The organism is Microbulbifer sp. MI-G, from assembly GCF_030440425.1.
In the GTDB taxonomy this organism is placed as follows: Bacteria; Pseudomonadota; Gammaproteobacteria; order Pseudomonadales; family Cellvibrionaceae; genus Microbulbifer; species Microbulbifer spongiae.
Genome location: NZ_CP098023.1, coordinates 2,621,171 through 2,678,841 on the forward strand (window position 1 = coordinate 2,621,171; position 57,671 = coordinate 2,678,841).

Annotated in this window: 43 protein-coding genes (1 of these 43 cut by a window edge); 9 read left to right on the forward strand and 34 right to left on the reverse strand. The window is 53.8% G+C overall.

Going from position 1 to position 57,671, the window contains the following annotated elements; translation table 11 throughout:
• Positions 1-551: 551 nt before the first annotated feature.
• The 5 genes from M8T91_RS11070 to M8T91_RS11090 all read right to left on the reverse strand — a co-directional run bounded on the left by M8T91_RS11070 (position 552) and on the right by M8T91_RS11090 (position 7,298).
• Positions 552-935, reverse strand: coding sequence for a hypothetical protein (locus M8T91_RS11070; protein WP_301414219.1), 384 nt, complete (start codon positions 933-935; stop codon positions 552-554).
• An 833-nt stretch (positions 936-1,768) separates the two neighbouring features.
• Positions 1,769-2,212, reverse strand: a complete 444-nt coding sequence (locus M8T91_RS11075) for a DUF411 domain-containing protein (RefSeq protein ID WP_301414220.1) — start codon at positions 2,210-2,212, stop codon at positions 1,769-1,771.
• 31 nt (positions 2,213-2,243) lie between these two features.
• Positions 2,244-3,212, reverse strand: a complete 969-nt coding sequence (gene egtD / locus M8T91_RS11080) for an L-histidine N(alpha)-methyltransferase (RefSeq protein ID WP_301414221.1) — start codon at positions 3,210-3,212, stop codon at positions 2,244-2,246.
• Positions 3,209-4,498 carry an ergothioneine biosynthesis protein EgtB gene (gene egtB / locus M8T91_RS11085; RefSeq protein ID WP_301414222.1) on the reverse strand — a complete coding sequence of 430 codons (1,290 nt, stop codon included), beginning with the start codon at positions 4,496-4,498 and terminating at the stop codon, positions 3,209-3,211. Before egtB ends, egtD begins: the two co-directional genes overlap by 4 nt.
• A gap of 220 nt (positions 4,499-4,718) precedes the next feature.
• On the reverse strand, positions 4,719-7,298 hold the full coding sequence (locus M8T91_RS11090; RefSeq protein WP_301414223.1) for a TonB-dependent receptor: 2,580 nt from the start codon (positions 7,296-7,298) through the stop codon (positions 4,719-4,721).
• A 299-nt stretch (positions 7,299-7,597) separates the two neighbouring features.
• Between M8T91_RS11090 and M8T91_RS11095 the strand changes: the two genes are divergently transcribed.
• Positions 7,598-9,958: a penicillin acylase family protein gene (locus tag M8T91_RS11095; protein ID WP_301414224.1), complete on the forward strand. Its 2,361-nt coding sequence runs from the start codon at positions 7,598-7,600 to the stop codon at positions 9,956-9,958.
• Between the two features lie 41 nt (positions 9,959-9,999).
• Here the strand turns inward: M8T91_RS11095 and M8T91_RS11100 are convergent, their stop codons facing one another.
• The 4 genes from M8T91_RS11100 to M8T91_RS11115 all read right to left on the reverse strand — a co-directional run bounded on the left by M8T91_RS11100 (position 10,000) and on the right by M8T91_RS11115 (position 19,237).
• Positions 10,000-10,263 (reverse strand): hypothetical protein, encoded by a 264-nt coding sequence (locus tag M8T91_RS11100; RefSeq protein WP_301414225.1) that lies wholly within the window; start codon positions 10,261-10,263, stop codon positions 10,000-10,002.
• A 583-nt stretch (positions 10,264-10,846) separates the two neighbouring features.
• Positions 10,847-13,840: a TonB-dependent receptor gene (locus M8T91_RS11105; RefSeq protein WP_301414226.1), complete on the reverse strand. Its 2,994-nt coding sequence runs from the start codon at positions 13,838-13,840 to the stop codon at positions 10,847-10,849.
• Between the two features lie 2,111 nt (positions 13,841-15,951).
• Positions 15,952-18,126, reverse strand: coding sequence for a malate synthase G (locus M8T91_RS11110; protein WP_301414227.1), 2,175 nt, complete (start codon positions 18,124-18,126; stop codon positions 15,952-15,954).
• Between the two features lie 175 nt (positions 18,127-18,301).
• A complete protein-coding gene (locus tag M8T91_RS11115) occupies positions 18,302-19,237 on the reverse strand; it encodes a LysR family transcriptional regulator (RefSeq protein WP_301414228.1) in 936 nt (311 codons plus the stop codon).
• Positions 19,238-19,351: 114 nt separating this feature from the next.
• Here M8T91_RS11115 and M8T91_RS11120 point away from each other — a divergent pair, with 114 nt between their 5' ends.
• Positions 19,352-20,950, forward strand: coding sequence for an isocitrate lyase (locus M8T91_RS11120; protein WP_301414229.1), 1,599 nt, complete (start codon positions 19,352-19,354; stop codon positions 20,948-20,950).
• A 130-nt stretch (positions 20,951-21,080) separates the two neighbouring features.
• On the opposite strand, the gene M8T91_RS11125 is transcribed toward M8T91_RS11120, so the two are convergent.
• The 4 genes from M8T91_RS11125 to M8T91_RS11140 all read right to left on the reverse strand — a co-directional run bounded on the left by M8T91_RS11125 (position 21,081) and on the right by M8T91_RS11140 (position 23,560).
• Positions 21,081-22,124, reverse strand: coding sequence for a CDGSH iron-sulfur domain-containing protein (locus M8T91_RS11125; protein WP_301414230.1), 1,044 nt, complete (start codon positions 22,122-22,124; stop codon positions 21,081-21,083).
• Positions 22,125-22,174: 50 nt separating this feature from the next.
• The gene (locus M8T91_RS11130) at positions 22,175-22,588 is read right to left on the reverse strand and encodes a cytochrome b (RefSeq protein ID WP_301414231.1); all 414 of its coding nucleotides are present in this window, start codon (positions 22,586-22,588) and stop codon (positions 22,175-22,177) included.
• 123 nt (positions 22,589-22,711) lie between these two features.
• Positions 22,712-23,086: an antibiotic biosynthesis monooxygenase family protein gene (locus M8T91_RS11135; RefSeq protein WP_301414232.1), complete on the reverse strand. Its 375-nt coding sequence runs from the start codon at positions 23,084-23,086 to the stop codon at positions 22,712-22,714.
• Positions 23,087-23,107: 21 nt separating this feature from the next.
• Positions 23,108-23,560 (reverse strand): MarR family winged helix-turn-helix transcriptional regulator, encoded by a 453-nt coding sequence (locus M8T91_RS11140; protein WP_301414233.1) that lies wholly within the window; start codon positions 23,558-23,560, stop codon positions 23,108-23,110.
• Positions 23,561-23,989: 429 nt separating this feature from the next.
• On the opposite strand from M8T91_RS11140, the gene M8T91_RS11145 reads away from it, so the two are divergent.
• Together M8T91_RS11145 and pta are read left to right on the forward strand one after the other, a co-directional pair.
• Complete coding sequence (locus tag M8T91_RS11145) at positions 23,990-25,198, forward strand: acetate kinase (protein ID WP_301414234.1); 1,209 nt, start codon at positions 23,990-23,992, stop codon at positions 25,196-25,198.
• A 2-nt stretch (positions 25,199-25,200) separates the two neighbouring features.
• Entirely contained in the window at positions 25,201-27,354 is a 2,154-nt protein-coding gene (pta, locus tag M8T91_RS11150; protein ID WP_301414235.1) for a phosphate acetyltransferase, read from the forward strand.
• 4 nt (positions 27,355-27,358) lie between these two features.
• On the opposite strand, the gene M8T91_RS11155 is transcribed toward pta, so the two are convergent.
• The 6 genes from M8T91_RS11155 to ppsA form a co-directional block, all read right to left on the reverse strand.
• The gene (locus M8T91_RS11155; protein WP_301414236.1) at positions 27,359-29,230 is read right to left on the reverse strand and encodes an acetyl-CoA hydrolase/transferase C-terminal domain-containing protein; all 1,872 of its coding nucleotides are present in this window, start codon (positions 29,228-29,230) and stop codon (positions 27,359-27,361) included.
• A complete protein-coding gene (locus M8T91_RS11160) occupies positions 29,227-29,565 on the reverse strand; it encodes a hypothetical protein (RefSeq protein ID WP_301414237.1) in 339 nt (112 codons plus the stop codon). The genes M8T91_RS11155 and M8T91_RS11160 overlap by 4 nt, the downstream gene beginning before the upstream one ends.
• A gap of 22 nt (positions 29,566-29,587) precedes the next feature.
• On the reverse strand, positions 29,588-31,822 hold the full coding sequence (locus tag M8T91_RS11165) for an acyl-CoA dehydrogenase (protein ID WP_301414238.1): 2,235 nt from the start codon (positions 31,820-31,822) through the stop codon (positions 29,588-29,590).
• 279 nt (positions 31,823-32,101) lie between these two features.
• The gene (gene rraA, locus M8T91_RS11170) at positions 32,102-32,581 is read right to left on the reverse strand and encodes a ribonuclease E activity regulator RraA (RefSeq protein WP_301414239.1); all 480 of its coding nucleotides are present in this window, start codon (positions 32,579-32,581) and stop codon (positions 32,102-32,104) included.
• A gap of 132 nt (positions 32,582-32,713) precedes the next feature.
• On the reverse strand, positions 32,714-33,283 hold the full coding sequence (locus M8T91_RS11175; RefSeq protein WP_301414240.1) for a L,D-transpeptidase family protein: 570 nt from the start codon (positions 33,281-33,283) through the stop codon (positions 32,714-32,716).
• Between the two features lie 430 nt (positions 33,284-33,713).
• The gene (gene ppsA / locus M8T91_RS11180) at positions 33,714-36,077 is read right to left on the reverse strand and encodes a phosphoenolpyruvate synthase (RefSeq protein WP_301414241.1); all 2,364 of its coding nucleotides are present in this window, start codon (positions 36,075-36,077) and stop codon (positions 33,714-33,716) included.
• A 204-nt stretch (positions 36,078-36,281) separates the two neighbouring features.
• On the opposite strand from ppsA, the gene ppsR reads away from it, so the two are divergent.
• The 3 genes from ppsR to M8T91_RS11195 all read left to right on the forward strand — a co-directional run bounded on the left by ppsR (position 36,282) and on the right by M8T91_RS11195 (position 38,983).
• Positions 36,282-37,109: a posphoenolpyruvate synthetase regulatory kinase/phosphorylase PpsR gene (gene ppsR, locus M8T91_RS11185; protein ID WP_301414242.1), complete on the forward strand. Its 828-nt coding sequence runs from the start codon at positions 36,282-36,284 to the stop codon at positions 37,107-37,109.
• Positions 37,110-37,182: 73 nt separating this feature from the next.
• Positions 37,183-38,514 carry an aminodeoxychorismate synthase component I gene (gene pabB, locus M8T91_RS11190; RefSeq protein WP_301414243.1) on the forward strand — a complete coding sequence of 444 codons (1,332 nt, stop codon included), beginning with the start codon at positions 37,183-37,185 and terminating at the stop codon, positions 38,512-38,514.
• Between the two features lie 184 nt (positions 38,515-38,698).
• Positions 38,699-38,983: a hypothetical protein gene (locus M8T91_RS11195; protein ID WP_301414244.1), complete on the forward strand. Its 285-nt coding sequence runs from the start codon at positions 38,699-38,701 to the stop codon at positions 38,981-38,983.
• 41 nt (positions 38,984-39,024) lie between these two features.
• Here M8T91_RS11195 and cysB read toward each other — a convergent pair whose 3' ends face one another.
• The 3 genes from cysB to M8T91_RS11210 form a co-directional block, all read right to left on the reverse strand.
• The gene (cysB, locus tag M8T91_RS11200; protein WP_301414245.1) at positions 39,025-39,996 is read right to left on the reverse strand and encodes an HTH-type transcriptional regulator CysB; all 972 of its coding nucleotides are present in this window, start codon (positions 39,994-39,996) and stop codon (positions 39,025-39,027) included.
• Between the two features lie 209 nt (positions 39,997-40,205).
• Entirely contained in the window at positions 40,206-41,108 is a 903-nt protein-coding gene (locus M8T91_RS11205) for a 5'-nucleotidase (protein WP_301419075.1), read from the reverse strand.
• Positions 41,109-41,676: 568 nt separating this feature from the next.
• Positions 41,677-42,966 carry an NAD(P)/FAD-dependent oxidoreductase gene (locus M8T91_RS11210; RefSeq protein WP_301414246.1) on the reverse strand — a complete coding sequence of 430 codons (1,290 nt, stop codon included), beginning with the start codon at positions 42,964-42,966 and terminating at the stop codon, positions 41,677-41,679.
• A 245-nt stretch (positions 42,967-43,211) separates the two neighbouring features.
• Between M8T91_RS11210 and M8T91_RS11215 the strand changes: the two genes are divergently transcribed.
• Entirely contained in the window at positions 43,212-44,546 is a 1,335-nt protein-coding gene (locus tag M8T91_RS11215; RefSeq protein ID WP_301414247.1) for a glutamine synthetase family protein, read from the forward strand.
• A 431-nt stretch (positions 44,547-44,977) separates the two neighbouring features.
• Positions 44,978-47,110 carry a M4 family metallopeptidase gene (locus M8T91_RS11220; RefSeq protein ID WP_301414248.1) on the forward strand — a complete coding sequence of 711 codons (2,133 nt, stop codon included), beginning with the start codon at positions 44,978-44,980 and terminating at the stop codon, positions 47,108-47,110.
• A 140-nt stretch (positions 47,111-47,250) separates the two neighbouring features.
• Here the strand turns inward: M8T91_RS11220 and M8T91_RS11225 are convergent, their stop codons facing one another.
• The 12 genes from M8T91_RS11225 to tmk form a co-directional block, all read right to left on the reverse strand.
• Complete coding sequence (locus M8T91_RS11225) at positions 47,251-48,942, reverse strand: alanine/glycine:cation symporter family protein (protein WP_301414249.1); 1,692 nt, start codon at positions 48,940-48,942, stop codon at positions 47,251-47,253.
• Positions 48,943-49,049: 107 nt separating this feature from the next.
• Complete coding sequence (locus tag M8T91_RS11230) at positions 49,050-50,096, reverse strand: D-cysteine desulfhydrase family protein (protein ID WP_301414250.1); 1,047 nt, start codon at positions 50,094-50,096, stop codon at positions 49,050-49,052.
• 486 nt (positions 50,097-50,582) lie between these two features.
• Positions 50,583-50,915: a preprotein translocase subunit YajC gene (gene yajC, locus M8T91_RS11235; protein WP_301414252.1), complete on the reverse strand. Its 333-nt coding sequence runs from the start codon at positions 50,913-50,915 to the stop codon at positions 50,583-50,585.
• 111 nt (positions 50,916-51,026) lie between these two features.
• Entirely contained in the window at positions 51,027-51,473 is a 447-nt protein-coding gene (locus M8T91_RS11240) for a helix-turn-helix domain-containing protein (protein WP_301414253.1), read from the reverse strand.
• 407 nt (positions 51,474-51,880) lie between these two features.
• Complete coding sequence (bcp, locus tag M8T91_RS11245) at positions 51,881-52,357, reverse strand: thioredoxin-dependent thiol peroxidase (RefSeq protein WP_301414254.1); 477 nt, start codon at positions 52,355-52,357, stop codon at positions 51,881-51,883.
• Positions 52,358-52,440: 83 nt separating this feature from the next.
• Positions 52,441-52,962, reverse strand: a complete 522-nt coding sequence (locus M8T91_RS11250; RefSeq protein WP_301414255.1) for a DUF2244 domain-containing protein — start codon at positions 52,960-52,962, stop codon at positions 52,441-52,443.
• 181 nt (positions 52,963-53,143) lie between these two features.
• The gene (locus M8T91_RS11255; RefSeq protein ID WP_301414256.1) at positions 53,144-54,124 is read right to left on the reverse strand and encodes a malate dehydrogenase; all 981 of its coding nucleotides are present in this window, start codon (positions 54,122-54,124) and stop codon (positions 53,144-53,146) included.
• 130 nt (positions 54,125-54,254) lie between these two features.
• The gene (locus tag M8T91_RS11260) at positions 54,255-54,881 is read right to left on the reverse strand and encodes a dUTP diphosphatase (RefSeq protein ID WP_301414258.1); all 627 of its coding nucleotides are present in this window, start codon (positions 54,879-54,881) and stop codon (positions 54,255-54,257) included.
• Positions 54,882-54,904: 23 nt separating this feature from the next.
• On the reverse strand, positions 54,905-55,681 hold the full coding sequence (locus tag M8T91_RS11265) for a TatD family hydrolase (RefSeq protein ID WP_301414259.1): 777 nt from the start codon (positions 55,679-55,681) through the stop codon (positions 54,905-54,907).
• Positions 55,682-55,688: 7 nt separating this feature from the next.
• A complete protein-coding gene (locus M8T91_RS11270) occupies positions 55,689-56,042 on the reverse strand; it encodes a PilZ domain-containing protein (protein WP_301414260.1) in 354 nt (117 codons plus the stop codon).
• Positions 56,043-56,139: 97 nt separating this feature from the next.
• On the reverse strand, positions 56,140-57,165 hold the full coding sequence (locus M8T91_RS11275) for a DNA polymerase III subunit delta' (protein ID WP_301414262.1): 1,026 nt from the start codon (positions 57,163-57,165) through the stop codon (positions 56,140-56,142).
• Positions 57,166-57,237: 72 nt separating this feature from the next.
• Positions 57,238-57,671, reverse strand: the 3' portion of a protein-coding gene (gene tmk / locus M8T91_RS11280) for a dTMP kinase (RefSeq protein WP_301414263.1). The gene runs 190 nt beyond the window's last position; 434 of the gene's 624 nt are visible here — the last part of the coding sequence; the start codon falls outside the window, past its right edge; its stop codon occupies positions 57,238-57,240.

Sequence of the window (57,671 nt, forward strand, 5' to 3'; positions counted from 1 at the left end):
CTAAACACCACTCGGATAGTGGCCACAAAGTCTCCCAATGGGGGCATTCCGGGTGTGGGAGATAGCATCCCGGTACTGAAAGTGAGAGGTTCTCCCAGCAGCTTATCCAGGCGAGGGTTGGCTCGCGGGCCTCTTTTGGCACCGGTATAATAACCACGGGTGCCCACTAGTAAGACCCGCCAGATTGTGGCCAGAGTCACCGCTCTCCGCCCCAGACAGGATGGGAACTTCTGCCCTGTAACCCGTGGAGGGGCCAACTGACGTGGCAAAAACTGTCATCCGGCGTGAGGAGAACCGCAGCTGCCCCGGCTTTAAACAATGTCGATGACTGCCCTACCAGATGGTTTTCACCACGAACCAGATGGGCAGGAAAAAACCGTCTGATTCATCAGGGCCGGATTTGCCCCTTCCCACTCACAGGGAAGCGCATTCTGCAGCCCGGATGCTCTCGGGAGGGTGCCCCAGTGAGTATTAAGCCGCGAACACATCGGCCAAAACCGCTAACCTGCCCCCTCTCCAGCCGATCGGCATGCGTTTAGGTCCAACCGGTATCAGGAGAATTTGGTATCGACCTGAAGCAGGGTGTCATCCTCGCGGCAAAAGAACAGCATCGAGCAAGCCGCGAGCATGGGCCAGGCGGCAAAAAATAACAGGTTGGTACCCTCAAAAGGGGATAGATACTGAGGAAAAGAAGCCAGGGTAGAGGCACCGTGAAAAACAAATACCAGTCCATAAGTGTATTTCTTTTTGATACCAAAGAAAAACAGCACCAAAATGATCAGTTCTATCAGAGCCAGGATATAGACCACTGTGTTACCCACCCCGGCTATGGCATAAAATTTTTCAAAAATTCTGGCGGCATGGCCGGGATTGACAAACTTATCGATGGTCCATATCAACATCACCAGCAACACGGTGATTCTCAAAAAAAACATCGAAAATACCACTTTTCTTTCAGTTCGCATTTGGCATTCTCCCACTTGTTTATCTTCGTTATTTAACTGGTCCAGTGCGCCTGCGGTTTCTTGCAGTCTGCTGAAGATGTCTATTTTCAGCAGACTGCTGACCCGAACAGGGAGATTCGGGCCGCAAATCGAGCCTGTAAGGGCCTGATTTATTGCAGAGAGATTTTGGGCATGGGCCGCAATCCCGGGTTGAGAAAGGCCGCTTAAGACCTTTTTCAACCACCTGCCAGCACCCTCCACGGCAGGTAAGGACTGTATCGCAAACAGGTTGATGACTGCCAGGGACAAGATGCTCTTCGCGCCCCTGTTTTATCACGGCCCACCGACCCGTACTTTGTCATATGAAGCCTGATGATGCGTTTCACAAACTGCGGGTTTTCCACTCCTATCTTTAGCCGTGCTATCAAGCCCAGAACCGCTTTCAAAAGTACTGTAACCCTGGCAATTATGTTGCCATTTGGCGTCGTTTCTGTCCCAGCTAGATTGAGCGAATTAGGACCCTGGGTTGCCGATTTGTAAAATTCAATCGGCTCTGGAGCCAGCGCTCTTTGGTTTCAGGCACACCCCTTGCCACAGATCAGGTACCCGAGCCATAAGCAATATATGAATAAGATTCAAGAGGCAGTATCAGTTTGCTCAGATCGACACCAACCCTGGCAGAGACCAAACCGATTACAGGCTATGGCCAGACACACGTTGGAATTCAGCAGCCTGATCCTACGCTGAATGATACAGCCGTTTTTATCGGCTTTGCGCCATCTGCAACAATCTCGATAGATCAAACGGCTCAAATATAGTCCGGCTTAGACAGCACCGGGATTTTCGACGCGAGCATAAAGCCGGTAATCGCCATTATTGAGCAAAAGATAGATATTATAAGGCGCGAACGCTCCCTGTGCTTCCATTCCCGGGCTGCCAACTGGCATTCCCGGCACCAAGAGTCCGGTGCTTCCCTCCGGGGGGGAGGCGAGAAACTTGTGAATGTATACTGCCGGTACGTGCCCTTCAAAAACATAGCGCTCTTGCCATACTGCCGTATGACACCCCTCCATCCCCTTTGGGATACCCCACTGCCGCTTGAGCTTTTTCATATCCAACTTCACAATAGAAGACACCTGAAGGCCGCTGTCTTCGAGATGGCTGACCCACCTTTTACAGCAGAAACACAACGGGCGGTTATACACGGTGAGGCCGCTGGCACTGCCACGGGCTTCGTTGGCGACAGCCACTGTGAAAAAACCGATCATTGCAAAAAACAGGGCGATGCAGTTTATAGTGCTAGATAGCCTGGGCGTAGTGGATAGCATAAGATTCAGAAGCATCCTTCCAGTGTCGTATGGGTTTAAACCCTCCCTTGGACAACAGTGCATTAAACCCGTTGATGGTGTACTTATGGCAGCTTTCCGTGTGAATGGTCTCGCCTTCTGCAAATTCCACCCTGATTCCGGCAATAGAGACATCGTGGCGCCGCAGGCTGACCAAATGCATCTCCACCCGTTGGCGCAGCGGGTGGTAGAAGGCGCGGTGGGCAAACAGGGAGAGGTCAAAGTTTGCGTCCAGCTCGCGATTGATTCGGCAAAGGAGATTCTTGTTGAATCTCTCGGTGACATGCGCGCTGTCGTGATAAGCCCGCTCTAACACCACCGAATCCTTCACCAGATCCGTGCAGATCAGCAGACCGTCACCGGCACCCAGGTTTGCGGCGAACAGTTCGAGTAGCTGCACCGATTTTTGTGGCTCAAAATTCCCGATGGTTGACCCGGGGAAAAATACAACCCTTTTGCGGGAGGGAATAGTACTTAACTTATCCCAAACTGCTGGTTGGGTAAAATCACCCACCTCACTCCACACCTGGATACCGGGTAAATGGCACTTGATTCTAGCCTCCGCCGCTTGCAAAATTTCAGGGGATATATCCATCGGGTAATATCCTCTGGGGGCATTGAGCTCAGCGATCAGCATCTCAATCTTTTCACAGTTGCCTGCCCCTGGCTCAATTAGAAGAGCCCCCGAGCCGATCTCCCGGGCAATGTCTCCGAGATTTTTCGTGAACAGATCGGTTTCCGTGCGGGTCAGGTAATAATCCTCGGCCGCACAGATCTCCTCAAAAAGACGGGAACCCACTTCGTCATATAAATACTTGCATGGCAGTGTTTTTGTTTTACCTCCCAACCCCTCCAGAACATCCCTGAGAAACTCACTACCCTGTTGCTGCTTGCCGGGAACAGACGATAAGGCTGCTCTCACATTGAATCTCCTGCCAAACGAATACCAGTAAATTGCCACGCCTGATGTGGATAAAAGAAATTTCGATAACCGATCCTGATATGGCCTGACGGCGTTGCAAACGAGCCACCGCGCAGCACTTTCTGATTACACATGAACTTACCGTTGTACTCGCCTACGGCATCTTCACGGGCCTTGAAGCCCTGGTAGGGTAAATAGGCGCTGGAAGTCCATTCCCATAAATCGCCGAGAAACTGGGTCCGCCCCAACTCGGCAGCCAGAGGCTTGAAAGCCTGTTTTTCCAGCAGGTTGGCAGTGGCCAGTTGATCCAGCTGGCGCAGATGACATGCAGCCGCCTCCCATTCGAACTCGGTGGGGAGGCGCTTTCCCGACCAGGTGGCAAAAGCGTCCGCTTCATAAAAAGACAAGTGATATACAGGTTCGGCCACATTCAGCGGCTGCAATCCATGCAGGCCAAACTGTTGCCAGCCTTTTGCCGTCTCGCGCCAGTACAGCGGCTGCTGCTGCTCCCTCTGCTGTACCAGTGCCCAGCCATCCGATAACCACAACCTGTGCTGCTGATAGCCGCCATCTTCAATAAATGCCAGGTATTCGCCGTTGGTAACCAATCGGGAACCGATGCAAAACCCCTGCAACAGCTGTTGGTGCGCCGGTCCCTCATTATCGAAATAGAAATCCTCACCCTCACTGCCAATGCCGTAACATCCCCCCGGAATCTGCAGCCAGCGCAGCGGTTCAACGATCGCTGTTTCCTCCTCTGGCATCATATCGCAATAGGCAGGCGCCATCGGGTTGATCGACAAAGCATGTTTTATGTCGGTCAACAAGAGTTCCTGATGCTGCTGCTCGTGATTCAAGCCCAAGACAATCAGGGCATTCAGACTGGATGCACCGGGAAATTCACTCAACAGCCTCTCAATGCCTTCGTCCACGGCCTTTCGGTAGGCGTACACCCGACCGATATCCGGCCGAGACACCAGTCCCCGCCGAGACCTTAAAAATGGTGTCCCAAGGCTGTTGTAGTAGGAATTAAAAAGGTGATTAAAATGCGGATCAAATAATTGATAGTCGGGCAAATACGCATTCAGAATAAACGTTTCGAAAAACCAGCTGGTGTGGGCCAGATGCCACTTGGTGGGACTGGCGTCGGGCATGGACTGTATCTGCATATCCTCGGCAGACAACGGCTCAGCCAGCTGTTCTGTCTCCCCCCGCACCTTCCGGTAAACAGCGAGCAACTGTTGCTGCTCTTCTCCCACAGAGACTTCATCTGCAAATATTGCCATATCGGTCATCAACCGCGACACAATTCATTTGTATTGGAATCATCATACGCAGTTTTAGGTCTATTCCCATGTAATTGCAGACTTACAAGACCGAATTTGCGCCAGTTTATTAAAAAAAACAGAACTGCATAAAAAAAAGGCCTGTATAACCGGCCTGCAAAGTCATTATTATGGAAACAGATGCGACCCGGCAACCAGGGGTTGCCGGGCCCATAACCAACTAAAATCGCACAGTAAAATCGGCACCATACATTCTAGGCACCAAACGCCAGCCGGGACTGGCCCCGATAGCCGCACCCGATCCCCCAAACCCTCCGGCAATCTCCTCGTCAGTCAGGTTTTGAACCCAGAGTGCCACTGAATAGTTTTCCGATGCACTGTTCCAGGCCGCGCGCAAGTTGAATAACTGGTAATCCTCCACAATACGGGCTCTATCGGTAACCGAGCCAATACGTTCATCGGTCCAATTGTAGTCACCGCGCAGAAGAAGTTGGCCCCCGGAAGCCAGATCCACGGAGTATTCGGCCATAAGATTGAGTTTATTCTCAGGGGTGGAAACTCTCGGCTCACCCACCAGTGAGTCCGCTTCCGTCTCACCGATCACCTCAATAATCTGGTAATCCGTAAATTCCGTATCCAGATAGGAGTAGTTGCCGGCGATAAAGAGGTTATCCGTAGCTGCCCACTGCAGCTCTATCTCGGCCCCGGTACCCTCGGCGTCGGCGTTTCTCAGGTTGTAGCTGGGGATAGGGACACCCACCAGATCCAGGGTCTGCAAGTTATTGTACTCGTAAGTGTACACAGAGGCATTGAGGCGCACCCGGTTGTCGAACAGATTACTTTTCAGGCCCGCTTCCAGATTGACCACGTCCTCCTGGTCAAAAGCGGGTGTTACACCGGGGCCAAAGTTGAGGCTGTTGAAGCCACCGGCCTTAAAGCCATCAGCAAGGGAAACATAGGTCATCACCTCTTCGGTCCATCGGTAATCGAGGACTATGCGCCCGGAGATATCGCTCCAGCTGTCACTTAGTTTGGAGTCCAAGAATGGCTCGCCGTTATTGTAGAAAGCAATACCAAATAGCTCAAATACCCTAGGGATATCTATTGGAGGCACAGGCACAGGCACGACAACCCCGCCACCGAGGTCAACACGAACCGGCCCCCCTGACAGCGCCAATGGAATATAATTGCCATAAGCGGTTTCAATGGTGAAGTCCTTGCTGTCGTAAGTGTAGCGGGCACCAACTGTCAAATCCATCTGGTCGGTGATGCTCCAGGTCATATCCCCATAGACTGCACTGGAACGGTAATCGCCGGTGTTATGCACACTCTCACTCCAGGCAGTATCATCCTGAACCCATCCCTGTATCCCTCCCGCCAACAACTGCCCAATAATATCCTCAGCGTTCAACATGTCGGCTGTGAGCTCTAGGCCTGAGCCCCCAAGCCCCAACTCCTCCAGGATGGTATTCGCAAGTGCATCTACTTGACCACCTTGCAACATCAGATCGTAAATAAAAGTAGCACTGGCTATTCCCTCAAGTCCCGCCTGTTTTAATTGCTGGCGCTGCCGTACCGCCAGATCCTCCTGCTGGGTCTGGGTCAGGTTCGGGAACTGTGCCTTTATCCCTTCGTATACTGCAAAGGATTCCAGTGAGCCGGAGGTAAAATTCGCATGGGTCGTATGCTCCAGCTTTTCCTGTAAATAAGAGGCGCCAAGAGTCCATTTGATATCCCCGCTAGCACCATTGAGCCTGAACTCCTGGGAAAACTGCTCTTGCTTGTCGAGGTTGATTGAACCAAAAAAATAGTCTGGATTGGCGGTACCGTCCTCGTCCTCCTGCAGATAAGCATCAAACTTCCGGTAAGCCGTGATTGAAGTCAGGGTAAACGCATCGAAGTCACTGGTAATGGTCAGCGAGGTACCGAATGCGTCGCGGTCCTCAATAGTGGGAGTATCCAGGGCATAGTCACCGAATAGATCGGTTTCGCCTTTGAGGCTGGGCACTATCGTCGTAGCCAGGGCACTGCCCTGGTCCATTATCCCGTAGTCGGCACGCCACAACAGCTCTGTATCCGTTGTCGGCTCCCACAATACTGAAGCCCGGTATGTCTGGGTATCCTGATCCCCTACGGAAAAGCCGCCAGCCAGGTTGTCTGCAAAGGCATCTCTGCGATTAGAAGAGGCAGAGAAGCGTCCGTAGAGGCCGTCAGTCAACTGGCCGTTCAACACCAGATCGGACGACTGTCGTCCGAAGTTCCCCAGAGTATAATTCAGCTCTGTTGTATTTTCCGCCTGCGGCTTGATCGTAATAATATGAATCGCACCACCCGTGGCGTTTCGCCCGAACAGTGTACCCTGGGGACCTTTTAAAACCTCGACCCGTTCGATATCGGTCAATGGTATCTCTGCTCCGGCACCGCGGCCCGTATAAACCCCGTCCACATACACGGCAACCGCAGGGTCTGAACCCGCAGTCCAGTCGTTTGTCTGTATTCCGCGAATACTGTAAATGGGCTGGAGCGCTACGTCGTTGTGCATTTCGACACCCGGCGTATATTTGCCCAGATCGGTCAGATTCTTGACACCACTTTCTTTGATATTGTCACCGGTAAAGGCGGTAATCGCGATCGGCACATCCTGGAGGTTCTCCGCCCTCTTCTGTGCAGTTACTACCACCTCTTCGATTTCCGCCCCTTGTACATGACCACTGACGGCAGTAAGGAAGGCAATGGCTCCGGAGAGGATAGACAGATTGAATTGACGGTTGTTTCGAGTTCTATCAGCATCGTGCATCATCGCGACCTCGCGTTTTTTGTTATACGGCGTGATGTTCTTGAGATATTATTTTTGTTATTCCACGCCATTTTACGTGCGCGGCTTGGAATTTAAAACCCCGATATGACTTTTATCTCGTGACTAGTCAGTTTTATGGCGTTTTTTCCACTAAGACAGGTTAATCCAAAAATTCAGTACCAACCCTTGTCACAAAAAGTTACTAGGATGTGGCCACCGGTAACCTATTTACCAGCCAGCTGGATAGTCACCAGGCAAGCAACACCCATTACAATAACCGCCAGCAGGAATTACTAAATACTATGGCACGCTCGTTCTATCTAATAAACAGCCGAATATCGCGATTACTGCTCACCATTGCCACCTTTCTTGTGCTGGTCGCTGTCTCTGGCTGGCTCTGGTGGCGCCAGAGTCTACCTCTACTGGCAGGCACAATCGATACGGGAGCCCTTTCCACACCGGCGGTTATCCAACGCGATGCCCGGGGTATTGCCATGATCTCCTCCAAAGACCGCGCCAGTTCGGCTTTCGCACTGGGCTTTCTGCATGCCCAGGAGCGCTTTTTCCAGATGGATCTGCTGCGCCGCAACGCTGCCGGTGAGCTCTCCGAGCTGTTTGGTGCGCCCGCGTTAAAGGCGGATAAAACTGTACGCCCACACCAGTTCCGCAAGCGCGCGGAGCGAAATATTGCCGTCATGCCCGCTCCACAGCGGAAACTGCTCGACAGCTATGTGCAGGGGGTCAATTTCGGACTGCAACAGCTGGGAGCGAAACCCTGGGAGTATGTCCTGCTCAACCAGAAACCCAGGCCCTGGTCTGCTGCGGACAGCCTGCTGACGGTCTTCAGTATGTATATGACTCTGCAAAGCACGGAAGGCCGGTTTGAACGGCGCGATACCGCCCTGGCTGAACTGCTACCGGAAGACCTCTACGCTTTCTTCTTTCCCGCCGGTGGCAGCTGGGATGCACCCCTGATGGGCGGCGCGAAAGCCACTGTCACCATTCCAGAGACATCCATTTCCACACTATTAACCGATACGGACACCCTTGCCTACCAGACGATGGGGAGTGACGACAGGGTGAATGGCAGTAACAACTGGGTAGTAGGCGGAGCCCTCACCGGACACGGCGGCGCCACCCTCGCCAATGACATGCACCTGGGCCTTAGTGTACCCAACATCTGGTATCGTGCCGGCTGGAATATTCCCGGCACCAACAGGCATATCCGCGGGGCCACCCTGCCCGGCGGCCCGACCATGGTGGTCGGCAGCAACGGCGCCGTGGCCTGGGGCTTCACCAACACCGGCGGGGACTGGAGCGATCTGGTTGCCCTGGAGCTGAATGAAGCGGGGACGAAATACAAAACACCGGAGGGTTGGCGCCACTTCACAGTAGAACAGGAAACCATTTTGGTGAAAAACGCCGGGGACGAAATTGTGGAGGTTCGCAAAACACTCTGGGGCCCGGTCATTGGTAAAAACCACCGGGGGATTCCGCTCGCCTATCGCTGGGTGGCACACGATATTGCCGGCGCTAATATGAACCTGCTGCGTATTGAATCCGCCACCACCGCCCTGCAGGCACTGGCGCTGGGTCCGGAGCTGGGCATCCCCCATCAGAATTTTGTGGTCGGCGACAGGGATGGCAATATCGGCTGGACCGTGGCCGGGGCCATGCCCCGGCGAGTGGGTTTTGATGGGAGTCGCACACAGAGCTGGGCCAACGGCAATGCCTATTGGGACGGCTATCTCTCCGCGAAAGAGCGGCCGCAGCTCTACAATCCCGCCTCCCATCGCATATGGAGCGCCAATGCCCGCATGGTGAGCGGAGACTGGCTGAAAATAATGGGCGACCAGGGGTACGCTCTGGGGGCCCGCCAGCAGCAGATTCGCGACAAGCTCCTCGATCAATCCCAATTTGACGAGCGGGCACTGCTCGCAATTCAACTGGACAACCGCGCGGTATTTCTGGAGTGCTGGCAGCTGCTGCTGCTCGGGCTTCTGAAAGACCGCATGGGCTATAGCGAGGTCTACCGTCAGGTGCAAAACTGGGGCGGTCGCGCCAGCACAGATTCAGTTGGATACCGTATTGTACGCAACTTTCGCCTGCAGTTTATGGCGCTGAGCACTGCGCCGATTCTCACCTATATGCGCCAGTTCCAGCCGCACTTCACTTTTGGCCCACTGAAACGGCAATTTGAGTATCCCATCTGGACATTGGCACAACGGGAGCCGCAGCACCTGCTCAATCCGGATTTCGAATCCTGGACGACACTCAAATTGGCAGCACTGGACCGGGTACTGGAGAAAATGGAAACAGACGGGCAGCCTCTGAAGCAGCAGACCTGGGGCACACAAAATACAGCCGCTATCGTTCACCCCCTTGTCCGTGCCATCCCCGCCCTGGGCTGGTTTAGCTCCATGCCTGCAGACCCCCTGCCCGGTGATACCCATATGCCCCGTGTCCAATCCCCGAATCACGGTGCCTCAGAGCGCATGGTTGTCTCACCCGGGCGTGAGCACGACGGCATCTTTCATATGGCCACCGGACAGAGTGCCCACCCACTGTCCCCTTTTTTCGCCAATGGACACCGCGATTGGGTAGAGGGAAATCCCAGCCCCCTGAAGGAACAGACAGTCCGCTACCAGCTTACGCTCAAATAACTGTCACTCAACCCACCCTGCCTCCTCGCACTGAGGCGGGGTCACACCGTTTCGTCAAGAATAGCAAACGAGAGAAATGCGCTAAAGAACCCGAGACCCAGCAGTAAAGGCACTAGCGGAAAACACAGCATCACCAGTGAGACTGCAATCCACAGACTCCTCACTCGCCCTCGCTTTTGCCGGTATTGGACCGTGTAGCGACGGGTGTGACTGTCAGTGCCCTTGCAGACCGGAATTTCCCGTTGCTGCGGCAGAAAAAAGCGCACAAAGTTGGCGCAATAAAAACGGATTGTCGCCAGCAGCATCCTGCGAACCTCACTGAAAAACCTTTTTCAGTATAGATTCCGTTTCGACCATGGCCATTTCCCGGCAATTCTGCTTACTTCTGAAATCGTAATCCGGGCAATCGTGCGTCTCTCACTCACACCATGTATTTGGAGTGGAAAGGTTAATAAACATACTGAGGTCAATACATGGCCAATACGGCTGGGCTGAAAAGTGCAAACCAATCACAACCTTGCAAACTATACGGGTTCATACACTGTGAAAGCTCGCTGGCGCAACAGAAGTAATCGCACAAACTGATGTGCCCGAAAGTTACTGCAAAAGTGCAGGCTACACAGCACATTGGCAATAGCGCGATACAGATTGGACTGCAGGTTTCCCCAGATGCAAGGATGGTAAAGTAGACAAGGTTACTGCAAGATCGGGCAGAGACTGACTGCTGAGAACGCCGCATCCTGCACCCGGCTTTTGCTTGGCATCGGAGTTTTGAACTCCCGCGGCCCTCTCAACAACACCTGTGGCTTTCAGAATATCGTTAAAGATACCGGCCTCCTGTCATAAATGAATGACAGAAGACCGTATCTCTCTATATCCAATGGTTGTTTAGAAGCTATACCGCGCTGTCAACTGCACATAGCGGGGTGGCTGGAAACTGGTTGCCTTCAGGAAATTGGGGTTAACTGCGGAGTTATCGCGTTCCAAATCCTTTTGCTGATTGTAGGCATCCGGGCGCTGCCAATCAAACAGGTTGTACACGGTGGCTTTTAGAACCAATCCCTCAGACCATGCCGGCGCATAGGCAATACCCAGATCGGCAGTGTACAACCAGTTTGATCTGCCTTCGTCACCACGCTTGGTTAAGACTTGGTTATCACTGCCGTCATTACAATAAAAGCTGGAGGCCGAATATTGGCGAAAATTGATCAGGTCATAGGCTGATGTGCCATCGCCCTCCAGCATCCCTTCTGTGCTTACAAATCCTTGGCAGCTCAGCGGAATACCTGAAACCAGACTTAAATTCATCGATACAGAAAGTTCCTCGGTGAAGTCATAGAGGCCAAAGGCCTTAAATTGATGCGTTCTGTCTGTCGGCAAATTTCCATAGGCGCCGTGCATGAAATTCGCATGATCGAAATCCTGTGTTGCCCCTGGGTCTTCCTGGGCCAAAGAGGAGTTCACATAGCCTTCGACATTGCCAAAGGTGCGAGATAGTACATAAGACAGGTTAAGTAGCCAGTTATCAGACAGTGCTTTTTCAGCGGTTAATTGGAGGCCCAGATAATGGCGCTTATAGTCCGGAAGACCATGATAAGAAGCCGGGGTTGTAACGTTGGTGAGTGTTCCATCATTATTTAAATCCATTGCGATGGTGATATCTTCGCCTGGATTAATAATAATGCAACCGGCTAATGAATGGGGATCGAAGTTATCATAGCCATTGTCATCTGCCCAGCGTACAAAGCCATCTTTCCCACAGAAGTCATCCATCCCATTCCCTACAGTGCGGCCCATAAATTTCGCACCCAAGGTCCAGTCATCTGTAACCCGCTGCTCATAGCCCAGGATAAGTTCATCCTGGTACATGGGTTCAAGATTAGCATCTGCAATCACAGCCGGATTGGCTATTTGGTCATCTATAATACTTCCACCAAATTTCTCACCAAGCGTTACCGGGCTGCCATCAGCTTTCCAGCCGTCAGGAGCGTAATGCCAATCTGTTCTAGTATGCTCTTCGCGCGTTGCCCGAATATTCGTATTGGATGCCACAGGGATATAATAACGCCCTAAAGTGCCATACAATCTCTTGCTTGAATCTCCATCAATATCCCAGGAAAATCCAACTCTCGGAGCAATAAGATGGTCAGATTCCAGAAAAGTACGCCCCTCGCCATCGTTGTTAGTGAAAGTTTCACCGCGCAAACCCCCATAAAGCAGTATGTTGTCACTTATTTGCCAGGAATCCTCAATATACCATGCGGTATTTTCTACAGAAAAGGTTGCTGATACGGTGTCTCGAGTCCAAACTCGAACAATTTCTGTACCGCAGTCCAACAGAACACCATTGATTGTACAATTGTTATTTGGATGGGCAGTGCGGTAGCGATAGTAGATACCACCGGAATAACTACTGCCGGGAGAAGTTGAATCGTAACTCTCAGCATTATAACCAAACCGCAGCCTGTGATCCCCTAACACCCAGTCAATATCCGTTCTATAGCTGTCTCTCTTATCGATATCATCGATTTCATCCGTGACTCGGGATTGACTCGGCGCATTCCAGCATCCAATCGCTTTACGACCATTCCAGCCAACGCCGTTAATGGTATCCCAGGCGTAAGCGCAGTCACCACCTTCCAGGCGGGGCGCCTTGAGGTACTGGTGCTTAAGTTTCCCCGCCATTAAGTTAAGCGTCAGGTTGTCGGAGAGATGGCCGGTATAACTCAGGATACTCATATCACCACCTTCCTGGTAAGTGTATGAGTTTTTCTGCTTTCCATGCTTTCCAGTCCACTCTTCTCCATTGAGGTTGTCAAACTCTGTGCGATCATACTCCGTCTGGTTGTTAATATGGGTAAAACGCAGCAGATGTTCGTCGGTAATATACCAATCCAATTTGGCCAGGTAATTAGGTGTATCCGTTTTGATATTGTAACTGTCATTTTTTGAGTAATTATCGATGTCGTCATCCTGGCCCTCCAGGTTCACGAAAAAAAACAGCCTGTTTTCAATCAGTGGACCACTGGCATATATATTATATTCCAGGCGTGACTCAGTATCGGCGGAGTTATAGGTCAGGATTTCAGAGCTGCCATCCAGTTTTCTATTGATGGTGTTTTTCTCACTTGATCTTAGTGCGTCAGGGGCTGAATAAACCGAACCACCAAACGCCCAGTCATTTGAACCGGACTTGGTCACGACATTGATAATGCCGCCAAGCGCTCGCCCATATTCAACACCATAACCCCCGGATTTGACCTGCGTCTGCTCAATCGCATCTTGCGGAAGATTCGCAAACGAGAGCAATGTACGTAAGTTGGTTACATCCATGCCATCAATATAATAACCGTTCTCACCAATAGACGCGCCGCCAAAAGACGGAAGGTTGCGATCAAAATTGGCACCACCCTGTATTGCCCCTGGTGTTAACAATGCAACAGCCACCGAGTCTCTCGGCAGCGGCAGACGCTGAACGGTATCCGCTGTAAACACCTCGGTAGATTCTACTGAAGAGGTGTCGATTGCCTTGATACGATTCCCGATAACTTCCACAACTTCAATAGCGTCAAATGAAACGTTACTCCCCCTGCCAATAGTAACTTGAATTTCCTGTTCATTGCCCGCAGAATCCGTAACAACATAGGTACCGGCAGGTACACTGCTGATGTTGAATCTCCCTCCCGCCGGCACTGTAATGGTACGGCTCACCCCCGTGCCTTTATTCAAGTATGTAATTTCAGTTCCCGCTTCCGCTCTACCAAAAATAGAACCGGAGGTATTGCTGGCCGCAAAAGATACCGTCGATGCTGTTAAGCAGGCACTTACAGCCGCTGCGGCTAAAGAGCGCTTAAATTTCAGGTGAGTAGATTTGTTTTTCATAACACTTCCTTTTGTATTAGTTAGAATTGAAGTCTGATCTTGCAACTGAAAAATAATGAAAAATTTTTACTCAATAAACTTATTTTTCATTGGCATTATTAAAATAATGAATAACCAGGACCAAAGATGCTAAATACAATAATTTATATTTTCGATGCATACCCCCTTACTAAAGAACCATCCGCTTTCATACCAATACACGCCATCCACCTCAAAAAAATCGAATAGCCGCCTGATTATTCCAATATTTCAATTACCAATCAAAATATTCAAAAATGAATTTTGAATATTTTACCCATAACCTATTCATAATAGTTTTGGTACATGAATCAAACCACAAAATCAAAAATTATCGAAGAGCTGCTAATATAGATGACCATGCCTATAACTGGTAATTTCCATCAAAATAACCTGAATGACAATACAATTTTTATAGACAAAAATGCTTAGCTCTAAATAAAGCAGACTTGGTCAGGCTTTTGCATATTTAGTCAGTAATGTAATCGTTATACAGGTTAAAAGTTCCTCTTTGGATTTAATAACTACAAATGTCCACCCAGGCGCCACAAGCACGTAAAAGCGCCCTTTAAAGAATCAAGGGATCAAGACGAAGCCAGACTAACAAAATTCTTTATCCCAACTGTTCACAACCACACCGCACCCTTTTTTCTAAATCACGGCAAAACAGTTGATACCCCCTAAAGACAGGAAATACTGGAAATGCAAGAAAGCTATGGGTGGAAGGATGTCAAAGTGATCATTGGTGCGTTCAACGATTGTGGTGATACCCTCCAGCTTATATTTTTGTATAAATTTAGCACTCAGAGTTACTGCTTGAGCATTTTAGAATACATTTAAAAAATTATGCAAAACGAAGAATAATATAGGGATTATTTCAATTTCTGAGAAATTTTAACAAGTCACACGCAGTTTGATAAATTGGACGCCTTCTCGGTTCTTTCTCCATTTCACACTGACTGTAGAGAAACAAATTACCCTAAGCTGACCCAAACACAATAACCCCTCTATACGGGGGGTATATCAAACCTAGTATTAAGCGCCTCAGGCAAATGGCCATTTTCATTACTGTGCCACTCTTGTCTTTTCATTCCCTAATTAAAACGCAGTCAATAACCCATCATGAAATACAGGTCGATTACTTATGCCAGACATACCCAGCCCTATAATGTCAAAAGTGCCTAAGAAAATCATATGAACAAACTACTTCCTGATTCTCTTTATGGTCAAAACTGGCATCTTTCAGCACAACAAACTCTCTATTTAATTAAGCGCTAACATAAACCATTGCACTTCAGAGAAGCGCAATGCCCAAGTGATGAACTTGGATTGCATTTTGCTAATGGCCTATCATCTTCACAGGTTGGGTCAGTGCGCCTGTGCCGCAAATAGGTATAAACAGCTCCCTCTTATCCATACAACAGGTATTGGGCTTGGACCTCCATAAATGCGCCATCAGTTATTCTGGTTTTTGCACTGATACCCAGGCCATTCAATACAAAATTTCCCCGATTTATCTATCTACACTCACACATGCTAAGAAAACTACCCATCGCAGACTTTGCCACTACTATTTGCAAATTCACAAAAAGCAAAGGAGGGACCAGCGACATGCTGAAGATCTTTGTAGATGATTTCGAGAGGGAGAGATCGGAAGGGTCTCCACTTTGCCAGTACTTGCCAAGGGTACTGGCGAAATTGATACACTGCTGGCTGCCAAAAGTGGCAAAAGCACCAACCATTCTATAGCCACATCAGTACGGGCTACCGCGATTGTCCAAATCTTTGGGTTTACTCACCTGACTGATGCAGGCTATATCACCGGTACAACGTGGGTGGTCAGCGCAAAAAATGCTTGCTGACACTGGTATTGTAAATGTCCCCAACTTCACGGAACAAACTATCGCCGGAGTCGCACGCACTGCAGGAGTTGCCCGGTTTATAGGGCGCATGGGTCGACTGGTTTTGTCCAGCACCGATTTCACTGCAAGCTGCACGCTATTACAGCTGAAGCCCAGTATTACCAACAACCGATGCAATATCAAAGATTCTGGTGGACCAATGGGCTCAGGTTTTCATCATCGAGCCCGGCATCAAGGGTTCAACGCTTTAAACTCCCGCCTGCGGCGATGCAGCACCGGCTCCGTGTACCCATTTGGTTGGGCACAGCCCTCAAACACCAGTTCACAGGCGGCCTGGAAGGCGATGCTCTTGTGGAAGTCGGGTGCCATATTGCGGTAGTTGGGATCACCTGCATTCTGGCGATCCACAACAGCGGCCATGCGCTCCAGGGTTTTGCGCACCTGCTCCTCGCTGACGATACCGTGCTTGAGCCAGTTGGCAATATGCTGAGAGGAAATACGCAGGGTTGCACGGTCTTCCATCAGGCCAACATCGTTGATATCCGGCACCTTGGAGCAGCCTATACCCTGCTCTACCCAGCGCACGACGTAACCGAGAATGCCCTGGGCGTTATTGTCCAGCTCCAACTGGATATCCCTGGCGCTCCAAGTGGGGGCTTCCGCTACCGGCAGGGTGAGAATATCTTCCAACTTGGCGTGATGGCGATGTTGAATCTCTTCCTGGCGACGATTGACGTCCACCTTGTGATAATGCAGCGCGTGCAGGGTGGCTGCGGTGGGCGATGGTACCCAGGCGGTGTTGGCACCGGCCATGGGGTGGGCCAGCTTGGCGTGCATCATGGCTGACATCTGGTCGGGGATAGGCCACATACCTTTGCCAATCTGTGCCCTGCCTTTGAGACCGCTGTTGAGACCCACATCCACATTCCACTCTTCGTAGGCCTTGATCCAGGTGGACTCTTTCATATCGCCCTTGCGGATCATGGGGCCTGCGAGCATGGAGGTGTGGATTTCATCACCAGTGCGATCCAGGAAGCCGGTGTTGATAAATACCACCCGCTCCCTGGCTTCGGCGATACAAGCTTTCAGGTTCACCGTGGTGCGGCGCTCCTCGTCCATAATACCCATTTTGACCGTGTTGCGCGGCAAGGCGAGAACATCTTCGATGCGGTTGAACAGAGTATTGGCAAACGCCACCTCTTCCGGGCCATGCATCTTCGGTTTTACAATATAGATGCTGCCGGTACGGGAATTCTGGCATGTGCTTTCGCCGCGCAGATCGTGCAATGCGATCAGGCTGGTGATCATGCCATCGAGTATCCCCTCCGGAATTTCCTCGCCATCGCCAAACAAAATGGCATCACTGGTCATCAGGTGTCCCACGTTGCGCACGAACATCAAACTGCGGCCGGGCAGGATGCGCTGATTCCCGTTTGGGCTTGTGTACACACGATCCGCATTGAGTTTGCGCTCGAAAGTGGTACCGCCCTTATGAATGGTTTCTTTCAGATCCCCCTTCATCAGACCGAGCCAGTTGCGATAAACCACAACCTTGTCTTCGGCATCTACCGCAGCAACAGAGTCTTCGCAGTCCATGATGGTGGTCAGAGCTGACTCCATCAGCACGTCCTTGATTCCGGCAATGTCGGACCTGCCGATGGAACTTGCGCGATCGACCTGGATTTCAAAGTGCAGCCCGTGCTGCTTGAGCAGGATGGCGCTGGGCTCTTCGCTGTCGCCGTGATAACCGGCAAACTGCTTGCTGTCTTTCAGCGTGGCGATATCACCGTTGTCCAGTTCCATTTCCAGCAGGGGGCCATTCACACGGTATTGCACAACCTCCCTGTGGCTGCCACAGGTGAGCGGGGCGGACTGGTCGAGGAAACAGCGGGCGTATTCAATCACTCTGGCACCGCGCACAGGATTGTACTGGGTACCCTTTTCCGCACCGCCCTCTTCGCTGATCACGTCGGTACCATAGAGGGCGTCGTACAGGCTACCCCAGCGCGCATTGGCGGCATTGAGGGCATAGCGGGCATTCATCACCGGCACTACCAGCTGCGGGCCGGCCAGGGTGGCAATTTCCGGGTCAACATTCTCGGTGCTGGCAGTGACGTTTGTGGGCTCATCGACCAGGTAGCCGATTTTCTCCAGATACGCGCGGTAACCATCCAGGTCGCGAAAGCCACCGGGATTTTCGCCGTACCAGCGGTCGAGGGTTGCCTGCAATTTGTCACGCTTTTCCAGCAGGGCTCGGTTGACCGGGGCTAGATCGCGCACAACCGATTCAAATTCAGCCCAGAAAACATCGGTGCTGATCCCGGTTCCCGGAATCACCTCCTCGCAGATCAGATGGTAGAGCACCGTTGCGATTTGCAGATCGCCGATTTGTATTCGTTCCGTCATACCCTGGGCCTCTCACTGATCGTTGGAATATCGGCATTCTATACAGTCATTTCCCCATCCTGCTAATTAATAGGCGCAATTTCCACTATTCACAGAGTCAATTTTTTCCATTGGCACTGCGGCAGGAAACCGAAAGGAAAACACCGCCGGTTCGCAATCGCACTCTGTAGATCGCTCAGAGCGCCCGACCAATATCCAGAATCAGGCGCCGCAGCCAGCGATGGGGAACGCTCTGCTGCAGTAGCGGGCTCCAGGCCATTTTCAGCTCCAGCGGCGGAATCCCCAGTGGCGGATTACGGCGAACCACCCTGGGATTATCACTGGCCAACTGTGCCAGACGGGTGGGCACCGTCACAATCAGGTCGCTCTGCTCCGCCAGCAACATGGCCACTTGGTAATGACGGGTGAACACAGAAATATCCCGCTTTTCCCCCAGGCGATTGATTGCCTCATCCACCCAACCCAGTCGCTGAACATCCTCGGGGTTTACCCCCACGCCGACGCCCATACCGGTCTTGCTCACCCAGATATGCTGCGCCTTTAAGTAGCTTTGCAGATTGTAGTCCTCGAGAATCGGATTATCGGTGCGCATCACACAGGAAAAGCTGTCCCGCCATACTGTTGCCTGGTGAAAACTCTGCGGCATGCTGTCAAAGCGGTTGATCACCATGTCAACCTTGCCCTGCTCCACATCCACGAAACTCACATCACTGGGTGTCATGATATCCAGGCTGATACCGGGGGCATCCTGCCGCAGTTGCCTGAGCAGGGGGGGAATCAGAGTTGATTCTGCATAATCGCTTGCCATGATGCGAAAGGTCCTGCGGGTATTGGCCGGGTTGAAATCCCGGTTTGGCTGTATCACCCGGTCGATGGAGGAGAGGGCCTCGCGCACCATGGGCTGCAGCTCCAGGGCCCGCTCTGTAGGCATCATGCCTTCCCGTGTGCGCACCAGCAGCGGGTCGTCGAACTGTTCACGCAGGCGCTTGAGACCATTACTCATGGCCGGCTGGGAGAGCCCCAGGTAATTGGCCGCACGGGTGACGTTGCGTTCACGCAGCAGTACATCCAGGTAGACCAGCAGATTCAGGTCCGCTCTTTCCAGTTGCATAGATCATTCGCCAAATTGATAGTGAAAATAAAATCAATAAATTAGGCAAATTATGCCATGCCCCCTAAGATACTCAACACCTAATTGCAGTCACCGTTTTAAGGAAATGCTGTCATGGCCACATACACTCAAGATATCGATGCGATAGCCAGGCTCCGTGAAAACCACGGAGGCACCTGGGATGCAATCGACCCGGAATCCGTTGCGCGTATGCGTGCCCAGAATAAGTTCAAGCACGGCCTGGATATTGCCAGATACACTGCCGACATCATGCGTGCCGACATGGAGAACTACGACAGGGACCCCACAAAGTACACTCAGTCACTGGGCTGTTGGCACGGTTTCATTGGCCAGCAGAAGATGATTGCCATCAAGAAGCATTTCAATGGCAATACCGATCGCCGCTACCTGTACCTGTCGGGCTGGATGGTTGCCGCGTTGCGCAGTGAGTTCGGTCCCCTGCCCGACCAGTCCATGCACGAGAAGACCGCAGTAGCGCACCTGATTGAGGAGCTGTACACCTTCCTGCGCCAGGCAGATGCCCGTGAACTGAACGACCTATTTCGTGCGCTGGATGCCGCCCGGGAATCCGGAGACAAGGAAGCCGAGAAGGCCGCTCGGGACAAAATCGACAACCATCAGACCCATATTGTGCCCATCATCGCCGACATAGACGCGGGTTTTGGTAACGCCGAGGCCACTTACCTGCTGGCCAAGAAAATGATCGAGGCAGGCGCTTGCTGTATTCAGATCGAAAACCAGGTCTCCGACGAAAAGCAGTGCGGCCACCAGGATGGCAAGGTCACCGTCCCGCACGAAGAATTCCTGGCCAAGATCCGCGCCGTGCGCTACGCATTTTTGGAGCTGGGTGTAGACAATGGGCTCATCGTTGCGCGCACTGACTCCCTGGGCGCCGGCCTGACCAAGCAAATTGCCGTGACCAAAACACCCGGCGACCTGGGTGACCAGTACAATGCCTTCCTGGACTGCGAGGAAATTGAGGCCTCCGAGCTTGCCAATGGCGATGTTGTCATTAACCGCGATGGCAAACTATTGCGTCCAAAACGCCTGGCCTCCAACCTGTTCCAGTTTCGCAAAGGCACCGGTGAAGCGCGCTGTATCCTGGACAGTATCACCGCCTTGCAAAACGGTGCCGATCTGATCTGGATCGAAACCGAAAAACCCCATGTCCGCCAGATTGGCGGCATGATGGACGAGATCCGCAAGGCCGTGCCGGATGCGAAGCTGGTTTACAATAACAGCCCCTCTTTCAATTGGACCCTAAATTTCCGCCAGCAGGTATTCGATGCCTGGGCTGAAGAGGGCAGAGATGTATCCGCCTACGACCGCGACAACCTGATGCGCGCAGAGTATGATGATAGCGAACTGTCCATCGCTGCCGATGAGAAAATTCGTACCTTCCAGGCCGACGCCGCCCGTGATGCCGGCATCTTCCATCATCTGATCACCCTGCCCACCTACCACACTGCAGCTCTGTCGACCGACAATCTGGCCAGGGAATACTTCGGTGAGCAGGGCATGCTGGGTTATGTGAAAAATGTCCAGCGCAAGGAGATCCGACAGGGTATCGCCTGTGTGAAGCACCAGAATATGGCGGGTTCCGACATCGGCGATGACCACAAAGAGTACTTCGCGGGTGAAGCCGCTCTAAAAGCCGCAGGCAAAGACAACACCATGAACCAGTTCGGATAAACCGGTTGCGATGTTCTCCAGAAGCAATAAAAGGTGGCGCAAGCCGCCTTTTATTGCTGATCCATTTCCGAAAAATTCAACCGGGGGAGTGCGTCCCGAGACAGTGAATCACCCGTGGCCATAAGCCCTATTACGCACTTCCCTCTCCATCAGTAAAACCCTCGGCGACATGCGATCCGTCGCAAAACGGTTTATTCTTTGACGCGCCACAACGGCAAAGTGCGTATTTATTCTCGCATGCCCCCTCGCACCATACCGCATTGGCCAGTGCGACATTGCGCACACGATAAGGCCCGCTTGCCTCCGCCTCAATTGCAGTGCCGGACGGCACCTCGTGGCGCAGACCTTCGCCATTTTGTTCGTACCCCAATGCACCGGAGGGGCAGGCGCGTATAACATCAAGTATTTCAGCAACCGAACCTTTGTCCGGGTCTATCCACGGGTCACGCGTTGTATCGAATACCGCTTCGAGGCGCCGGCCACATTCATAGGCTTTGGAACAGAGCAACCGATTGTAAAGGATGTTTATTTCCCTGCCCCTGTACCTAGAGAGTTCATCGATTGTGCGTTCAGGCGATTTCCCATCTAAGTATCCCACACGGGTATGTGAACCGTCGCAATAGGGTTTGTTCTTTGATGCACCGCAGCGGCACAGTGTCATTGTGGCCTGGGTGGCTAGGGCCGCACCGTCTGCGTCGATGAAATCCTCTACGCCACTGATGATTGCGGGGCCATTCTTGCGTAGCACGATTGACGCCGAACTTTGAGCGACCCCAGCACTGGGCGAAGCGATCCGGCCTGTGAGGCGCAAACCATCGCGGATATTGAGCCCCATCAAGGTCAGATTCGTCGCGCCGGCAATGAGCTCCAATGTCTGGACAGCATAGAAAACGCTATCAAAAGAGCCCGCGTTTGCTTTCGAGGCCAAAAAAACGGCTGACGGCAGCAAGACGATCAGGCCGTTCAATGCAATGATCGGCATCCGCTTTTTCTTCGCCACAACACCTTGATCGCCGCGTCTCTGGCCCAAAGACATCCCGGAGCCTCCGGCAATCACCATAGAGGGGATCAGCACAAGCATGCCCCAAACAATGCCATTCTTAACAGCCGTAATGGCCGCCTGGTGACCGGTCAGCTCTGAAATCACTGTCGAGGTCCAGAATGTAGCAATCATAAGGAAACCTACAACTCCGGCAATAGCGTGTACTCTGCTCTTTGTCATTGCTATCTGGCTCCGAACCACATGCGTCGCAGCAGTTGGTCCCGCTTCAATAGATGGTGATAGAGCGCTGCGCCGACATGTAGGATCAGCAGCACGATGATAACGCGGGCACCGATACCATGCGGCCTGCGCGGTGGATAATCGAACAAATCGGTCAGAGTCGCCAGGTCTCCGCCGAAGATGATTGGGCCGGCACCCGATAGAATCACCATGCCGATACCGCTGGCAACCGTACCGAGAATGACCACATAAAACAGGATATGGACGGCTCGGGATGCATGATCCTGCCAACTGGGCATGGGCACTGAAGCGGGTTTATAGTCCATAAAGCACCACCAGCCGATGCGTACCAGTGTCAGCAAAAGAATCACCACACCTATCGGGACATGCACTCGCAAAGCGGCTGCATCCTCCATTGCGCCTGCTCGAAAGCCCGAACCGATCACTACAACGACGAGCAGAGCACTGAGCCAGGAATGGCCACAGCAACCGTGCCGTATTGCTCTGATGTGCTTTTGAGTGACACTTCGTTCCTTTGATTAGGCTACACAGTGGCCGGGCACGGCGAGCTTTTTGAACAAATGCGGGGAGGCAATAGCGCTTTCAGGGTAACCGCCAATGCGCTTCTGAAACTCCGGGCTTGTAAATGCGTTGCGGAAACTGTCCACGCTTTCCCATATCGCGTAATTTACGAAGGTTCCGCTGCCGCCAATGGCTTTGTGCAATTGTGTGGAGATATAACCGGGTTGTGCACGCATAAAGTCTGCATCGTGTTTCCACGCCGCAAGCAGGGCTTCTTCCTCGGCTGGATCGACGGTGAAGACGTTGATGAGTACGATGGAACCGTCTTCGTTTGTCTGCATTTGCTCGGCCAGACTGACCTTGTCATTGAGCTCTTCGAATCTTGCCATCATTCATTTCCTTTTACCGTTGTTTCAAACACCTGTTTGCTCTGTGCGATCACGAACGATTTCCAAAAGCTTGAGCGCGTCTCGGATACCTTGCTCACTCAGCCCCTCTGCCAGTGCGTTAACCCAAGCGGCTTGTGCTTTGCCAATTTCAATCATGACCGCATGCCCGGCCTCGCTGATTGTGACAAACGGCGAACGTTTGTGATCAAGGTTTTCCTCCAAAGTAACCAGCCCCTGATCCTCGAGATCATTGACAATGCGCTGCACACCTTGACGAGCCAGTCCCATCCTCCTGGCTATCTGGGCAACCGTGAGTGGCTGCCCCCATTCGTCGATAGCCCCCATTACCTGCCATCGAGCGCTCGTCATGCCCATTGGCTTGGTCAATTTGTTACCCGCTGCCAATAACACCCCGTTCAGCCGAAAGGTCTCAAGGATCAGGGCAGTCAACGCTTCGCCTTCAATTGTTCGCTTCATTTTTACCATATTGTCATATTGTAAATATATTGTCAATCTGCATCTACAATTCCTTTTGAAGACCCGAAACCGTGCGTGGCAATATACCGAGCCTATATTGATTGAGCATTTGCTATTGGGATTGCATTTAAAGCCTATCGGCAGTGTCTGTCAGAGCAAACCAGGGCTGCGACACCTTCATCACACCGCGCTTTGAAGCCGGTACCATTGATCCCACAAGAGGACTGATCCCCAGTTTATTCAGGATCACCTCAAGAGTACCGGAGGCATGACTGTACAGCACTGCGGGGTTCCAAATGGGCGCCCAGCCCCAGGCCTGCTATGGCGTCAACGATACTGTTTGAAGTCGCCAACTGTGATTTCTCCTGGTGGAACCCTCGGTCTCATTTTGTCTAGCCTTAGGGGGTATCCCGTTGAAACACTTGCTCTATGCTCGAACCCGACCTGGTGCTGATTCTCAATTGCGGCAGCTCTTCACTCAAGTTTGCCGTACTTGACCCCGAATCCGGGAAGGAATTCCTGTGTGGTCAGGCAAACGCCCTGGGGGGGACCACAGCAAAGCTGGTATGGCGCTACCGAGCCCAGAATGAGACACAACAGCTTGATCGAGATGACGACTACACCACCGTGATTCGGATTCTTGTCGACCGGTTTGATAGACAGTGGTCGGAATTGAGAGAGCGGCTGCTTGCCATCGGCCACCGGGTGGTCCATGGCGGAGAGCTTTTCGCCAGTTCGGTTCTGATTGACGAGGAGGTGTTATCTGCAATCCGATCCTGCTGTGAACTGGCCCCATTACATAACCCTGTCGCCCTAGAGGGTATTCAAGCAGCCCTTGCCGCATTCCCCCAAGTATCACAAGTTGCCGTGTTCGACACAGCTTTCCACCAGAGTATGCCGGACTACGCCTACCTATATGCGCTCCCTTACAGGCTTTACCAACAACATCATATCCGCCGCTATGGTATGCACGGCAGCAGCCATCGCTATATCAGTGAACGCACCGCTCAACTGCTGCGCAAGCCTGTACCGGAGATCAACGTTATTTCGGCGCACCTGGGCAACGGTGCCTCTATTGCTGCTATCAAAGGTGGCCAGAGCGTGGATACCAGTATGGGCCTGACCCCACTGGAGGGACTGGTCATGGGTACTCGCTGCGGTGATCTGGACCCGGGACTGTTGCTGTATTTGGGGCGGACATTGAACTATTCCCTGGACGAAATCGAGCAACTACTCAATCGGGAAAGCGGAATGAGAGGCCTCTCCGAGCTCAGCAATGACTGCCGTGCACTAGAGCAGGCTGCAGAGGGCGGGCATACCGGCGCTCGTCTGGCCCTGGAGGTATTTTGCTACCGGCTGGCCAAATACATTGCCGCCTACACTATTCCCCTGCACCAGGTCACTGCACTGGTATTTACGGGAGGAATCGGTGAGAACTCCGCCTGGGTACGCACTCGAACAACCGACTGGCTGAATGGCCACGCCTATCAGTTGGACCCGGCGCTCAATGAAAAAATACGCTTTGGTGCCGAGGGGCGGATTTCACGGCAAAATACCCCGGAGGTTCTGGTGATCCCGACCCGGGAAGAGTGGGTGATCGCCAGGGATGCCGCCCAACTGGCACTGGGGGCAGCCTAGGCATGCCGCACAATGCCCGTACCCTTATGCTGGTCCCTGTGGGAGCGGGCGTGGGCATGACCTCAGTCAGTCTCGGCCTGATTCGCGCACTGGAACGCAACCGGGTGGAAGTGCAGTTTTTCAAACCCGTCACAGAACCCTCCCCGAACGGCGCCACAGAGCGCACCACGGAAATATTGCGACACAATGCCAACCTGGAGAGCCCGCCCCCCTTCAGTGCTCAATATGCCGAGACCCAGGTATCCACCGGAAAAATGCCCGAGCTGCTGGAAGAGATACTGGCGCGCTACCAAAGTGGCAGCAGTCAGGCGGAAGTGATTGTGGTTGAAGGTATTCTACCCAGCAGCAACAGCCAGTTCTCCAACCAGCTCAACCACCAGATTGCCAAAACCCTCGACGCAGAGGTGGTACTGGTGACCTGTCCTCCAGGCGGCGCCGCCAAACAGCTAAAAGAGCGGCTGGAGTTTGCAGTGCGCTCTTTCGGCGGAGGGGATGCCAACCGGGTGGTGGGCTGTATCATCAATAAAATCGGCGCCCCTCTCCACCATTCGGATACCCCTGGTGCCCACGCCGGCATGCCGCCCCAGGGGGAGGCACTCCAGGAAAGCGCCTCCTCCATCACCAAAGAGGCCCTTTACCGGCAGGTTTCCCTGCGGATTGTGGGCTGTATCCCCTGGAATGCTGATCTGCTCGCACCGCGAGCACTGGATCTGGCCCGACACTTCGATGCTCAGATCATCAACCGCGGGGAACTGGAATCCCGGCGATTGCGCAGCGTGACCTTTTGCTCCCGCTCCCTGGCCAATATGCTCAGGCGCTTTACACCGGGGGCCATGCTGGTGACCTCGGCAGACAGGCCCGATGTCGTTGCCGGTGCTTGTCTGGCTGTAATGAATGGAGTGAAGATCGGCTGTCTCTTGCTCACTGGCGGTTACCAGATGGATCGTGCATTGTTCAAAATCTGCACTCCGGCAATGGAAACCGGCTTACCAATCCTCCTTGTAGGCGCCAATACTTGGCGAACGGTAATGGAATTGCAGACCTTCAACCTGCGCACACCGGCAGACGACCGGGAGCGGGTCAACCGGGTGCAGGATTTTTTTGCCAGCCACCTGGATGAAAACTGGGTACGCTCCCTCAGCCAGGCTTCCAGCCGTCCCCGACGTATGTCTCCGTCAGCTTTTCGCTATCATCTCACCGAACTGGCGCGCCGCTCGCCAAAACGCATCGCGCTGCCGGAAGGGGAAGAGCCGCGCACCATCAAAGCGGCTCTGATCTGCAGTGAGCGGGGTATTGCCCAGACAATACTGCTGGGGAATGCCAAAACCATCCAGAGAGTTGCTGAGCAGCAGGGACTCAGACTCAGTGACCAGGTGCAGATTGTCAATCCTGCAGAAGTGCGAGAACGCTATGTGGAACCCATGGTCACCCTGCGCAGAAAAAAGGGCTTGACCCAGGTAGTGGCACAGGAACAACTGCGGGATAATGTGGTACTGGGCACCATGATGCTGGCACTAGATGAGGTGGACGGCCTGGTGTCCGGGGCCATACACACCACGGCCAACACCATCCGCCCCGCCCTGCAGCTGATTAAGGCCGCCCCCGGCGAGCCATTGGTCTCATCCATATTTTTTATGCTGCTGCCGGAGCAGGTGCTGGTATACGGGGACTGCGCCATCAATCCGGACCCCAATGCAGAACAGCTGGCCGCTATAGCGATCCAGTCCGCGGATTCCGCCGCGGCCTTTGGTATTGAGCCGCGCGTGGCCATGATCAGTTATTCCACCGGAACCTCGGGCAGCGGTTCGGATGTCGACAAGGTGCGCGAAGCCACTAAAATTGCCAGGCAACAGCGACCCAAGCTGATTATCGATGGACCCTTGCAGTACGACGCCGCCCTCATCAAAACCGTCGCCGCACAAAAGGCTCCGTACAGCCCGGTGGCCGGACGCGCAACGGTGTTTATTTTTCCCGACTTGAACACCGGCAATACAACCTACAAAGCTGTGCAGCGCAGTGCGGATCTGGTGAGCATAGGACCCATGCTGCAGGGGTTGCGTAAACCGGTCAATGACCTGTCCCGGGGCGCCCTGGTGGATGACATCGTCTACACCATAGCGCTCACAGCCATCCAGGCGCAGCAGCGGGGCCAATAGACGGTTACTCCCAATACAACGGCCGCCTCGTATCGACGAAATCCCGCAAAGCGCTAGCAACCACATAGGCTTCCAAGCGGTGTTCGTATGTTTCGGTGTGATCGTAGCCCATACGCGTTAGACAGCGTTGGATATGCTCGGCACCCTTGGATTTGTCGTGCCAGACGCTCCGCCCCCGGATGACGGCCAATAACATCCGCCACCAGCGTCGATCCGCCGCTTTTAGCTGCTCCAAGGCCACCGCAAGCAGAGCCTCTTCATTGGTAAAATCGGTGCCCAGGGGATAATAAGGCAGCATTGCCAGACATTTTTTATCCGTGAAAATTTTGCGGATATGCCCGGGCGTGTTGTTGTTGAATGCCGCGGGAATGATAAAGTCTTTTTCAATTTTCCCCGCGTGCTTGGCCTGTTCCAGCAAAACTGGCTGGAATCGGGCATCGCAGATACTGAGCATGGACACCATCACATCCCGGTCCGTCTTGCCGCGCAGGTCCACAGCTCCATACTCGGTGACCACCACGTCGCGCAGGTGTCTGGGGATGGTAGTATGGGGATATTCCCACACGATATTGCTTGAACAGATACCATCGTGGTATCGAGTGCTCGGCAAAGCGATAATCGAGCGTGCACCAGGCAGTTCAAACGCCTGGGCAACAAAATTATACTGACCACCTACACCGCTCACCACCTGGTTGTCCACAAGGCCATCGGAGACAACCGCGCCACCCAAAGTCACCATCATAGCCGAGTTCACGAAACGCGCCTGTCGGCGCTGGGCTCGCTTCAATGCTCGCTGGGACTGCAAATCATTGGTGAAATCGATTCCGGTCATATCAATGCCGGCCAGCTCCCTGGGGGGCAGGTCGCGAAGCTCCCGATACATCAATTCCGGCCCCAGATAGAACCCACCGTGCAACCAGGTCCCCCCCAACAGTTTCCTGTTGAGGCACTCCCCTATCAAACGCCTGCGACCATGCTCACTGTGCAGATCACACTCCTCTTCCTCCCCGTCAGGTGTCAGCAACTTATGCCCGCGCCAGCTGTAGCTCGCATCGACAATGCCAAAGCGCTGCAGGAACTCGGTATCCTCCGGGGTCAGGGGACAAGAGATGCGGCCACATTTCTTCAGGGCCAGCAGGGTCTCCTCGTTCACCGTATGGGTGATTTCATCCCGATCCAGCAGGGCTTGCAGGGCAGCATCAGCATAGACTTCACGGGTGAGTATTCCGGCTCGCCGCAGGTGCAAAAATCCATGGGGAAGCATCTCGCTGACAGCGTATAGCCCCTGCTGAAAGGGTTCCGCCATGGGTGTCAATGCCGCACCGCAGACCGGGGACTTGTGACGGTTCAGTTCTTCGATCAAGCGCCGGTAAAGTCCATTTTCTAAATGGCGCAAACGCAGAGCGTGGCACACCGCATCCCCGAGAGCGCCAATGCCCAGCTGCAGGGTGCCACCATCTGCGATCAGACTGGCGATATGTACGCCGATACTGTATTCGGTAAAACTCACCGGCATCGCTGGAGCCGCAAACAGCGGCGTATCAAAAGTGGCCCCCTCCAACAAAAAATCAAACTCGGTTGCATCCACCTCGCTGGTGCCGGTTATATAGGGCAGCTGTGGGTTGACCTCGCCCACTAGAATCAATGGATGGTTATCGCGGGCGTTGCTCAGTTTCAAAAACGGCAGTGTCAAATCAGAATTACAGCTCAGGCTGAAACGCGCACGATCCTCGGCTGGCGACACCATCTGGGCAATCACATTCACACCACTACTCAAAAGCGCCTCCGGCACCTGGGTGTAATTGACACTGGCATAATGTTGCTGTGCATAGTCATTTCCCAGCAGTGCACCCGGCGCCATAAAAAATTCGATCACCTCGATATTGCTCGGCAACTGTTGCCTGCGGCGAGCGGAAGCGTACGCGAGATCCTGATACTGACTGTAGAGACGATCCAGCAAAGGCTGGATAAAACGGCGCAGTATATCGCTGTCCCCCTGGGGCGCTCCAGGGTAAGGGCGGTGAATATGGTCAGGGAAATCGAGGGGTCGGCAGCCGCACGGGCGTAGAGGGCATTGGCAAAGTGGTTGGCCTTGCCGATCCCCAGGGGCAGGCCCAACACGATTTGCTTGCCCGCTTTTTCCAGCAGCGCGTCAATACATGGCTCGACGGTGCTGAAGCGCCGGGGGATTTTTCTGAAAGGGGTTTGCATGGATAACTACACCCGCACTTCTTTAGCCCGGGCGGCCGCTATGCTCTCCCAAGTGCTCAAAGTGATCGACCTGAATCGCACGATCCACCGCATCCGCGGCTTCTTTCAGGGCACATGCTTCCTCATCGCTGATCAGGTTGCACTGTAAACCCTCCTCTACCGATTCCCTGCTCAACACGCGTATCCCGCCTTTTTTCAGTTTGTCGCGTGCCTGCTCTGTAGCGCACACCTTGACAAACGCCTGCTCGACAATATCAACACCATCGCCGGGATTGCCGGGATAGACACCACAAGTCAGCCTGTCCCGGGTTGTCGACGGGGCCAGCAAGAGTTCAGCACAAGCGCGGGCCTGGCGGTCCGAAGCCGTATGGACACTATGCCCCCAGGGCATGACCAGAAATCGCATTAACTGCCCGAAGAAGGGGCGCGGGAAATTCTGAAAAACCTCCAGCAGATTGATTTCAATTTTATGTAATCCATCGCGCATAGCGAATTCCAGTAGGGGCAGGTCATCTTTGGGGTTACCATCGTCGTAAAAGCGCTTCAGGGTGCAGCTCAACAAATAGAGTTGGCTGAGTACATCCCCGAGACGATAGGAGATCAATTCTTTTCTTTTCAGCTCTCCTCCAAGAGTCATCAGGGAAATTTCAGTCACCAGGGTCAGTACCGCAGAATACCGGTTCAACTGCCGGTAGTATTTGGCTGCCCCACCCACATTGCGGGGACTACTGGCAAACAGGCCCACCGTCCAACCGTGGAACACACCGCGAAACAGGGTCTTGAGCTGGAACCAGAAGTGTTTTGGCAGGAGCGTATCGAGCTGATCCAGCCCCGCTTTGGTATCGGGATTTTCTGCTGCGAGTATCTCATCCAGTAAATAAGGGTGGCAGCGTATGGCACCCTGACCAAATATCATCAGGCTGCGGGTCAGCAGATTGGCCCCTTCCACGGTAATCGCCACCGGGATGGCCCGGTAGACATTGCCAAGGTAGTTAGAAGGGCCGTCCATAATGGCCTTGCCCGCATGGATGTCCATGGCGTCATTGATCGCCTGGCGCAACGCAGAGGTGGCATTGGCTTTCATAATTGCGGTAATGACCGCGGGCTTGCGTCCCTCATCCAAAGCCCGGGTTGTTGTTTTGTGGGCGCTATCCAGTACAAAAGCGATAGCGGCAATTTCAGCCAAGCGCCGCTGTACCCCCTCAAAGCGCCCCACGGGCACATTGAACTGTTCTCGCACGCGCGCATAGGCCCCGGTGGTCCGGGCAGCCATTTTCGCGCCACCCATTGACAGCGAAGGGAGAGAGATGCCACGCCCGGCAGCAAGCGCACTCATCAGCATTTCCCAGCCTTTGCCCACATTCTCCTTCCCACCGATAATCCATTCCATGGGAATAAACACATCTTTGCCCCAGTTGGGGCCATTCTGAAAAGACTGCATGGCTGGCAGGTGCCGCTGGCCGATGGTGATTCCAGGGGTATCGGTGGGTACCAGGGCAACGGTGATACCAAGCGCCTCCTTATCGCCGAGGATATGCTGTGGATCATAGAGTTTAAAGGCCAGGCCCAGTATTGTGGCGATGGGGCCCAGGGTAATATAGCGTTTGTGCCAGTTGACGCGCATTCCGAGGACTTTCTCGCCCTCGTGCTCCCCGTAACACACCTCACCACGATCCACCATGGAGGCAGCGTCAGAGCCTGCCTGGGGACTGGTCAGGGCGAAACAGGGGATATCAGTGCCATCGGCCAGGCGGGGAAGATAGTAATCTCTCTGCGCCTGGGTCCCGTGGGAGAGCAGCAGTTCCCCAGGCCCCAGGGAGTTGGGCACCATCACAGTCACCCCCACACAGGTACTGCGGGTAGAGATTTTGGTAACTATTTCCGCATGCGCGGAAGGAGAAAAGCCGAGACCGCCATATTTCTTAGGAATAATAATGCCGAAAAAGCGGTGTTTACGCAGGAAATCCCATACATGCTCGGGGATATTGTGGTCTACAAAGCTGATCTGCCAATCGTTCACCATATGACAGAGTTCTTCCACCGGACCCTCCAGAAATGCCCGCTCTTCCGCATTCAGTTCCGGAGGCCCCATGTCCAGCAATTGATTCCAATCCGGTTTCCCCGATAGCAACTGGGCATCCCACCAAACTTCCCCGGCTTCCATCGCCTCGCGCTCGGTAGCGGAAATCGAAGGGAGAACCCGCTTGATGGTTTTCAAAAGTGGCGCGGTAAAGAATTTCTTGCGCAATTCGCCCATATTTACCTTCCATGGTGGTCGAGACAGCGAAATACCCTGCCATTTCCCCCCGGGTCATTGAGAGGTATCACAGGACAATGATAGGTGACGATTTCTTATACAGTTTGACAGCCGGAGGGAATATACGACTGGGCCGGATTGGCGCGACAAGGCAGTATTTCGCCTTGGGAAGAGGCCCTGGCGGCAGGGGCCGCCCTCCAGGTCCGCCGCCCCAGAGAATCCGTATCAGCCCGAAATAACAATGTACCCCGAAACCGGTGAGTGAACCACAGGGAAACTTCAGAGCAGTGGCTTTGTGGCGACAATGATGCCATTGTTGTCCGCGTAAAGATAATGACCCGGATAGAAAGTCACTCCGCCAAATGCTACGGTGATCTCTCTCTCACCGACGCCCTTCTTTTCCGTTTTCATAGGGTGGCTGCCCAGAGCCTGTACTCCCAGATCCAGCGCTGATATTTCGTCCACATCGCGGATACACCCGAATACCACAATACCCTCCCAGGCGTTGCCTACTGCTTGCTCCGCAAGCCTATCCCCCAGGCAGGCGCAGCGCATGGAACCGCCGGCATCCACCACCAGCACTTTTCCGCGACCCGGCTCCGCCACCAGTTCGCGCACCAGGGAGTTATCCTCAAAGCATTTGACGGTAACGATTTGTCCACCGAAGCGCTCTCGGCCACCATAATTGATAAAAAAGGGCTCAACCACCTGCACATCTTGACTGTGGGCATCGCACAGATCGGGCGTCGACACTGACATAAGGCATCTCATTATAATAATATGAACAGAAATGATAACCTTACCGAAACAACAGCAGCAGCGATACCAATAAATACCGGGCATCACCTTTGTGGATAATGCCCGGCCAAACCTTCGCTGTCGAAAATCTTGTCAGCGGGTGACACGCACCGGTGTGCCGACACGCACATGCCGGTAAAACTTTCTTGCCATATGCGGTGGCATCCGCACACAGCCATGAGAGGCGGGATAATTGGGCACATGGCCGGAAGCATGCATGCCGATACCACCGTTGAAGCGAATATAGTTGTTCATTCTGGCTCCGCGATAAACGGTTCCGGCGGGACGGCGATGCCTGCGGGTATTCACATTGGATCTCACCACTCTGCCGGTGCGCTTGCTGACAAAGCTCCCATAAATGGTCGAGCGATGGTAGGGATGTTTTGACAGCACCCGGAAATACCCCGGCCTGGTACCGTATCCACGCTTGCCGGAAGAGACCTTGGAAACCCCTACCAGCCTGCCGCCTTTGTACAAATAGGCACGCTGCTCGCTCAAATCAATTTTAATTGAGGGACTGCCGCCTCTGGCTGCGGCCCGGTCATCGAACCAGTTGACACCCCGGGGTTTTGCCATTGCCGGGGGCACCGCCAAAAACACGATCAGGCACAACACCGTAAAGATGTATAGTATGGGGATTTGTAACTGTCTGCTTGTGTGCATGGCTCACCTCATCAACTCTCTCCGCTTTGATCCGGCGGGCGGACAGTCAGAAAGTCCAGCCTACACCGATTGAAGTGCATCGGCGGCGGAGGCCTCTTCTTGCAATGACTCGGCTTCAAAGCAAAATGCGCACTTCTACCCAACTTACGCATAATCCTAAGACTCTTCCGATTTTATTGAGGCAGCCGTTGACAGTTAGATTGAATTCTTCTCTAGGCGGGCGGTGATAGTGGAATGTATTTTTTCGGTAGTGTGTGATGGCAAAGTCTCACACAAAGATTGCAGGAAAAAATCTGATAATTTCACAGCAAAGGGCAACAAACTTCTAAATTATCAGCATAACGAATCTTTATTCGGTAAAAAAATCAACTATTGAAACACGGTTCCTAAAATGAAAAAGCGGCCCAAACTGGCCGCATGAAAGAAAAACCTAGCCTTCTTTACTGGCCAAATATAGCCAGGTGTCCACAGCAGTATCGGGATTCAGGGAAATACTATCTATTCCCTCATCCACCAGCCAGCGGGCGAAATCCTTGTGGTCCGACGGGCCCTGACCGCAAATCCCCACATATTTTCCAGCTTTCTTACAAGCCTGGATAGTACGAGACAACAATACCTTGACCGCAGGGTTGCGTTCATCGAACAAATCTGCCACCAGGCCGGAATCCCGATCAATCCCCAGTGTCAGCTGGGTCAGATCATTGGAACCTATGGAGAAACCATCAAAGTGCTGAAGGAAATCTTCCGCCAACAGGGCATTGGAGGGCAATTCACACATCATGATCACCCGCAGGCCATCTTCGCCACGGCGCAAGCCATTCTCTGCAAGCAAGTGGATGACTTCCTCTGCCTCCTCGGGCGTACGCACGAAAGGTACCATGATCTGCACATTGGTCAGGCCCATTGCATCGCGGACTTTTTTCAGGGCGCGACACTCCAGAGCGAAGCACTGACAAAAATCCTTGGAGCGATAACGCGCTGCGCCGCGAAACCCCAGCATCGGGTTCTCTTCACTGGGTTCGTATAGCTGTCCTCCCACCAGGTGAGCGTATTCATTGGATTTGAAGTCCGACAAACGTACGATTACGGGATTGGGTGTAAAGGCGGCCGCCAGAGTGGCAATCCCTTCCACCAGTTTTTCCACAATAAAGTCTTCCGGAGAGGGATAGCCGCCGATACGCTCACGGATATTCACTTGCAGATCCTGAGGCAGACTATCCAGCTCCAACAGTGCTTTTGGGTGGATACCGATCATGCGGTTCAGGATAAACTCAAGGCGCGCCAAACCGACACCCCGGTTGGGCACACGACTGAAGGCAAAGGCGCGATCAGGGTTGCCCACATTGAGCATAATGTTAAAAGGCAGCTTGGGCATATCGCTGACCTCGGCCTCCTCGCGCCGAAAGTTCAGCTCACCGGACATCACAAAGCCGGTATCCCCCTCTGCACATGACACAGTTACCGGGGTGCCGTTTTGCAGGATCTCAGTGGCATTGCGGCAGCCCACCACCGCTGGAATACCCAGCTCCCGCGCCAGAATTGCCGCATGGCAGGTGCGGCCACCGCGATTGGTGACGATTGCACCGGCCTTTTTCAGAATCGGCTCCCAGTCCGGATCGGTCATATCGGTCACCAGGACTTCTCCATCCTGCATCTCTGCCATTCCCCTGGCAGAAATCAGTTTGCGCACGCGGCCGGTACCGATACGCTGGCCGATGGCACGGCCTTCGCACAACACTTCTCCGCGTTCCTGCAGGCTGTAGCGTTCAATGCTGGTGCCCATGTCGCGGGAGCGCACCGTTTCCGGACGCGCCTGAATGATAAACAGCTCGCCGCTATCCCCATCCTTGGCCCATTCAATATCCATCGGACGACCGTAGTGCTGTTCAATTTTGCGCGCCTGCAGCGCCAGGCGGGTCAACTCCTCATCATTGAGAGCAAAGCGCTGGCAATCTTCTTGCGCCACCTGAACTGTCTTTACCGAGTAGCCGCACTCGCCACACTCGCCGTAGACCATTTTGATTGCCTTGCTACCCCGGTTGCGGCGCAAAATCGCCGGACGGCCCGCATCCAGCGCGGGCTTGTAAAGATAAAATTCATCGGGGTTTACCGCACCCTGCACCACCGTTTCCCCCAGGCCAAATGCCGCGGTAATAAAAATCACATCGCGAAAACCACTCTCGGTATCCAGGGTAAACATCACACCGGCAGCACCAGTTTCACTGCGCACCATATGCTGGATACCGGCACAGAGAGCCACCCCCATATTCCCGTAACCGGTGTGCTCCCGATAGGCAATGGCGCGGTCATTATAAAGAGAAGCAAAGACCCTTTTCACCGCCTGCAGCACTGATTCGATACCGCGGATATTCAGGAAGGTTTCCTGCTGCCCGGCAAAAGAGGCGTCCGGCAAGTCCTCTGCAGTGGCCGAAGAGCGCACCGCAACGGCGGTCTGGCCACCGCCCAAGGCCTCATAGCCTGCGCGAATTTCCCTCTCCAGTTGCGCGGGAAGCGGCGTTTGCAAAATCCAGTTGCGGATCTCCGCACCGACTTGGGCAAGGGCCGTGACATCACTGACATCCAGCCCCCTCAGGCGCTCGGCAATACGCTGCGCCAACTGCCCCTGGGCAAGAAAAGCCCGGTAGGCTTCTGCATTGGTGGCGAAGCCCCCCGGCACACTGACACCGGCATCGGTGAGCGACCCGATCATCTCACCGAGCGATGCATTTTTACCGCCGACCTTGTCGACATCATCCATACTCAGTTTTGCAAAGTCGATGGTGAAGTTCGTCAAGTGAAGGCCCTCTAAAATCCTGTGTCTGTGGCGGCTGATTATAAGGATGCGGCTTGTAAAAAATAGCCCGGAAAAAGCGGCGGGCTTGTTGTAAATTTTCTACAAGGTCATGGAAAGCATGAAAATAAAAGTCCCCTGACAGCACACCTCTTATTATACTAACGCCCCTGAACCAGAGGCCCTTGCAACAACCCGAGAAGAGATGTGGCAAAAGACAAGCGTACCGCCTTTTTTATTTCCGATGGAACCGGACTCACTGTGGAGGCTATTGGCCACAGTCTGCTGGCGCAGTTTCAGGACCAGCATCTCGAGCAGGTTACGCTGCCTTATATCGACTCTGCCAGCAAGGTCCAGCAGGCTCTACAGCGTATTGAAAAGGCCGCCAGCGAGTCGGGATTACAGCCCATCATTATCACCAGCATTGTGTCCGACCAGATTCGCCAACAACTGCACCAGAGCCCGGCCCTGATGCTAGATATTTTCGAAAACTACCTGACGCCCCTTGCCAGTCTCTTCAATCGGGACCCCGCCCAATCGGTCAACATCTCGCGCGGAATTGCCGACAGTCACCGCTACAATGACCGCATCCAGGCGGTGCACTTCGCCATGGACAACGACGACGGGCGCCGCACCAGCGGGTTCGAGCAGGCGGATGTGGTTCTCCTCGGAGTCTCCCGCTCCGGCAAGACCCCCACCTGCCTGTACCTGGCTCTGCAATTCGGCCTGCGCGCGGCCAACTACCCGATTACCGAAGAGGACATGGATTCCACCAATCTACCGAGAATACTGCTTCCCTACCGCCGCAAGCTCTTCGGACTGACCATAGATCCGACTCGTCTGGTGCAGATTAGACAGGAAAGACGCGCCAACAGCCGCTACGCTTCTAAGGAGCAGTGTGATTTTGAGGTGCGCCAGGTTGAACAGATGTTGAGGCGGGCCCAGGTACCCTTCCTCGATGCCACACAACTCTCGGTGGAAGAGCTTGCCACCCGTCTCATGTCCCAGGCCGGCATCGAGCGAAGAATTGACTAAAGTGCCCCCCGGCCTTTTCTAGCTGCCGCAAACTGTGTAGTGTGCGCCGTCTTACGGATGGCCGTGTTGTAAAATGAAAATTGTCTCTCTGCCCTATTCGCTTAACTCAGCAGCCGCTTTCACCGCAGTGGCCGACCTACCGGTACCTGTCTGGCTCGACAGTGGCCGGCCACTGTGCAGTGGCGGCCGCTATGATATTGTCAGTGCAGACCCACTGAATACCCTGGTTCTAGGTGCCGACAGTCCAGGACCGTTTACCCAGGTGGATGACCTGATACGCGAACTCTGCCCACAGGACAGAAACTCGCAATTGCCCTTTTGTGGCGGTGCCATTGGCTACGCCGGCTATGAGCTGGGGGTAGAGGGCAATTACCTGCCGGCAGACCTCCGCCCAACCGACCTGCCCGCAGGCTTTTTCGGGCTTTACAGTTGGGCTTTTATCGCGGATCACCAGTTGGGCAGCAGTCATCTGATCTTTCACCCCGCCTGCCCGGCCCGACAAGTGCGAGAGTTGATCGGCCGGTTTAAATCCATACAGTGGCAGACGTCCCCCATGCCGGGCGAATTCCGCCTGTTGGCCCCCTTCGAGCACGAGCTGAGTGCCGAGGGTTACCGCGCGCGTATTGAACGGATTCTAGGGTACATCGCTGCCGGCGACGTGTATCAGGCGAATTTTACCCAACGCTTTTGCGCCCCCTACGAGGGCGACCTCTTCAGCGCCTACCTTGCCCTGCGCAAGCGGGCTGCAGGGCCTTTTTCAGCCTATATGGCGCTGCCCCAAGGCAGTCTGCTGAGTATGTCACCGGAGCGGTTTATTCGCGCCGATGGCTGCAGCCTGCGCAGTGAGCCCATCAAAGGCACTGCCGCCAGGGCGGCCGATGCACCCGGGGACCAACAGGCGGCCTCAGCCCTGCAGAAAAGTCCGAAGGACCGCGCTGAGAACCTGATGATTGTGGATTTGCTGCGCAACGATTTCAGCAAGCGGTGTCGCAGTGGCAGTGTACGCGTGCCCGAACTGTTTCAACTGGCCAGCTTCGCCAATGTGCATCACTTGGTCAGTATTGTTACCGGAGAAATGCCCGAAGACACCGCCTACAGCGAGCTGTTAGCCGCCTGTTTTCCCGGTGGTTCCATAACCGGGGCACCAAAGCGACGCTCCATGGAGGTGATTCGCGAACTGGAGTCAAGCCCAAGGGGGGTCTATTGCGGCAGTATCGGCTATATCAGCAGCTGTGGCCGTGCCGACACCAACATTGCCATCCGCACCTTTACTGCCAGCAAGGGCCGTATAACATGTGCAGCAGGCGGTGGTATTGTTGCAGATTCCGAGCCGGCAGCCGAGCACCGGGAATGCCTTGCCAAGGTCAACCTGCTGCTGGAGACCACTGAGCAGTTTCTCTGCTAATACAGTGGATCCACACCTCGACCGAAGTTTGCCTTACATCTTGGGCAATCTGCTGTTTTGGGGTGCTTATACAGCGTTTGGTTATAGAAGTATCAAAGATTGATATTTCATAGTTATTAAAGATGCTGATAATTTCAATGCCAGAAGTGGTCTGTGCCCTAACATTCGAATCTAGGAACCTACCGTGAAGATCACGCTGGTTAAAAAAGTGCTCGCCGATGGCTCCCTCTGCGGCAAATGTCGCGACGTACAGGAGCGGCTGGAAGCAAAAGGACACCTCAGCCTGATTGACCGGACGCTGATCGCGGATGTGCGCGATCCCCAGAGCGCCGGTATTACAATCGCCCGCCAGTACAAGGTTGAGCGCGCCCCTTTCTTTATCGTTGAGCGGGAAGGTCAAGAGGCGGAAATCTACACCATTTACGCCAAGTTTGCCAAAGAGGTTTTGCAGCCAGCGGGTCGGCTCTAGCCCTGCTCACCCCCGCTTCTCACTCCCGATAGCGCCCCCACTCAATAGACCGGCAGTTCCAGATTCGAGAAGAGGGCATCTACCTCTGCGCGGGAAGCGGCGTGGGCAGCCTGCTCTACCAGGTCACGGGTGAGGTGCGGGGCAAACTGCTGAATAAAATCAAACATAAAGCCGCGCAGGAAAATCCCCTTGCGAAAACCGATTTTCGTCACACTGGGTTCGAAAAGCCTGCTGGCATCCAACGCCACCAAATCTTCATCCTCACCATCCACGGCCATATCCGCCACAATACCTATACCCAGTCCAAGACGCACATAGGTCTTAATGACATCCGCATCTGCGGCAGTGAAAACCACTTTCGGAGACAGCCCCTTTTCCATAAAGGCCTCATCCAATTTGGAGCGGCCGGTAAAGCCAAAGACATAGGTCACAATAGGGTATTTGGCAACGTCTTCCAGTTCCAACTGGTCAACCTGACACAGGGGGTGCCCTTTGGGCACAAGCACACAGCGATTCCAGCGGTATACTGGCATCATGACCAGGTCACTGAACAATTCCAGCGCTTCGGTAGCAATAGCAAAATCCGCCGTGCCGTCCGCTGCCATCTCTGAGATTTGCATCGGCGTACCCTGGTGCATATGCAGTGACACATCCGGATAACGGGAGATAAACAACTTGATCACCGGTGGCAGTGCGTAACGGGCCTGGGTGTGCGTGGTGGCAACCGCAAGGTTGCCTTTTTTGTCGTTGTTGAATTCCTGGGCAACCTGTTTGATATTCTCCACTTTACGCATAATCTCGCCGGCAGTCTTAAGGATGGCTTCACCGGCGGGTGTAACCCGCGTGAGGTGCTTGCCACTGCGGGCAAATATTTCTACGCCAAGCTCATCCTCCAGTAAGCGGATCTGCTTACTGATTCCCGGCTGGGATGTGTAGAGGCTCTGCGCTGTAGCAGAAACATTGAGATCATGATGCGCCACTTCCCAGATATATCGCAACTGCTGCAGCTTCATAGGTCCTCCCTGAGTGATCAATCACCCCGCCCCAAGGCGAGCGCCACGCTGACAGATAAATTGTTTGTTATAAAGAACATCAAAAATTATGCGCAAAAAGAATAGCAGTGAATGCTAACCCAGACCAACTGACGGACGAATATCCAGTTTAGAGGGGCGGGTGTCAATCAGATTTGGGAAACCCGTCCCATTCTGCGCGGCTGTTGCGGTTATGATTCAATATTGGCAATACCGTGGGGAACATGGCCAGTAGCTACATGCTCAGCGGCTGACGCACAGTGGTCGAGTTGGTCGTCAAAAAAGACATCGGCACCAAAAGCACGCAGAAACGCTCCCTTGGGCAGCCCTCCGAGAAAGACGGACTCATCCACACGTATATCCCAGGCACGCAGTGTACGGATTACCCGCTCGTGCGCCGGTGCTGACCTCGCCGTGACAAGCGCGGTGCGGATAGGGCAGGCATCCGGCTCGAACTCCGCCTGCAATTTCTGCAAAGCCTCCAGAAAACCCTTGAAGGGGCCACCGCCCAGCGGTTTCTGCGCCGAAGCGCGCTCCACCTCGGTGAAAGCGGCAAGCCCGTCGCGTTTGTAAACCTGCTCCGCCTCGTCAGAAAAAATGACTGCATCACCGTCAAAGGCAAAGCGTAACACGTCTTCCTGCTGCTCATGGCCGCCACCCGCCACCAGGGTGGCCGCCGCCACACCCTGCTCCAGGGCACGCCTGACATCCAGCCCATCCGTGGACAGGAACAAATCACAGCCGAAAGGGCCAATATAGCGATAGGGACTCTCGCCATTGCAAAAGGCTGCGCGGGTTATATCCAGTCCATAGTGCTCAATGGAGTTAAAAATACGCAGGCCGGTATCGGCACTGTTGCGGGAAAGCAGAATCACCTCCACACGGGGTTCGCCTCCCAGCAACTTATTGATCTTGAGGAATTTCTCTACCAGCGGAAAAGCGTCACCCTTGTCCAGAATGTCATTCTCACGCTCAACCTGATACCTGGAAAACGCATACAACCCCTGTTCTTCAAACACGCGGTGACTGTCGTTCAGGTTAAACAATGCCCGGGAAGAAATTGCAATAACCAGCTTATCCGGCAGGGTGCTCATCAGCGGACCCTCGCAACAGATGGCACTCCGTACCAGTAGCACGCCGTTACTGCCACTGGCGACCGCCCGCAACCCATGAGGTGCCACGTCAACTGTGGCTTCACCAACCTGACAAGCCACGGCCTGCCCCTGGCACAGACATTGGGTTGACCACGGGCCAAAAGCCGCCTGGTAGTAGAGTAATTCTGCCGGAGTGCTCCACACACGCGGACCCACCTAGGCCCACACATGGATATATGCTGACAATTGCGCGTTTGTCCCCTGATGTTGGACAAGATTGACCCTCCGGTAATGACTCAGGGTACTTTATCACCAATCCGCCCTACCATCTCAATGTAAGGGCGATTCCACAGGCACACCGGGGAAATCGGCAAGCGAAACCAGCTTCACCGAAAATTCTGCCTTGGGGCGATTCTATCGGACTGTGTCATCCAAGACTTTTTTGCACTGATTGCCGATCAAACGTCGGTGTCGCTATGACCGCACCCAGGATTGTTAGAGGCCGTGTCACTGGCCAATGTGCCACAAAGTGGTTACAGCCACCGGCCTCAGATTAGAGATAAACGGCTTAACGACCGAATCGATCCAGCAGGCTGTGATAGAGCATTCCCAGCACCAGGCAGGGCCAGCGCAGCAGCGTTCCCCCCGGAAAACGGTGCGCAGGTAACTGCGCCAGGATATCAAAGTGCTCTTCTGTACCGGCGATCACTTCCGCAAGCAGTTTTCCGGCAAAAGTCGCTGTGGGGACACCGTGGCCTGAATAGCCCTGACTGTAATACACATTCGGCTCTAACCTGCCTAAATTTGGCAGGCGATTCAGAGTGATGGCAAGGGTGCCTCCCCAACCGTAGTCAATCCGTATATTGGCTAACTGGGGATAGACGCGCAGCATATACTTGCGCACAAAGCCAGGTATATCCTTGGGAAATCTGGTCGTGTAGTTTTCCCCCCCGCCAAAAATCAGGCGATTATCGCCGGAAAGCTTCCAGTAATTGATCACAAAGAGGGTATCCTGCACAGCGTAATCATTGGCGATCAACTCTTTGCCCAGCGATATCGATAGTGGCTCAGTGGCAAGCACAAAATTATTAATCGGCATTATCCTGCCAGCCAGGCGCGGCTCAAGTTTCCCGAGATACCCATTGCAGGCCAGCACAATATTGCGCGCTTTAACCTGCCCGCTTACCGTTTCAACTGTACAGGAGCTCCCGCCTCGATAACACAACGCCCGGCTGTGCTCATAGAGGTCAACACCGGAAGCGGCACAGGCCGATGCCAGCCCCAGAGCGTAACTCAAGGGGTGTAGATGCAGAGAGCCACGATCCAGCTGCCCGCCCAGATAGCGCTTGGAGCCAACAAGATCGCGAACTTCTCCCCTATCCACATAGCGGATACGGCTGTAGCCGTAACGCTCCTGCAACAGTTGCACTTCTCTGCGCAGATCACTGTCATGGCTGGACTTGGCTGCCAGGCGCATAATACCGCGCTTCAGGTCACACTGAATAGTGTGTTTTTCGATCAGGTGTTCAACAAGCTGTACCGCCTCGACACTGAACTGCCACATTGTGTGTGCCGTATCCTTGCCGAGCATGTTCTCCAGGTCGGCCTGACTGCGGCGCTGGCCCACCCCAACATGGCCGCCATTGCGACCCGATGCGCCCCAGCCAACCCGCTCCGCCTCCACAACTGCCACCTTGTAGCCCCGCTCTGCCAGATGTAATGCAGTGGAAAGCCCTGTGTACCCGGCGCCAACCACACAGACATCCACAGAAACAGGGCCGGTCAACCGGGGAAAAGACGTTGCAGCAGTTGCACTTGCTGCGTAGTAGGAATCTGCGTGGCCCTGTAACTTTTTCATTTACTGGCGATCCTTCAAGTACACCAACGCGTTACTCCATGCCAAAGTCGAATCAATAACCAGACCATATTGAATAGCGAGGCGTATTTTTATGCTCATCAAAATCCCCATGTCACCCTATACTGCTGACGACAACCGCCGCGGTATCTACGCTGGGGCAATCCGCAAGGCAGCACCCCCAGACTGCAGTCCCAAAGTATACTAAAGCAATACTACTGGCAGGAGCATTTGCCCAAAGGGGCTCCATGGACAAAATCAAGCACTGGCTCGCAGAGCACAAAATTGCCGAAGTGGAATGTCTGGTGCCGGATATGTCGGGCAATGCCAGAGGAAAATTCACCCCCACAGACAAGTTCCTGACCCAGGACAGCCGCTTACCGGAAAGTATTCTGGTGCAAACCGTCACCGGTGGCTTTGTGGATGAGCACAATACACTGGTGGATCCGGCGGATACCGATATGCTGCTGGTGCCCGATCCCAATTCCGTTCGCCTCAACCCCTGGGCCAATGACCCCACTGCACAGATTGTCCATGACTGCTACACACGGGATGGCCAGCCGCATCCCATCAGCACACGCAATATTCTCAAATTTATTATAGAAAAATATCTATCAAAGGGTTGGAGACCGGTCGTGGCACCGGAAGTGGAATTTTATCTCATCAAGCGCAATCTGAATCCCGATGAAAAGCTTTCCGCCCCCGTTGGCCGTTCAGGACGCACGGAAAAAAACCGGCAGCCCTATAGCATTGATGCAGCGAATGAATATGAACCCATCATTGAAGATATGTACGATTTCTGTGAAGCACAGGGCTTGGATGTAGACACGCTGATACACGAATCGGGCACCGCACAGATGGAAATCAACTTCCTCCATGGCGACCCTTTAACAATTGCCGACCAGGTTTTTACTTTTAAGCGCACCGTGCGCGAGACCGCTCTGCGCCACGGTATTTATGCAACCTTTATGGCAAAACCCATGCAGGATGAACCCGGTAGTGCGCTACACCTCCACCAAAGTGTTGTCAGTGTGAAAACCGGGGAGAATATTTTTGTTGATAATCACGGAAAAGAAAATGATAATTTTCTGAATTTTATTGGCGGCATGCAAAAATACACCCCCGGATTTATCAGCTTCTTTGCCCCTAACGTAAATTCCTACCGGCGTTTTATCCCGGAAATGGCAGCGCCAATCAGTTTACACTGGGGATACGATAACCGCACTACAGGACTTCGAGTGCCCGATAGCACGCCAGCAGGAAAAAGGCTGGAAAACCGCTTCCCCGGTGCCGACTGTAATCCCTACCTGGCAATTGCTGCCTCCCTTGCCTGCGGCTATCTGGGCATGATCAATGAAGTGGCACCGAGTGCACCGTATCAGGGCGACTGCTCAAAAGAGCCCATTACTCTGCCCCGCACACAGGAGCATGCGCTCAGCCTCTTATTGGAATGCAGTGAGGCTGCTGAAATATTTGGCAGCAAGTTCGTAAAAGCATGGAGTGCCATAAAACGCGATGAATATGAAGAATTCAATAGAGTTATCAGTTCCTGGGAGAGGGAATTTCTCCTTCTAAACGTGTAAACATCCCTAAAGAATAATCTCGAACTTTTCTGCAAATAATTAATTAACTGGCGTACCGTTTATACGATGTTTACTTCCCATCCACCAAAAAAATTATCCGGCAGGATATTAACTTCTGATTTGTGACTACCTGGGCAAAACTATCGAAAACATTTAAAATAAATGAATTTTCCATGATTTTTTTATTGCCAGCATGTGTATGCAGAGTACTCTTTCAGTACCCGACAATATCGGGTACCCGGTTTGAGAAAGCGTGCGTCAATACCGCAAATGCGGCCCTACCCCCTTGACGCCCGGTCACCTTCTGACGTCTTACCAAACACAAAGACCGGCCAGTACCCGCCAGGTTTTCCACACTTCCCCACAAGGGAGGATTTCCGGTACCGGGTATCCGGTTTCGTATAAAAAAGTAATTAAAGGGAAAGCTAGCAATGAAGCATCTAGTAGGAGTTACCTGCACTTTAGCCATGGCTATTAGTGCCCAGGCCGCCGAGCGCATCCCCGCCACAGTGGATATGCTCTCGCCCCAGGCATTAACCGCCATTGCCGGGTCGGATATCGGGCTCAAAAAAGTGCGTGAACGCACATTGAGCAATGGCAGAACTATCGCCCGCTATCAACAGACCCACAAGGGGATTCCCATTTGGGGCCAAACAGTAACCAGCTCTGGCCAGGGACTGATCACCGAGGTGCACGGCAATGTGCTCACTGGTCTGGAGCTGGAAGTACCCAATGTTCGCGCTTCTATTGATGGCAACAATGCGCTCGAACGCGCAATGAATCACCAGATCACCATGCGCAGCCAGCAGGGGTCGGTCGAACGCGCACTTTCCCTGCCCGCGCTCAAACTGGAAGCCAACAACCCCAAGAAAGAACTCTATATCTATATCAATGAAAAGGACGAGGCCCGCCTGGCTTATCTGGTCAACTGGGTGGAGTACGGCGATAAGCCCACCCGCCCCTTCTACTTTATTGACGCAATGACCGGCGAAGTCATCCAGCACTGGGACGGCCTGAACTTCCAGCAGTATCAGGATGCCACCGGCCCCGGCGGCAACCAGAAAACCGGCCGCTACGAGTATGGTACTGACTTCCCGCCCATGGTAGTGGACAGCAACTGCCGCATGGATAATCCCAATGTGGAAACGGTGGACATGAATCACAGGACCAGTGGTGGCACCATCCATCAGTTCACCTGCCCTTACAATGACTACAAACAAATTAATGGCGCATTTTCACCACTAAATGATGCCCATTTCTTTGGCAGCGTGGTTTTCGACCTTTACAGTGACTGGTACAACACCTCTCCGCTAACCCAGAAGCTGCGGATGCGGGTGCATTATGGCAACAGCTTTGAAAACGCCTTCTGGGACGGCAGTCAAATGACCTTCGGCGATGGCCGCAATATCTTCTATCCGCTGGTCAGCCTGGATGTTTCCGCCCACGAAGTGAGCCACGGTTTCACCCAGCAAAATTCCAACCTCCGCTACAGTGGCCAGTCCGGCGGAATCAACGAGGCGTTTTCAGATATCGCCGGTGAAGCCGCTGAATTTTATATGCGTGGCAGCAACGACTGGCTGGTTGGTGCTGAGATCTTCAAATCCAGTGGCGCACTGCGCTACTTTGAAGATCCGACCCGTGATGGCCGCTCTATTGGTCACGCCAGTGACTACGTCGATGGGATGGATGTCCACTTCAGCTCCGGTGTCTTTAACCGTGCCTTCTACCTGATTTCCAATACCAACGGCTGGACCACCCGTACCGCCTTTGACACTTTTGTGCTTGCCAACCAGATGTACTGGAGCCAAGATTCAAATTTCGTTGATGGCGCCTGTGGTGTGGTCTCGGCAACCGAAGACCTCGGGTATGACGTATCGGCGGTCACGGCGGCTTTCGACACAGTGGGTGTATCCACCAGCAACTGCGGTGGCACCGAGCCCCCGACCGGTGGTGAGCTGGAAAACGGTGTCCCCGAAGAGGATTTGTCGGGCAACACCGGCCAGGAAATCCACTATACCCTGGAAGTCCCGGCAGGTTCGACCGACCTGAGCTTTGCCATGTCAGGCGGAACGGGTGATGCCGACCTGTATGTCCGCTTCGGTGCCGCCCCCACGACATCCACCTACGATTGCCGCCCCTATACCAGTGGCAACAATGAAACCTGTACTGTTTCCAACGTTCAGGAAGGCACCTACTATGTGATGGTCCGCGCTTACACCTCCTTCTCCGGCGTCAGCCTGGTAGGCAACTATGCCGGCAGCGGCGCAAGCGGCTGGGAGGAAACCGACCTGTCCGGCTCCCAACGCAGCTGGCAGCACTTCACCCTGGATGTGGCCAGTGGCATGTCCGCTCTTACCGCGGCAATGTCCGGCGGCAGTGGCGACAGTGACCTCTACGTACGCTATGGATCCACTCCCACCCGTGACACCTGGGATTGCCGTCCCTACAAATGGGGCAATGATGAAAGCTGCAGTATTGACAATCCTCAGGCAGGTACCTGGCATATCAGTATCCGGGGCTATTCCTCCTACTCAGACGTGACCTTGAGCGCTCAGGCGGAATAAACCCGTGCACCGACCACTGTATCGGTGACGGGCCCAGGCCAATTAACGAGGTATCTTGTGGCTATCCCCGCATTGGCGCGAGACTGGGGAACGCAAGCCGATCAGTGCCAACAAGAAAGGCGGCCCCTTGGCCGCCCTTTTCACTTTCGAGCAAGCACTTCGGAATCAGCCAGTTTCTTTTGGCTGGGATCTTTCCAATATTCCTTTACCGTATCCTTCATTTCTTTTGCCAACACCGTAATACCAAACAGGTTGGGCAGGGTCATGATCACAATCGCCACAGCAGACAGGTTCCAAATGATGGTTGTGTCCTCGATTGCCGCCCAGAAAAAGGCAACCACATATACAATTCTGTAAGGCATCACCGCTTTGGGCCCGAACAGGTAGATCATCGAGCGATCGCCGTAATAAGACCAGGCAATAGCTGTGGAGAAGGCAAACAGCAGAATGCCTATGGTAACAATCAGCCCACCATATTCCCCAAAGAAACCGCGCTGGAAAGCCTTGTTGGTCAATGCCACCGAGTGCACCAGGGATTTACCCCAGATATCGACATCCGCATTGGCGAATTTGCCATCCACCACAGTGAGAACACCCGTGAAGCTGTCATCGCCAACGCGAAAATCCAGATCCTCGGCAATAGAACGCGCATGAATCAGGGTAAAATCCCGAGCATTCTGCACAAGACCGTCGTCCACTACTACAGAGCCATTATAGGTTTTTACCGTACTTGGCTGGCCACTCAGGTAATTAAACAGCTGTTTCACATCCTCAGCATTGTTCTCATCAAAACGGCCTTCCACAACATAGGTGTCCGCCCCTTCAAACAGGTTCTCATGCTTTTCTGTCCAAACCCCGGAGGAGAGAATCACAAGGCCGGTCAGAGTACAGATAATGATCGTATCGATAAACGGTTCCAGCAGGGAAACCATACCCTCAGAAACTGGTTCATCGGCACGCGCTGCGGCGTGCGCAATCGGGGCTGAGCCCTGCCCCGCCTCATTGGAGAAGAGGCCCCGGTTTACCCCGCGATTAAAGGCGTAGGCAAAGCTGGCACCCAGAAAACCGCCTACCGCAGCACTACCGGAAAAAGCATCGCGGAAAACGGCCCCAAAGGAAGGAATAATATTTTCATAGTTATATAAAATAACACCAAGGGCACCGATCACATAAATGAAAGCCATGGTGGGAACGATGGTGGAAGTCACCTTGGCAATCCGCTTGATACCCCCAATGATCACCATTCCCAGCAAGATAGCGAGCACTCCACCGGTCAACCCTTTGCTGATACCAAAGGAATCGTGCATGGCCTGGGCGATATTGTTGACCTGGGGAAGACTCCCGGTACCAAATGAACAGATCACCGTGGCAATGGCAAACAGAACAGCCAGCCACTTCATATTGAGGCGGCGCTCCATATAGAACATGGGGCCACCGGCAAAGTAGCCGTCCGCGGCTTTGATACGGTATTTATGGGACAACGTCACCTCAACAAACTTGGTTGTCATGCCAAGGAAAGCGGTCATCCACATCCAGAATAGCGCAGCCGGTCCTCCCAGGAAGATAGCGAGGCCCACACCACCGATATTACCGGTACCGACAGTACCGGAAAGCGCGGTCGCAAGGGCTTGAAAGTGCGAGGCATCACCGGGATCGCCGGGCTTGTCGTACTTGCCCTGTACGACTTTGATCGCGTGCCCGAAGTAACGAATCTGCGGGAACCCCAGATAGATAGTGAAAAAGAAACCGACTCCCAGCAACACCCAGGGAAACCAGGGCGCTGAACCGAGAAAGCCGTCCAGTGACAGCATTAGTTGATTGAAGGACTCCAAGCTAACCCCCACGGTTCTGACTTAGTTCTGATTATTTTATATACAGACAAAGCTGTAATGCGTTGCGCAGGTTAGCAGCTTCCAGGGCGCTAGAACAGTAATGCCGGTCAATCCCCCAGAAATGAAAAGTGCTGTCGGTAGGGAAACAGGGCAAACTGCCCCCCCGTATGGACAAAAACCAGATTCTTAGCCCCAGCATATTTCCCCATGTTCAAGTCCTGCAAGAGCCCGTGAAAGGCCTTGCCGGTATAGACCGGGTCCAATAACAGTCCTTCGAGGCTTGCCACTTCAGCGATGGTTTGATAAACCGGTCGCTCTGCTTGGGCATAACCCGGCCCGATGTAATCCGCATTGACACAAACCGCAAGTGCATCGGTTTCAATTTTTTCTCCCACCAATGCACACCAATGGCGAATATCCTCCCTGACCTTGGCCTGAAAATAGGCCGCATTGTCACAAACAGCATAGCCAGTGACTTTGCACCCGGTCTCCAGAAGGTGGCAACCCAGTGTCAGACCAGCCTGGGTCCCCCCGCTTCCGGTAGCGCACACAATATGCTCAGGTTCGAAACCATAGGCCAGGCAGTCAGTCATCAACTCCCGGGAGGCTTCGATATAGCCCCAGATACCAAGACCGTCGCTGGCACCTGTGGGAATACAGAAAGGCCGATGGCCTCGGGACCGATAATCCTCAGCCCAGTATTGAAAAAGCCCGGACAACGCCTCTTTGTATTCTCTTGCCAGATACACTGCCACGCTTGCGTCAGCGAGGTGATCCAGCAGGAAATTGCCATCCATCTCCTCACTGGTTCCCCCACGCAGTAACAACTGTACCTGCAAACCGAGCCGAGCCCCTACAAGCGCTGTGGTGCGACAGTGGTTGGATTGTATTCCTCCGCAGGTGATTAACGTATCACAGCCCTGCCCAGTGGCAGCAGCGGTGACAAACTCGAGTTTGCGAAGCTTATTGCCCGACATCCCGGATTCAGTCAGGTCATCCCGTTTCACCCAGATTCGCGGCCCACCACAGGGGTAGGAAAAGCGCTCGCTGATTCGACTCAGGGGCTGTAACGGTGTCGGCAGATTGGCCAGCCGCAGACGGGCGGGCAACTCGATAGGCAGGCTTTTGCGCACGGCGGTTCCATCCCGGTTCATTGGATCAATGGCGACGGTGACCGAATGGGAATCTCTCAGCCACTCTGGCTAGTCTCTCCAGGGTCGGTATTACCAAGGCCAGTGCGAGTGGAACAGCTGATACCATGGCTTGCCCACTGAGTCAGCCTGACCAATTTCCCTCATTGCCTCAGTCACTTCCTGCAGCAGATTAGCCAGGATAGTTCCACTGACCAAAAACACCCGATTGAAGACGATCTGTGAGAACCATCGACCAGGGAATAGAAACCGTTCTCCCCTTTCACAAGGCGTCGAACCGAACCCCACATTGCTATTTTTCTTACTGACAGGGTCTGTTATCAGGCTTTTGCAACAGATTTTTATGCACCGGCTCCCCCTAATAGCGAGTGCCTTATCAAACAGCGAGCAGGGGGATTCACTGCATAATCGAATCAGACACAATAAAAAAGCCCGGCGACTACCAGGCTTTCTTTGCCAAACAGCTCAAAGCGCACATCGCATAACGTATCAGATTTTTTTGATGGTACCTTTAGGCAATACAGCGTGCACTGCCACTTTCTGGAATTTCAGGGACATATTGTCCGCTACCTCCAAAACAATGTAATCGTCATCGACTTTGTCGACCCGGCCCAACATACCACTGCTCATGACCACTTCATCGCCTTTTTTCAGAGCACCCACCAATGCCTGATGTTCTTTCTGGCGCTTGCGCTGGGGGCGGATAATAAAAAACCACATAAACGCGAACAGCCCCGCAAACATCAGCAGGGTAATCATTGAATTACTCTGGGGTGCCGGCCCGGTTTGCTGTGCCATAGCGGAAGGGATAAAAAAGCTCATGCAAATCCTCAAAGAGTCAGCCTATAAAATTGTCGCTAACTCTAACGGGTTTACCTCGCCGAGGCAACGGATCGGACCGACCCGGGATGGACCGGTCAATCCCATTTGTGCTCAAAAGCGCTGACGGACCTGACGCCGGTAGCCCGTTGGCGACATACCGGTCCAGCGCTTGAAGGCACTGGTGAAACTGGTTCTGTCCGAGAAATCGAGAATTCTAGAGATACCGTCGACACTGAGCGCGGTATCCTTAAGAAAATGCACTGCATGGCGGAATCGCACATGATCGCGCAGCGAGGCAAAGCTCAAGCTGTGCTCCTGCAGACGGCGCTGTAAAGTGCGGGTAGACATGCTTAAATCGGAAGCGACCGGGCGAATCGCGAGAGAGGCCTTGCCAATGCGCTGTTCCAGCACATCAATCACCCGGGCGGCAATGCCAAAGCTGGTTGCCTCCGGGGGGGCCAGGAGCTGGTCGAGAATATTCGGATCTCCGGATAATCTGGCCTGCTGAAGGGATTTGTCTTCAGATAGCGAAGTCTGGTCGGGCTGAGTTTGGTTCATCGAGCTGCTCCTTTTGAGTTCCGTGAGCCGCAGTTATTTTTCTATGTCCGCTTCCAGCGAATCCCGGTGACCATTGCCCGCACCTGCATACCAAACCTTTTTCGGGCTACCTCTTGATGCGGGATGCATCGAAAGCTGACATCGAATCCTTCACAGAGATGTACAATTTTTAAACTAACCGCCCCGGCAATACCCCATAGAGAAACACTCTCTTGCCGGCGCACCTTTCCTTTACAACAGCCAGTATAGACCAAGATTTGAGAAAGCAAGGGGCGACAGCGCTTTTTTTTATCTTCTTTTGCGGCAGGCACAATACCCAGCCCCCGAGCCAGGGCTCAAAGGGCGGGAAAAGCGGGACCTAGGGAACAGTCAATCGATACACTACCGAAATCCACTCTGTCCGGCAGTCAGTTAAGATGTTCATCGATCCAGTTGAGTACTTCGGTATCGTGGGTCTTGGTTTTCACCCGGTCAATGATATGTCGGAGACGTCCGCTTTTGTCGATGATATAAGTGGTCCGTATCAGGCCCATATACTCCCGGCCCATAAACTTTTTCAGGCCCCAACAGCCATATTTTTCGGCGATTTTATGCTCTTCATCGGATAAGAGATCAAAGTTGAGCCCGTGCTTCTCAATAAACCGCTGTAACTTGCCTGTGCTATCTGGGCTGACCCCCAGCACTACGGTGTTGCGTTGCTCGAACGCCTCGGCACTATCTCTGATACCGCAGGCCTGAGTGGTGCAACCCGGCGTCAGCGCTTTTGGGTAGAAGTAGAGCACCAGATGCTTTTTGCCACGAAAATCCTTTAGCGAGACTTTCTCACCATTCTGGTTGGTCAAGGTAAAAGCCGGTGCCAAATTGCCAATTTTGGGAAAAGCCATAGGAAGTCCCCCGGGGAGCTGGAGTGTAGGATGCGGGGATTATAACGAAAAGAAGTTATAGAAACGCCAGTTCGGTACAAAAATCAAAACTGGTGCAGTTGAAACGCCCTCTCTTTACGCGCGCAGATACCCACATGTCCCAATCGCTCAACCAACTCCGCCTTTTCCGCATCGGTCAAGAATTCCCCCACTTCCAGACACCCCTCAGGGCCGCTAAAGCTCACCGAGGCCGGTTCTGCAGTCCCGCTACCCATACGCACCAGAACCACCAGGCTGTCCCTGGTGAACTCCCGATGGTAAATGCTCTGTCCGCGAAACCCCCTGCAACAATCGAACACGACCTGCTTGTCATCGATACGAATCACTTCGCGACGGGTGCCCTCCAGACACACATAGGCAAACAACACCGCCAGTAACAGCATTTCCAAACCCGCAAACGGCAGGATCATCCAGGCACCGGCAAAGGCGAAGGCCAGGCTGATACCGAGGGAAACAGCGACCAGGGAGAAGAACACCCACAGATTTGCAGAAACAGACAGGGACTGGTTTGGTTGAAGAAGGATACAGGCGCAGCGGGGGGAGTAACGGCCGACTTCAGTAACCATGGCAGACGGTCCCGGCAAGTACTTACCCTCAGTGTAGTGTCGCTGCCAGAAGCCCACATTGGCGAAACAGCCCCTCAAGTCCCCCCAAGTGCGGGTCCAGAGCAGACACTGCCAAAAACCCGCTGGACCGGGCGGGTTTCTTGGCGAGTGACCAGGCGCAATGACCGGTCGATCGGGCGGATTATGGCAGCAGGTGCGCTACTGCATCGCGCTCTTCCACCAGCTCCTGTTCGGTGGCTGCCATCTTTTCACGGGAGAAAGCGTTGTTTTCAACACCTTGAACAATTTTCCAGTGACCATCTGCGCAGGTACAGGGAAAAGAATAAATCAGGCCTTTCTGAATACCATAGGAACCATCACTGTACACTGCCATGCTGGTCCAGTCGCCTTCAGCAGTACCCAGGGCCCAATCGCGCATGTGGTCGATCGCCGCATTGGCAGCAGATGCCGCGGAGGAGGCACCTCGGGCCTTGATAATTGCCGCACCGCGCTGCTGAACAGTGGGAATAAAGTCCTTTTCGTACCAGTCCTGCGCGACCAGATCCATAGCCGCACCGCCGGAAACTTTAACCTGGTACAGATCCGGATACTGGGTGGAGGAGTGGTTGCCCCAGATCGTCAGATGGGTAATGTCATTCACGCTGGACCCCGTTTTGTTGGCCAACTGAGACAGCGCGCGATTGTGGTCCAGGCGGGTCATCGCGGTGAAATTGCGCGGATCCAGATCCGGGGCGTTGCGCTGGGCAATCAGCGCATTGGTATTTGCCGGATTGCCAACCACCAGAACTTTTACGCTGCGCGAAGCAACATCGTTCAGGGCCTTACCCTGCGCAGAAAATATTGCAGCATTGGCTTCCAGCAGATCCTTGCGTTCCATGCCGGGCCCGCGGGGGCGTGCACCGACCAGCAGTGCGTAATCGACGTCTTTAAAGGCAATAGTGGCATTATCGGACTGAACGATACCCGCAAGCAGTGGGAAGGCACAGTCTTCGAGTTCCATGGCGACCCCTTTCAGCGCCTCCAGTGCCGGCGTAATTTCCAGTAACTGCAGAATAACCGGTTGGTCTTTACCCAGCATCTCGCCGGAAGCGATACGAAACAGCAAAGAATAGCTGATCTGGCCGGCAGCGCCGGTGACAGCAACACGAACAGGTGCTTTCACGATAATTCTCCCTGGTTGGTAAGGGGCCGCATTATAGGGCCTCGCAGGTAAAATTCATCTTACTCCGCAAATAGCGGCTCAAATTTAAGGGCGAGAACACTCCACCTGTGCCAACACCACACAAGACCGCTTAAGCCCGTACAGCTCCCCGGTAACGTGTTTGCAGAGCGCGATAAACCTGATCACTGTAATCGGCAGCAGCAGAATCGAGCTGGTTGGCGATCTCGGCCAGGTGCTCATTGTCTTCACGGCCAGACCAGTGCTTCAAATAGGTACCCTCCTGGTAACCATTGTCCTGGCGGAAGCGATTGAGCACATTTTTACCGACATAGCGCCGATAAAGCTCCGCAAATGACATAGTGGTATCGGCGAGCAATTGGGCAAATCCCACCAGGTCAAACTGCTTGCTGGCCAGTGTATTCAGGGTGAAAGTCTCCAGGTTCTCGCGAAAATCACCCGGTGCGCGCCGCCCGCTTTCAAGCGCCTGCAGCATGCTCACCGCCACCCGCTCGGGGGCACCCTGTTGTAACTCCAGGCTGAGTCCGAAATGCCAGATATCCACCAGCTCCAGTTTTACCTGCTCCATATCCGGCTGTTGTTTTTTCCACCACTTCCAGCCGTAATGGTCCAGCAGCTCGGCACTTTCCACCCATATTGCCCGATACCAGGCAAAATTTTGCGCGCGCCAGTTGTCATTGACCAAGGTATTGATCTCGTCTTGCAGGGTCAGCATGACCTGCAGCTGCTGTTTCATCATTGGTGTACTTCCTGTTGCCCGAATCAAGCGGCTCGGGAGAATAATCGGAAAAAGTTTTCTGTGGTCATCCCGGCCAGTTGTTCATAGGGGATCCCTCGCAAGTCGGCGACAAACTGAGCAACTTCCCGCACATAGGCGGGGATATTTGGCTTGCCTCGATAGGGAACCGGGGCCAGATAAGGGGAATCCGTCTCCACCAGCAGACGATCCAGGGGCAGCTTGCGCGCTACATCACGCAGCTCCTGCGCATTTTTAAAGGTGACAATGCCGGACAGGGAAATATAGTAGTTGAGATCTAGTGCGGCCTTTGCCATCTCCCAGCTCTCGGTAAAACAGTGCAGAACTCCTGCCGTTTCCAGGTTGCCGTATGTGCGAATCAGATTGATGGTGTCCTCGCGGGCATCGCGGGTATGCACAATCACCGGCAGCACCGCGCGGCCAGCTGCCTCCAGGTGCGCGGCAAAGCTCTGCTGCTGAACTTTCTTGTTTTCTGTACTGTAGTAATAATCGAGACCGGTCTCCCCCAAAGCAACCACCTTGGGGCGCTCGGCCATTTTTATCAAAGCATCGACACCGGCCAACCCCGATTCCACATCCAATGGGTGCACTCCAACGGAACAGACAACATCCTCGTGGCGAGAGGCGATCTCCACTACCGTATCCGCATTTTCCAGGCTGACCCCTACACACAGGAACCTGCCAACCCCGCGTTTGCGGGCAAGCTCCAGCACGGCATTGATATCGCCAGCAAAATTGTCGAGTTTCAGTCTGTCCAGATGACAGTGAGAATCTACGAGCATCGATAATTTACAACGTATGTGTGGGCCGGCTCGATTCCAGAGTGCCTGCCAGATAAGTCTCAATTTTATTCTGGGCAATATTATCCTTGTCCCCAAACTGAACGCCGATACCCGGCGTGCGGTTGCCCTGGGCCCCGCTCGGAGTTATCCAGATCACCTTGCCAGCCACCGGGATTTTTTCCGGCTCATCCATCAGACTCAGCAGCAGGAAAACCTCATCTCCGAGACTGTAGGATTTTTCCGTACTGATAAACAGACCCCCATTCTTTACGAAAGGCATATAGGCCGCATAGAGAACGGACTTATCCTGGATCTTCAGCGAAAGAATGCCGCTGCGGGCACCGCCTCCCATGGCTTTCATGCTCATTCCCACTTTTTGACTATCGCACTAACTTATCCGAGCCCACCGGTCCTGTCCAGAATACACATTTTCTCTGACTCAGGATGGGGGCCGGTCTCTAGGAAAACAGCCTCGCCCAGCGAATCATGAGTTCCTCAAGGAGGAGGCGGCGGTTGGGATTTGCTCCCCCCATCAATCCTCTGCGCGCCTGAGCAAGGAGGTCGTAGCATCCAAACAGCGGTCGCAGACTTTCCTCCCCGGTGCCGGGCAGTCTTTGCAACAGGGCCATCACCTGGGCATCCCCACTTAAATCACAGCTGCGCATGTGCACCATCTGCGCAAGCCATTGCTGCCAGAACTGTAAAAGCTGGTCCAGCGCCGTGTGCTCGGGGGGTGCCTCCCAGCGGGCGGCCGCAGTAACGGCATTGACGCTTCCCTGAGCCAGGGCGGTCAACTCCTGCAGAAACTGTTCACGCTCCGCTCTGGCTTCCGTTCCAGCCAGAGCCGCCGCCATAAGTGGTGCCCCACCGGACAGAGCCAGGGATCGTCGCGCCACAGCGTTTTCGAAGCCGGTGTTTTCCAGCCACTGCAAAGCCATTTCCTCCGATGGCGGCGGAAAGACAATCGACTGACAGCGGCTGCGTATAGTTGGCAGCAGGCCCGAGGGCGAGCCCGTAATCAACAGGAAGATGACCGACGGCGCCGGCTCCTCCAGGTTTTTCAAAAGCGCATTGGCCGCATTGATATTCATCGCTTCCGCCGGCGCCAGCCATACCAGCCGCGCACCTCCACGCCCGCTGGTACGTGCGACAAAGTTACCCAGTTGGCGAATTTGCTCCACTTTGAGGGCTCCTCCCGGCTTCTCAGGCTCCAGTCGCAGAAAATCCGGATGAGAACCCGCCTGCCAGAGCCGACAATCCCGACAACCGCCACAGGCCTGTCCGTTACGCGGCTGTTCACACAGTACCAGGGCAGCAAAAGCCTCGGCAAAGCGTCGCTTGCCCAGCCCCACCTGGCCTGTCAGCAACAGTGCGTGCGGACAGCGCCCTGCCCGCCACTGTATCCCGAGGCGCCGCCACTGCTGAGCCTGCCAGGGTAACGGGGAGGGAATGGAAGTCTGTTCAAGTGTTTCAGATACGGACATTTGCCAAGTTCATATTAAAGGGAAACCGCCATCCGCAGGCAGCACTTTTTTTCAGGAGAGCCTAACACGCAGCTACAACAAGTGTGCCAGTTCCTGCCCCAGCGCTCTCTGTACCTGTTCCAGGGGTTGACTGGCATCGACGATGGCATACCGCCCCGGGAAGGCCTGTGCACGCGCATGATAAGCGCTGCGCACTCGATGGAAGAACGCCAGGTGCTCACTCTCGAAGCGATCTGCCACCCCCTTTCGGCCAGCGCGCCGCAAACCAGTTTCCGGGTCCAGGTCCAGCAACAGTACTTTGTCCGGGCGCAAGTCGCCCTGCACAGCCTGCTCCAGTTGCTCAATTCGTGTTCTATCGAGCTGGCGGCCACCGCCCTGATACGCATAAGTGGCATCCGTAAAACGATCACAGACAACCCAATCACCACGTTGCAGTGCCGGCACGATCACTTGGGCCAGGTGCTGGGCCCGTGCGGCAAATACCATTAACAGTTCAGCCATCGGGT

What these genes read in the sequence shown, in the direction of transcription:
- M8T91_RS11070 (WP_301414219.1), bottom strand. Translation starts at nt 935, where the DNA reads ATGTTTTTTTTGAGAATCACCGTGTTGCTGGTGATGTTGATATGGACC.
- M8T91_RS11075 (WP_301414220.1), bottom strand. Translation starts at nt 2,212, where the DNA reads ATGATCGGTTTTTTCACAGTGGCTGTCGCCAACGAAGCCCGTGGCAGT.
- egtB (WP_301414222.1), bottom strand. Translation starts at nt 4,498, where the DNA reads ATGGCAATATTTGCAGATGAAGTCTCTGTGGGAGAAGAGCAGCAACAG.
- M8T91_RS11090 (WP_301414223.1), bottom strand. Translation starts at nt 7,298, where the DNA reads ATGATGCACGATGCTGATAGAACTCGAAACAACCGTCAATTCAATCTG.
- M8T91_RS11095 (WP_301414224.1), top strand. Translation starts at nt 7,598, where the DNA reads ATGGCACGCTCGTTCTATCTAATAAACAGCCGAATATCGCGATTACTG.
- M8T91_RS11100 (WP_301414225.1), bottom strand. Translation starts at nt 10,263, where the DNA reads ATGCTGCTGGCGACAATCCGTTTTTATTGCGCCAACTTTGTGCGCTTT.
- M8T91_RS11105 (WP_301414226.1), bottom strand. Translation starts at nt 13,840, where the DNA reads ATGAAAAACAAATCTACTCACCTGAAATTTAAGCGCTCTTTAGCCGCA.
- M8T91_RS11110 (WP_301414227.1), bottom strand. Translation starts at nt 18,126, where the DNA reads ATGACGGAACGAATACAAATCGGCGATCTGCAAATCGCAACGGTGCTC.
- M8T91_RS11115 (WP_301414228.1), bottom strand. Translation starts at nt 19,237, where the DNA reads ATGCAACTGGAAAGAGCGGACCTGAATCTGCTGGTCTACCTGGATGTA.
- M8T91_RS11120 (WP_301414229.1), top strand. Translation starts at nt 19,352, where the DNA reads ATGGCCACATACACTCAAGATATCGATGCGATAGCCAGGCTCCGTGAA.
- M8T91_RS11125 (WP_301414230.1), bottom strand. Translation starts at nt 22,124, where the DNA reads ATGATTGCTACATTCTGGACCTCGACAGTGATTTCAGAGCTGACCGGT.
- M8T91_RS11130 (WP_301414231.1), bottom strand. Translation starts at nt 22,588, where the DNA reads ATGGAGGATGCAGCCGCTTTGCGAGTGCATGTCCCGATAGGTGTGGTG.
- M8T91_RS11135 (WP_301414232.1), bottom strand. Translation starts at nt 23,086, where the DNA reads ATGATGGCAAGATTCGAAGAGCTCAATGACAAGGTCAGTCTGGCCGAG.
- M8T91_RS11140 (WP_301414233.1), bottom strand. Translation starts at nt 23,560, where the DNA reads ATGAAGCGAACAATTGAAGGCGAAGCGTTGACTGCCCTGATCCTTGAG.
- M8T91_RS11145 (WP_301414234.1), top strand. Translation starts at nt 23,990, where the DNA reads ATGCTCGAACCCGACCTGGTGCTGATTCTCAATTGCGGCAGCTCTTCA.
- pta (WP_301414235.1), top strand. Translation starts at nt 25,201, where the DNA reads ATGCCGCACAATGCCCGTACCCTTATGCTGGTCCCTGTGGGAGCGGGC.
- M8T91_RS11160 (WP_301414237.1), bottom strand. Translation starts at nt 29,565, where the DNA reads ATGCAAACCCCTTTCAGAAAAATCCCCCGGCGCTTCAGCACCGTCGAG.
- M8T91_RS11165 (WP_301414238.1), bottom strand. Translation starts at nt 31,822, where the DNA reads ATGGGCGAATTGCGCAAGAAATTCTTTACCGCGCCACTTTTGAAAACC.
- rraA (WP_301414239.1), bottom strand. Translation starts at nt 32,581, where the DNA reads ATGTCAGTGTCGACGCCCGATCTGTGCGATGCCCACAGTCAAGATGTG.
- M8T91_RS11175 (WP_301414240.1), bottom strand. Translation starts at nt 33,283, where the DNA reads ATGCACACAAGCAGACAGTTACAAATCCCCATACTATACATCTTTACG.
- pabB (WP_301414243.1), top strand. Translation starts at nt 37,183, where the DNA reads ATGAAAATTGTCTCTCTGCCCTATTCGCTTAACTCAGCAGCCGCTTTC.
- cysB (WP_301414245.1), bottom strand. Translation starts at nt 39,996, where the DNA reads ATGAAGCTGCAGCAGTTGCGATATATCTGGGAAGTGGCGCATCATGAT.
- M8T91_RS11205 (WP_301419075.1), bottom strand. Translation starts at nt 41,108, where the DNA reads ATGAGCACCCTGCCGGATAAGCTGGTTATTGCAATTTCTTCCCGGGCA.
- M8T91_RS11210 (WP_301414246.1), bottom strand. Translation starts at nt 42,966, where the DNA reads ATGAAAAAGTTACAGGGCCACGCAGATTCCTACTACGCAGCAAGTGCA.
- M8T91_RS11215 (WP_301414247.1), top strand. Translation starts at nt 43,212, where the DNA reads ATGGACAAAATCAAGCACTGGCTCGCAGAGCACAAAATTGCCGAAGTG.
- M8T91_RS11220 (WP_301414248.1), top strand. Translation starts at nt 44,978, where the DNA reads ATGAAGCATCTAGTAGGAGTTACCTGCACTTTAGCCATGGCTATTAGT.
- M8T91_RS11230 (WP_301414250.1), bottom strand. Translation starts at nt 50,096, where the DNA reads ATGAACCGGGATGGAACCGCCGTGCGCAAAAGCCTGCCTATCGAGTTG.
- yajC (WP_301414252.1), bottom strand. Translation starts at nt 50,915, where the DNA reads ATGAGCTTTTTTATCCCTTCCGCTATGGCACAGCAAACCGGGCCGGCA.
- M8T91_RS11240 (WP_301414253.1), bottom strand. Translation starts at nt 51,473, where the DNA reads ATGAACCAAACTCAGCCCGACCAGACTTCGCTATCTGAAGACAAATCC.
- bcp (WP_301414254.1), bottom strand. Translation starts at nt 52,357, where the DNA reads ATGGCTTTTCCCAAAATTGGCAATTTGGCACCGGCTTTTACCTTGACC.
- M8T91_RS11250 (WP_301414255.1), bottom strand. Translation starts at nt 52,962, where the DNA reads ATGGTTACTGAAGTCGGCCGTTACTCCCCCCGCTGCGCCTGTATCCTT.
- M8T91_RS11260 (WP_301414258.1), bottom strand. Translation starts at nt 54,881, where the DNA reads ATGATGAAACAGCAGCTGCAGGTCATGCTGACCCTGCAAGACGAGATC.
- M8T91_RS11265 (WP_301414259.1), bottom strand. Translation starts at nt 55,681, where the DNA reads ATGCTCGTAGATTCTCACTGTCATCTGGACAGACTGAAACTCGACAAT.
- M8T91_RS11270 (WP_301414260.1), bottom strand. Translation starts at nt 56,042, where the DNA reads ATGAAAGCCATGGGAGGCGGTGCCCGCAGCGGCATTCTTTCGCTGAAG.
- M8T91_RS11275 (WP_301414262.1), bottom strand. Translation starts at nt 57,165, where the DNA reads ATGTCCGTATCTGAAACACTTGAACAGACTTCCATTCCCTCCCCGTTA.